At 71.1% G+C, this 56209-nt stretch carries 53 protein-coding genes (2 of these 53 cut by a window edge); 17 read left to right on the plus strand and 36 right to left on the minus strand.

Features of this window, described 5'->3' with window-relative positions:
• On the plus strand, positions 1-1578 hold the 3' portion of the coding sequence (locus tag OG392_RS09320) for an endonuclease/exonuclease/phosphatase family protein (protein WP_329277494.1). Its footprint begins 282 nt before the window's first position; the window shows 1578 of its 1860 coding nt (coding positions 283-1860); its start codon lies beyond the left edge, outside the window; the stop codon is at positions 1576-1578.
• A 55-nt stretch (positions 1579-1633) separates the two neighbouring features.
• On the opposite strand, the gene OG392_RS09325 is transcribed toward OG392_RS09320, so the two are convergent.
• A complete protein-coding gene (locus OG392_RS09325; protein WP_329277496.1) occupies positions 1634-2347 on the minus strand; it encodes an antibiotic biosynthesis monooxygenase in 714 nt (237 codons plus the stop codon).
• Between the two features lie 97 nt (positions 2348-2444).
• Here OG392_RS09325 and OG392_RS09330 point away from each other — a divergent pair, with 97 nt between their 5' ends.
• The gene (locus OG392_RS09330; RefSeq protein WP_329277499.1) at positions 2445-2903 is read left to right on the plus strand and encodes a GNAT family N-acetyltransferase; all 459 of its coding nucleotides are present in this window, start codon (positions 2445-2447) and stop codon (positions 2901-2903) included.
• A 204-nt stretch (positions 2904-3107) separates the two neighbouring features.
• The gene (gene dapA / locus OG392_RS09335) at positions 3108-4064 is read left to right on the plus strand and encodes a 4-hydroxy-tetrahydrodipicolinate synthase (protein ID WP_329277501.1); all 957 of its coding nucleotides are present in this window, start codon (positions 3108-3110) and stop codon (positions 4062-4064) included.
• On the opposite strand, the gene OG392_RS09340 is transcribed toward dapA, so the two are convergent.
• The 4 genes from OG392_RS09340 to OG392_RS09355 form a co-directional block, all read right to left on the minus strand.
• On the minus strand, positions 3986-4204 hold the full coding sequence (locus OG392_RS09340) for a hypothetical protein (RefSeq protein ID WP_329277502.1): 219 nt from the start codon (positions 4202-4204) through the stop codon (positions 3986-3988). The two genes, dapA and OG392_RS09340, sit on opposite strands and share 79 nt — an antisense overlap.
• A 63-nt stretch (positions 4205-4267) precedes the next feature.
• Positions 4268-5251, minus strand: a complete 984-nt coding sequence (gene dapD / locus OG392_RS09345; RefSeq protein ID WP_329277504.1) for a 2,3,4,5-tetrahydropyridine-2,6-dicarboxylate N-succinyltransferase — start codon at positions 5249-5251, stop codon at positions 4268-4270.
• A gap of 172 nt (positions 5252-5423) precedes the next feature.
• On the minus strand, positions 5424-5972 hold the full coding sequence (locus tag OG392_RS09350; RefSeq protein ID WP_329277506.1) for a TetR/AcrR family transcriptional regulator: 549 nt from the start codon (positions 5970-5972) through the stop codon (positions 5424-5426).
• Positions 5972-6292: a DMT family transporter gene (locus tag OG392_RS09355; RefSeq protein WP_329277507.1), complete on the minus strand. Its 321-nt coding sequence runs from the start codon at positions 6290-6292 to the stop codon at positions 5972-5974. The genes OG392_RS09350 and OG392_RS09355 overlap by 1 nt, the downstream gene beginning before the upstream one ends.
• A 62-nt stretch (positions 6293-6354) precedes the next feature.
• Between OG392_RS09355 and OG392_RS09360 the strand changes: the two genes are divergently transcribed.
• A complete protein-coding gene (locus tag OG392_RS09360) occupies positions 6355-7452 on the plus strand; it encodes an oxidoreductase (protein ID WP_329277508.1) in 1098 nt (365 codons plus the stop codon).
• A gap of 92 nt (positions 7453-7544) precedes the next feature.
• Here OG392_RS09360 and OG392_RS09365 read toward each other — a convergent pair whose 3' ends face one another.
• From OG392_RS09365 to OG392_RS09400, 8 genes are all read right to left on the minus strand, one after another.
• The gene (locus OG392_RS09365; RefSeq protein ID WP_073917183.1) at positions 7545-7883 is read right to left on the minus strand and encodes a metal-sulfur cluster assembly factor; all 339 of its coding nucleotides are present in this window, start codon (positions 7881-7883) and stop codon (positions 7545-7547) included.
• Positions 7880-8344, minus strand: coding sequence for a Fe-S cluster assembly sulfur transfer protein SufU (sufU, locus tag OG392_RS09370; protein ID WP_030322530.1), 465 nt, complete (start codon positions 8342-8344; stop codon positions 7880-7882). Before sufU ends, OG392_RS09365 begins: the two co-directional genes overlap by 4 nt.
• Before the next feature lie 10 nt (positions 8345-8354).
• A complete protein-coding gene (locus OG392_RS09375) occupies positions 8355-9623 on the minus strand; it encodes a cysteine desulfurase (protein ID WP_030322528.1) in 1269 nt (422 codons plus the stop codon).
• The gene (gene sufC / locus OG392_RS09380; protein ID WP_329277513.1) at positions 9620-10387 is read right to left on the minus strand and encodes a Fe-S cluster assembly ATPase SufC; all 768 of its coding nucleotides are present in this window, start codon (positions 10385-10387) and stop codon (positions 9620-9622) included. Before sufC ends, OG392_RS09375 begins: the two co-directional genes overlap by 4 nt.
• A gap of 7 nt (positions 10388-10394) precedes the next feature.
• Positions 10395-10712 (minus strand): bifunctional 3-phenylpropionate/cinnamic acid dioxygenase ferredoxin subunit, encoded by a 318-nt coding sequence (locus OG392_RS09385; RefSeq protein ID WP_030322524.1) that lies wholly within the window; start codon positions 10710-10712, stop codon positions 10395-10397.
• Positions 10712-11893, minus strand: coding sequence for a Fe-S cluster assembly protein SufD (gene sufD, locus OG392_RS09390; protein WP_329277515.1), 1182 nt, complete (start codon positions 11891-11893; stop codon positions 10712-10714). Before sufD ends, OG392_RS09385 begins: the two co-directional genes overlap by 1 nt.
• Positions 11894-11962: 69 nt before the next feature.
• Positions 11963-13378, minus strand: a complete 1416-nt coding sequence (gene sufB, locus OG392_RS09395; protein ID WP_329277517.1) for a Fe-S cluster assembly protein SufB — start codon at positions 13376-13378, stop codon at positions 11963-11965.
• Positions 13375-14100 carry a helix-turn-helix transcriptional regulator gene (locus tag OG392_RS09400; RefSeq protein ID WP_329277519.1) on the minus strand — a complete coding sequence of 242 codons (726 nt, stop codon included), beginning with the start codon at positions 14098-14100 and terminating at the stop codon, positions 13375-13377. Before OG392_RS09400 ends, sufB begins: the two co-directional genes overlap by 4 nt.
• 322 nt (positions 14101-14422) lie before the next feature.
• Here OG392_RS09400 and OG392_RS09405 point away from each other — a divergent pair, with 322 nt between their 5' ends.
• The 3 genes from OG392_RS09405 (at position 14423) to OG392_RS09415 (ending at position 17182) form a co-directional block, all read left to right on the plus strand.
• Positions 14423-15358, plus strand: a complete 936-nt coding sequence (locus OG392_RS09405; protein WP_329277521.1) for an ABC transporter ATP-binding protein — start codon at positions 14423-14425, stop codon at positions 15356-15358.
• A complete protein-coding gene (locus tag OG392_RS09410; protein WP_329277522.1) occupies positions 15355-16140 on the plus strand; it encodes an ABC transporter permease in 786 nt (261 codons plus the stop codon). Before OG392_RS09405 ends, OG392_RS09410 begins: the two co-directional genes overlap by 4 nt.
• A gap of 73 nt (positions 16141-16213) precedes the next feature.
• Positions 16214-17182 carry a COX15/CtaA family protein gene (locus OG392_RS09415; protein ID WP_329287163.1) on the plus strand — a complete coding sequence of 323 codons (969 nt, stop codon included), beginning with the start codon at positions 16214-16216 and terminating at the stop codon, positions 17180-17182.
• Between the two features lie 99 nt (positions 17183-17281).
• On the opposite strand, the gene OG392_RS09420 is transcribed toward OG392_RS09415, so the two are convergent.
• The 3 genes from OG392_RS09420 to OG392_RS09430 all read right to left on the minus strand — a co-directional run bounded on the left by OG392_RS09420 (position 17282) and on the right by OG392_RS09430 (position 19884).
• Positions 17282-18397, minus strand: coding sequence for an amidohydrolase family protein (locus OG392_RS09420; protein ID WP_329277524.1), 1116 nt, complete (start codon positions 18395-18397; stop codon positions 17282-17284).
• A gap of 75 nt (positions 18398-18472) precedes the next feature.
• Positions 18473-18793 (minus strand): hypothetical protein, encoded by a 321-nt coding sequence (locus tag OG392_RS09425; protein WP_329277526.1) that lies wholly within the window; start codon positions 18791-18793, stop codon positions 18473-18475.
• Positions 18794-18936: 143 nt separating this feature from the next.
• A complete protein-coding gene (locus OG392_RS09430) occupies positions 18937-19884 on the minus strand; it encodes a heme o synthase (protein ID WP_329277528.1) in 948 nt (315 codons plus the stop codon).
• Positions 19885-20198: 314 nt separating this feature from the next.
• Between OG392_RS09430 and tkt the strand changes: the two genes are divergently transcribed.
• The 5 genes from tkt to pgl are packed head-to-tail and all read left to right on the plus strand — an operon-like array spanning position 20199 to position 26810.
• Positions 20199-22286, plus strand: coding sequence for a transketolase (gene tkt / locus OG392_RS09435; RefSeq protein ID WP_329277530.1), 2088 nt, complete (start codon positions 20199-20201; stop codon positions 22284-22286).
• A 36-nt stretch (positions 22287-22322) separates the two neighbouring features.
• The gene (gene tal, locus OG392_RS09440) at positions 22323-23441 is read left to right on the plus strand and encodes a transaldolase (protein ID WP_329277533.1); all 1119 of its coding nucleotides are present in this window, start codon (positions 22323-22325) and stop codon (positions 23439-23441) included.
• A 5-nt stretch (positions 23442-23446) separates the two neighbouring features.
• Entirely contained in the window at positions 23447-24979 is a 1533-nt protein-coding gene (gene zwf / locus OG392_RS09445) for a glucose-6-phosphate dehydrogenase (protein WP_329277534.1), read from the plus strand.
• Positions 24976-26031, plus strand: a complete 1056-nt coding sequence (opcA, locus tag OG392_RS09450; protein ID WP_329277536.1) for a glucose-6-phosphate dehydrogenase assembly protein OpcA — start codon at positions 24976-24978, stop codon at positions 26029-26031. Before zwf ends, opcA begins: the two co-directional genes overlap by 4 nt.
• Entirely contained in the window at positions 26028-26810 is a 783-nt protein-coding gene (gene pgl / locus OG392_RS09455; RefSeq protein ID WP_329277538.1) for a 6-phosphogluconolactonase, read from the plus strand. Before opcA ends, pgl begins: the two co-directional genes overlap by 4 nt.
• A gap of 22 nt (positions 26811-26832) precedes the next feature.
• Here pgl and OG392_RS09460 read toward each other — a convergent pair whose 3' ends face one another.
• The 14 genes from OG392_RS09460 to uvrC form a co-directional block, all read right to left on the minus strand.
• Complete coding sequence (locus OG392_RS09460; RefSeq protein WP_329277540.1) at positions 26833-28548, minus strand: PH domain-containing protein; 1716 nt, start codon at positions 28546-28548, stop codon at positions 26833-26835.
• Positions 28545-29045 carry a PH domain-containing protein gene (locus OG392_RS09465; RefSeq protein ID WP_329277542.1) on the minus strand — a complete coding sequence of 167 codons (501 nt, stop codon included), beginning with the start codon at positions 29043-29045 and terminating at the stop codon, positions 28545-28547. Before OG392_RS09465 ends, OG392_RS09460 begins: the two co-directional genes overlap by 4 nt.
• Positions 29046-29049: 4 nt before the next feature.
• Positions 29050-30702: a glucose-6-phosphate isomerase gene (gene pgi, locus OG392_RS09470; protein WP_329287166.1), complete on the minus strand. Its 1653-nt coding sequence runs from the start codon at positions 30700-30702 to the stop codon at positions 29050-29052.
• A gap of 56 nt (positions 30703-30758) precedes the next feature.
• The gene (locus OG392_RS09475) at positions 30759-31967 is read right to left on the minus strand and encodes an MFS transporter (RefSeq protein WP_329277544.1); all 1209 of its coding nucleotides are present in this window, start codon (positions 31965-31967) and stop codon (positions 30759-30761) included.
• A 191-nt stretch (positions 31968-32158) separates the two neighbouring features.
• Positions 32159-32494, minus strand: a complete 336-nt coding sequence (locus tag OG392_RS09480) for an RNA polymerase-binding protein RbpA (protein WP_071891222.1) — start codon at positions 32492-32494, stop codon at positions 32159-32161.
• A 77-nt stretch (positions 32495-32571) separates the two neighbouring features.
• Positions 32572-32802 carry a preprotein translocase subunit SecG gene (secG, locus tag OG392_RS09485; RefSeq protein ID WP_017238647.1) on the minus strand — a complete coding sequence of 77 codons (231 nt, stop codon included), beginning with the start codon at positions 32800-32802 and terminating at the stop codon, positions 32572-32574.
• 97 nt (positions 32803-32899) lie between these two features.
• Positions 32900-33679: a triose-phosphate isomerase gene (gene tpiA, locus OG392_RS09490; protein WP_329277546.1), complete on the minus strand. Its 780-nt coding sequence runs from the start codon at positions 33677-33679 to the stop codon at positions 32900-32902.
• A 7-nt stretch (positions 33680-33686) separates the two neighbouring features.
• Positions 33687-34898 carry a phosphoglycerate kinase gene (locus OG392_RS09495; protein WP_329277548.1) on the minus strand — a complete coding sequence of 404 codons (1212 nt, stop codon included), beginning with the start codon at positions 34896-34898 and terminating at the stop codon, positions 33687-33689.
• 104 nt (positions 34899-35002) lie between these two features.
• Positions 35003-36013 (minus strand): type I glyceraldehyde-3-phosphate dehydrogenase, encoded by a 1011-nt coding sequence (gene gap, locus OG392_RS09500; protein ID WP_329277550.1) that lies wholly within the window; start codon positions 36011-36013, stop codon positions 35003-35005.
• A gap of 218 nt (positions 36014-36231) precedes the next feature.
• Positions 36232-39183, minus strand: a complete 2952-nt coding sequence (locus OG392_RS09505) for a M14 family metallopeptidase (protein ID WP_329277552.1) — start codon at positions 39181-39183, stop codon at positions 36232-36234.
• A 163-nt stretch (positions 39184-39346) separates the two neighbouring features.
• Positions 39347-40336 (minus strand): DNA-binding protein WhiA, encoded by a 990-nt coding sequence (gene whiA / locus OG392_RS09510; RefSeq protein WP_030205188.1) that lies wholly within the window; start codon positions 40334-40336, stop codon positions 39347-39349.
• Positions 40327-41352: a gluconeogenesis factor YvcK family protein gene (locus OG392_RS09515; protein ID WP_329277555.1), complete on the minus strand. Its 1026-nt coding sequence runs from the start codon at positions 41350-41352 to the stop codon at positions 40327-40329. The genes whiA and OG392_RS09515 overlap by 10 nt, the downstream gene beginning before the upstream one ends.
• A complete protein-coding gene (gene rapZ, locus OG392_RS09520) occupies positions 41349-42344 on the minus strand; it encodes an RNase adapter RapZ (protein ID WP_329277557.1) in 996 nt (331 codons plus the stop codon). The genes OG392_RS09515 and rapZ overlap by 4 nt, the downstream gene beginning before the upstream one ends.
• The gene (gene uvrC / locus OG392_RS09525; protein WP_329277559.1) at positions 42341-44317 is read right to left on the minus strand and encodes an excinuclease ABC subunit UvrC; all 1977 of its coding nucleotides are present in this window, start codon (positions 44315-44317) and stop codon (positions 42341-42343) included. Before uvrC ends, rapZ begins: the two co-directional genes overlap by 4 nt.
• On the opposite strand from uvrC, the gene OG392_RS09530 reads away from it, so the two are divergent.
• Positions 44316-45128, plus strand: coding sequence for an SDR family NAD(P)-dependent oxidoreductase (locus OG392_RS09530; RefSeq protein WP_329277561.1), 813 nt, complete (start codon positions 44316-44318; stop codon positions 45126-45128). The two genes, uvrC and OG392_RS09530, sit on opposite strands and share 2 nt — an antisense overlap.
• A 358-nt stretch (positions 45129-45486) precedes the next feature.
• Here the strand turns inward: OG392_RS09530 and OG392_RS09535 are convergent, their stop codons facing one another.
• Together OG392_RS09535 and OG392_RS09540 are read right to left on the minus strand one after the other, a co-directional pair.
• Entirely contained in the window at positions 45487-46293 is an 807-nt protein-coding gene (locus tag OG392_RS09535) for a hypothetical protein (RefSeq protein ID WP_443054730.1), read from the minus strand.
• Between the two features lie 5 nt (positions 46294-46298).
• Positions 46299-46886 carry a papain-like cysteine protease family protein gene (locus tag OG392_RS09540; RefSeq protein WP_329277565.1) on the minus strand — a complete coding sequence of 196 codons (588 nt, stop codon included), beginning with the start codon at positions 46884-46886 and terminating at the stop codon, positions 46299-46301.
• Between the two features lie 239 nt (positions 46887-47125).
• Here OG392_RS09540 and OG392_RS09545 point away from each other — a divergent pair, with 239 nt between their 5' ends.
• Entirely contained in the window at positions 47126-48055 is a 930-nt protein-coding gene (locus OG392_RS09545; protein ID WP_329277567.1) for a hypothetical protein, read from the plus strand.
• A gap of 32 nt (positions 48056-48087) precedes the next feature.
• Here the strand turns inward: OG392_RS09545 and OG392_RS09550 are convergent, their stop codons facing one another.
• Positions 48088-48525, minus strand: a complete 438-nt coding sequence (locus tag OG392_RS09550) for a Rieske (2Fe-2S) protein (RefSeq protein ID WP_329277569.1) — start codon at positions 48523-48525, stop codon at positions 48088-48090.
• 134 nt (positions 48526-48659) lie between these two features.
• A complete protein-coding gene (uvrA, locus tag OG392_RS09555) occupies positions 48660-51749 on the minus strand; it encodes an excinuclease ABC subunit UvrA (RefSeq protein WP_329277571.1) in 3090 nt (1029 codons plus the stop codon).
• Positions 51750-51947: 198 nt separating this feature from the next.
• Between uvrA and OG392_RS09560 the strand changes: the two genes are divergently transcribed.
• The 3 genes from OG392_RS09560 to OG392_RS09570 all read left to right on the plus strand — a co-directional run bounded on the left by OG392_RS09560 (position 51948) and on the right by OG392_RS09570 (position 54784).
• A complete protein-coding gene (locus OG392_RS09560; protein ID WP_329277573.1) occupies positions 51948-52631 on the plus strand; it encodes a maleylpyruvate isomerase family mycothiol-dependent enzyme in 684 nt (227 codons plus the stop codon).
• A 41-nt stretch (positions 52632-52672) separates the two neighbouring features.
• On the plus strand, positions 52673-53329 hold the full coding sequence (locus tag OG392_RS09565) for an MBL fold metallo-hydrolase (protein WP_329277575.1): 657 nt from the start codon (positions 52673-52675) through the stop codon (positions 53327-53329).
• A gap of 171 nt (positions 53330-53500) precedes the next feature.
• Positions 53501-54784, plus strand: coding sequence for an MFS transporter (locus tag OG392_RS09570; protein ID WP_329287169.1), 1284 nt, complete (start codon positions 53501-53503; stop codon positions 54782-54784).
• A gap of 83 nt (positions 54785-54867) precedes the next feature.
• Here OG392_RS09570 and OG392_RS09575 read toward each other — a convergent pair whose 3' ends face one another.
• Positions 54868-55884 carry a TerC family protein gene (locus OG392_RS09575; protein WP_329277577.1) on the minus strand — a complete coding sequence of 339 codons (1017 nt, stop codon included), beginning with the start codon at positions 55882-55884 and terminating at the stop codon, positions 54868-54870.
• A 278-nt stretch (positions 55885-56162) separates the two neighbouring features.
• Positions 56163-56209: the end of a TerD family protein gene (locus tag OG392_RS09580; RefSeq protein WP_329277579.1), read on the minus strand. It continues 1897 nt past the right edge of the window; the window shows 47 of its 1944 coding nt (coding positions 1898-1944); its start codon lies beyond the right edge, outside the window; its stop codon occupies positions 56163-56165.

The raw sequence follows: 56209 nt of genomic DNA on the forward strand, positions 1-56209 counted from the left end.
GCCACCAGCGAGGGCGTCTTCGTCTTCACCAGCTCCGTCCCGACCGTCGCCGTCGGCGACGCGGTCAGCCTGAACGGCACGGTCACCGAGTACGTCCCCGGCGGCCTGACCTCGGGCAACCAGTCGCTGACCCAGATCTCCAAGCCGGTCGTCACCGTGGTCTCGCAGGGCAACCCGGTCCCGGCCCCGGTGACCCTCTCGTCCTGGTCGGTCCCCGCCGGGTACGCCCCGGAGGGCGACCCGGCCGCGGGGGGCTCGATCAACGGCCTGACTCTGAAGCCCCGCGCGTACGCCCTGGACTACTACGAGTCCCTGGAGGGCACCAACGTCCGGATCGGCTCCTCGCGCGTGGTCGGCGCCACCGACCCGTACTCCGAGCTGTGGGTCTCGGTGAAGCCCTGGGAGAACCGCAACCGGCGCGGCGGCACGGTCTACGGCTCGTACGAGTCGCAGAACACCGGCCGGCTCCAGATCCAGTCGCTGACCCCGATCGCCCAGCAGCCCTTCCCCAAGGCGAACGTCGGCGACCGGCTGACCGGCACGACCGAGGGCCCGCTCGACTTCAACCAGTTCGGCGGCTACACGATCACCGCCCGCACCCTCGGCACGGTCGTCGACCGCGGCCTGGAGCGCGAGACCACGGACAAGCAGCACAGGAACGAGCTGGCCGTCGCCACGTACAACGTGGAGAACCTCGACCCGAGCGACCCGCAGGAGAAGTTCGACGCGCTCGCGAAGGCGGTCGTCGCCAACCTCGCCTCGCCCGACATCCTCGCCCTGGAGGAGATCCAGGACAACAACGGCGCCAAGAACGACGGCACGGTCGCCGCCGACCAGACGGTGAAGAAGTTCACCGACGCGATCGTGGCGGCCGGCGGCCCGGCGTACGAGTGGCGCTCGGTCGACCCGGAGAACAACAAGGACGGCGGCGAGCCGGGCGGCAATATCCGTCAGGTCTTCCTCTTCAACCCCGAGCGGGTCTCCTTCACGGACCGCGCGGCCACCGACGCGAGCTCCGCCACCGGCGTGACGGGCCGCAAGGGCCACGCCGCCCTGACGGTCTCCCCCGGCCGGATCGACCCGGCGAACACCGCCTGGGAGAGCAGCCGCAAGCCGCTCGCGGGCGAGTTCGTCTTCCGCGGCCGTACGGTCTTCGTGATCGCCAACCACTTCGGCTCGAAGGGCGGCGACGAGTCCATCGTCTCGCACCACCAGCCGCCGGTCCGCTCCTCCGAGGCGAAGCGGCTGCTCCAGGCGCAGTCCGTCAACGGCTTCGTGAAGCAGCTCCTCGCGGTCGAGAAGCAGGCCGACGTCCTCGTCGTCGGTGACATCAACGACTTCGAGTTCTCCGGGACGACGAAGGCGCTCACCGACGGCGGCGCGCTGTACCCCGCCGTGAAGTCGCTGCCGCGCAGCGAGCGCTACTCGTACGTCTACCAGGGCAACAGCCAGGTGCTCGACCAGATCCTGACGAGCCCCGGTGTGCGCCACTTCGAGTACGACAGCGTCCACATCAACGCGGAGTTCGCCGACCAGGACAGCGACCACGACCCCCAGGTCGTGCGCTTCCACCCGTAGTGCGCCCGGACGGCCCGGCCGCGGCGGCGAACCGCTCCGGGCCCGTCCGGCCGTGTCACACGCCCGCGCTCAGGCTGAGCGCGGGCGTGTACCGCTTCACCCGGCTGCCCACGAGCCCCGGGTGGTGGTGCACCCGTGCCCAGGCCGGGCTCAGCCGGCCTTCGTCGGCCAGCCACTCCTCGTGGGCCCGCCCGCTCTCCCACTCGGCGTAGTTCAGGACCCGGCCGCCGTCGGTGGACAGATGGAACTGGACGCTGGTCGCGCTGGTCCCCGGCCGCAGCGCCGCGTCCTCGTCGAGAGCGGTGAACACGGTCTCCACCCAGGCCCGCCGAAGCCCCGCGTCGGGTCGGTCGAAGTCGGCCTCGACGATCACGACGACCCCGGGCAGCTCCCCCGTGCTCGTCGCGTCGAGGACGGCGGACCGGTGGATCGGCGCGTAGCGGCGGAGTTCCACCCGCTCGACGCCGGGTACGGCGGCGTCGATCTCGGCGTTCCGGTCGTCGCGGTAGGTGCGCACGAAGTCCTCGTAGGCCTTCTCCTCGGTCCACTGCGAGTAGTGCAGCAGGGTCTCCCCGTCGGTCCCGGCGTAGACGCTGTACGAGAGCAGCCCGAGGTCGGGCCATTCCCTGCTCTCCCAGGCCGTGCGGATGGCGTCGACGGCCGCGCGCTGGCGCTCGGGGGTGCCGACCTTCCAGGTGCTGACGAGGACGGCGCCGACTCCGGGGCGGTGGAGGTCGGGGCGGGCGTCGGGTCGGGCTACGGCGTTCATGAGGTCTCCTGTTCCTCGGGGGTTCCTCGGATCGCTCCACCGTCGTCCCTCAACCTTGGTCGAGGTCAACCCCCGTTCCCGTGCGAGACTTCGCGCCATGATCCTTCGTGACCTGACCCTGCGTCCCGCGACCCGGGCGGAGCTTCCCGCCGTCCTCGCGCTCCTCGCCGACGAGGACACGGTCGTGGACCCCGCCTCGGTGACGGTCACCGAGGCGTACGAGCGGGCCTTCGCGGACATCGAGGCCGATCCGCGCAACGAGATGCTCGTGCTGACGGACGGTGAACTGGTCCTGGGCTGCCTCCAGGTCACGTACATCCCGGGGCTGGGCCGGGGCGGAGCCGAGCGCGCCCTGGTCGAGGCGGTCAGGATCAGGGCCGACCGGCGCGGCGGCGGCCTCGGCCGGGAGCTGATGGAGCGGGCCGCGGGCCGCGCGCGGGACCGCGGCTGCGCGCTGGTCCAGCTCACCAGTGGCAAGCGGCGGACGGACGCCCATCGCTTCTACGCCTCCCTGGGATACGCGCGCAGCCACGAGGGCTTCAAGCTCGCGCTCTGACGCCGCGTGCCAGGCGCCGCGGCGCAGAAGGGCGTTTGACGACAGGTCTCGTCGGAGACGTCCGCTTGGAGGTGGACGGCGCCGGGCTGTCCCCCTGTCGCGCCCGTCGATCATGCCAGAGCCCTCATGCTTAAGTGACCGTGACCTTTCGGCCGAAGCAGATCTAAGTGGACCTACACCGTCCGTTCCGCCCAGACTGCGGGGATGAGCACTCCCCCCTCCCACCCGGCACGCCCCTTCGGCCGTGCGCTCTGCGCGATGATCACACCGTTCGCGGCGGACGGCGGGCTCGACCTCGACGAGGCGGGCAAGCTGGCCGCCCGGCTCGTCGGCGAGGGCTGCGACGGTCTGGTCCTGAACGGCACCACCGGTGAGTCGCCGACCACCACCGACGCCGAGAAGGCCGCGCTCGTCCGCGCCGTCCGGGAGGCCGTCGGACCGGGCCCCTCGGTCCTGTCGGGCGTCGGGACCCCGGACACCCGGCACACGGCCGAGCTGGCCCGCCAGGCCGAGGCGGCGGGGGCGGACGGACTGCTCGTCGTCACCCCGTACTACAGCCGCCCGCCGCAGCAGGCCGTCGAGGCCCACTTCCTCAAGGTCGCGGACGCGACCGGGCTGCCCGTGATGGTCTACGACATCCCCGGCCGGACGGGCACCCGCGTCGAGCCGGCGACGATGCGGCGGCTCGCTGAGCACCCGCGGATCGTGGCGGTGAAGGACTGCGCGTACGACCTGCTGGGCTCGGCCCGGGTGATCGCGGAGACCCCGCTCGCGTACTACTCGGGCTGCGAGGAGATGAACCTGCCGCTGTACGCGGTCGGCGGCGCCGGCTATGTCAGCACGGTGGCCAACGTGGCGCCCCGTCAGCTGCGCGCGGTCCTCGACGCCTTCGACGCGGGAGACACGGCGGAGGCGGCCCGGCTCAACGCCCGGCTGCTGCCGCTCGCCGAGAAGATGATGGCCGCGGGCCTGCCCGGCACGGTGACCGCCAAGGCGCTGCTCGGCGGCCCGGTGCGCGAACCGCTGCAGCCCGCCGACCGGGAGACGGCCGACGGGCTGCGGGGGCTGTACGAGGCGCTGCTTCAGGCGGAGTCGGTGGTGGAGGTCCTGCCGAGGATCGCGGCATGCTCCAGGACGTCCTCCAGCGGGTCGTCGATCTGACCCGTGTGGAGCGAGAGGCTGGGCCCGTTGGTGACGGTGGGCCCGTTGTGGGTGTGCGTCTCGTCCGCCGCGGCCGTCCCGGCCGGCAGCAGGACCGCTGCCATCGTGAGCACTCCTGCGACCATGGGCTTCGTCCTCATGTCGACTCCTCGCCTTCGTCTGCGTGCGGTGACTCTGCGTTCTGTCAACGCAGAGTCACCGGATCAGTTGTGGCTGTGGAGGATGTCGTTCAGCCCGCCCCAGACCGCGTTGTTCGGACGGGCCTCGACGGCGCCGGTGACCGAGTTGCGGCGGAACAGGATGTTCGAGGCGCCGGAGAGGTCGCGGGCCTTCACGATCTCGCCGTCGGGCATCGTGACCCGGGTGCCGGCGGTGACGTAGAGACCGGCCTCGACGACGCACTCGTCACCGAGCGCGATGCCGACGCCCGCCTCGGCGCCGATGAGGCAGCGCTCACCGATCGAGATGACGACGTTGCCGCCGCCCGACAGGGTGCCCATGGTGGAGGCGCCGCCGCCGATGTCGGAGCCGTTGCCGACGACGACACCCGCGGAGATGCGGCCCTCGACCATCGAGGTGCCGAGGGTGCCGGCGTTGAAGTTGACGAAGCCCTCGTGCATGACGGTGGTGCCGGCCGCGAGGTGGGCGCCGAGGCGGACCCGGTCGGCGTCGGCGATCCGGACACCGGCGGGCGCCACGTAGTCGGTCATCCGCGGGAACTTGTCGATGCCGGTGACGGCGAGGTGCAGGCCCTCGGCGCGCGCGTTGAGGCGGACCTTCTCGATGTCGTCGACGGCGACGGGACCGAGCGAGGTCCAGGCGACGTTGGCGAGGAGGCCGAAGACGCCGTCCAGGCTCTGGCCGTGCGGCTTGACCAGACGGTGGCTGAGCAGGTGCAGACGCAGGTAGGCGTCGTGGGCGTCGAGCGGCTTCTCGTCGAGCGAGGAGATGACGGTCCGGACGGCGACCACCTCGACGCCCCGGCGGGCGTCCACGCCGAGGGCCTTGGCGGCGCCTTCGCCGAGGGCGTTCACGGCCTCGTCGGGGGTGAGCCGCTCGGTGCCGGCGGGGCCGGCCGCCTCGGTCAGCTCGGGGGCGGGGTACCAGGTGTCGAGAACGGTGCCGTCGCCGGCGATGGTGGCGAGGCCGGCGGCGACGGCGCCGGTGGTGCGAGGAGCAGTGGTCATGACGGAAAACCTAACCGGCGGGGCCCCGCCCGGGCCAACCGGTCTCAGGTGTCGGTCGAGCGCGTAGGCGGTTCCGACGAGCGCGCGAGGGCCCGTTTCGGTCCTTCCTTCAGACCGGGCACGGGCAGGTGCGGACCGGGCACGGGCAGGTGCCCGGTTCCCGTCCGCGCGCTCACGCGGGGCGCAGCACCCGCGCCAGCATCACGCGCGCGTACTCCTCGTCGTACGGCACTCCGGTGAGCAGGGACTGGAGGCAGATGCCGTCCACGAGGGCGAGCAGGGCGCGTGCGGTGCCGGGGTCGGTGCGAAGGGAGAGGGCGGAGACCACGGTCTCGGCCCATTCGGCGGCGACCGGCCGGAGCGCGGGGCGCCGCAGGGCGGCGAGATAGAGCTCGTACTCCAGCTCCACCTGGGCGCGTTCGCCGCTCATCCACTCCCCCATCAGGCGGGCCAGCGCCGCGGCCAGGTCGGCGTCGGGCGAGGTGCGGGCGAGGCGCTCGCGCAGCAGCCGTCCGAAGCCCTCGTCGGCCTTGTGGAGCGCGGCGACGAGGAGTTCGTCGAGGGAGGCGAAGTGGTACGTCGTGGAGCCCAGCGGCACATCGGCCTCGGCGGCCACGGTGCGATGGCTGAGCCCGGCGATCCCGGAGCGCCCGGCGACCCGGAGGGCCGCGTCGACGATCCGGTCGCGCCGGTCGGGGTCGTGGCGGCGGGGGCGGGCCATCAGTGAGCGCCGCCGAGATTGAGGACGACGACCCCGGCGACGATGAGGACGATCCCCGCGATCTTGGCGAGGCTGAGGGTCTCACCGAGGAAGAGGATGCCGATGGCGGCGACGGCCGCGGTGCCGACGCCGGCCCAGATGGCGTACGCGGTGCCGACCTGGAGCGTCTTGAGCGCCTGCGCCAGGAGCGCGAAGGCCACCACGTAGCCCACGCCGGTGACGATCGACGGCCAGATCCTGGTGAAGCCCTCGCTGTACTTCATGGAGGTGGTGGCGAGTATCTCCGCCGCGATGGCGCCCGCGAGCAGTCCGTATCCCATGCGTACAAGCGTACACAGCATATGTACGGCCGTACACATCATCGACCGATACGGTGTCCCGCATGACGATTCCCCCAGGGCCACCTCCCTACGGCCCTCCCGGGCAGCCGCCCTACGGCTACGGCTACGCCCCGCCGCCCCCGCCGCCGAAGCCGGGGGTGATACCCCTGGCGCCGCTCACCTTCAGCACGATCCTGACCGGCGCCTTCGCCACCTTCGGCCGCTACTGGAAGCAGCTCCTCGGCGTGGGTGCGGCCGCCTACCTCGGCGCCCTGCTGGTCGTCGGTGCGGCGATCGGCGTCGCGTACCTGGCCGTCGGCGACGGCTTCCCCGCCGTGTTCGACCTGCCCGCGGGGCAGGATCCGCGGTGGGACGACGTCCGCCCGCTGATCATCGCCTTCGTCTGCGTCTGGCTGGTCGCCATGGTCGTGTTCGTCGGTGCGAGCGCCCTGGTGGCGGCGGCCTGCCCCGCCGTGGTCCAGGAGGCGGTGCTCGGCCGGCCCACCTCCTTCGGTGCCCTCTGGCGCCGGTCCTGGGCCCGGGTGCCGGCCGTGCTCGGCACCGTGTTCCTGACCACCGCGGCGCTGCTGGTCCCGATGGTCCTCCTCTTCGGCGCCTTCGCCGCGATGGTGGCTGCGCTCGTCGCCGACCTCGGGGACCTGGACAGCGGAGCGACGGCCTCCGACGTCTCGTTCACGATCCCCCTGCTGTTGCTCCTCGCCGCCGTGGCGGTCCTGCCGTTCGGAGTGTGGATCTGGGTGAAGTTCAGCCTGGCCCCGGCGGCCGCCGTGATGGAGGGCCAGGGCCCGGTGGCCTCGATGCGCCGCTCCGCGCACCTGGTCCGCGGCGACTGGTGGCGGATGTTCGGCTGCCTGTTCGCCGCCGGGATCATGGCCTCCGTCGTCGGCATGCTGATTCAGCAGCTCCTGTCCGCCCTGGCGTCGGCCCCGCTGTCGTTCAGCGACTTCTCCGGCGAGGACTCGGCCGCCGTGGTGGGTTCCATGGTCGTCATCCTCACGGTGTTGATCATCGGCCAGCTGATCAGCCAGGCGATCGTCTCCGTCTTCCCGCCGCTGGTCACGGCCCTGCTCTACGTGGACCAGCGCATCCGCAAGGAGAACCTGGCCCCGGAACTGGCCCGCGCGGCCGGACTCGGCTAGCCGGTGGGCGGCCGGACGCGACCGGCCGGGAAGGACGAGAAACGGCCGCGCCCCGAGGGGCACGGCCGTTCATCCTGGGACGCGTGGGTCGATCAGACGTTGAAGCCGAGCGCGCGCAGCTGCTCGCGGCCGTCGTCCGTGATCTTGTCGGGGCCCCACGGGGGCATCCAGACCCAGTTGATCTTCAGTTCGCTGACGATCCCGTCCGTCGCGGACTTCGCCTGGTCCTCGATCACATCGGTCAGCGGGCAGGCCGCCGACGTCAGGGTCATGTCCAGCGTCGCGATGTTCGCGTCGTCGATGTGGATGCCGTAGATCAGGCCCAGGTTGACGACGTCGATGCCCAGCTCGGGGTCGACGACGTCGTACAGCGCCTCGCGGACTTCTTCCTCGGAGGCCGGCTTCATCGTGGCCTCGGCGTTCTCGGTCATGCCGACTTCCTCTCCGCCGCGTCGCCCAGGGCCTGGGCGGTCGCGTCCTTCCACGCCATCCAGCTGAGCAGCGCGCACTTCACACGGGCCGGGTACTTGGAGACTCCGGCGAACGCGACCGCGTCCTCCAGGATCTCCTCCATCGCGTCGTCGGGCTCGATCTGGCCCTTGGACTGCATCAGCTCCAGGAAGGTGCCCTGGATCTTCTGCGCGTCCGCCAGCTCCTTGCCGACGAGCAGCTCGTTGAGCACGGACGCCGAGGCCTGGCTGATGGAGCAGCCCTGGCCCTCGTACGACACGTCCTCGATGCGCGAGCCGTCGTACTTCACGCGGAGCGTGATCTCGTCGCCGCACGTCGGGTTGACGTGGTGCACCTCGGCGTCGCCGTCCCGAAGACCGCGCCCGTGCGGGTGCTTGTAGTGGTCCAGGATGACGTCCTGGTACATCGAATCGAGCTTCACGAGCCGTCCCCTAGCCGAAGAAGTTCCGTACGTGCTCCAGACCCGCGACCAGGGCGTCGACCTCGGCCGGGGTGGAGTACAGATAGAACGACGCCCGCGTGGTCGCAGGAATTCCGTACCGCAGGCAGACCGGCCGCGCGCAGTGGTGGCCGACCCGGACCGCGATGCCCTCTTCGTCGAGGACCTGGCCCACGTCGTGCGGGTGGATGTCGCCGAGCGTGAAGGAGATCGCCGCGCCGCGGTCCTCGGCCGTGGTGGGGCCGATGATCCGCAGGTCCGGAACCTCCTGGAGGCGCCGGACGGCGTACTCGGTGATCGCGTGCTCGTGGCGCGCGATGTTCTCCATACCGATCGCCGAGAGGTAGTCCACGGCCGCGCCGAGGCCGACGGCCTGGGCGATCGGGGGCGTACCCGCCTCGAACTTGTGCGGGGCCGGCGCGTACGTCGAGGAGTGCATCGAGACGGTCTCGATCATCTCACCGCCGCCCAGGAAGGGCGGCAGGTCCTCGAGCAGCTCCTGGCGGCCCCAGAGGACGCCGATGCCCGTCGGGCCGCACATCTTGTGGCCGGTGAAGGCCACGAAGTCGGCCTGGAGCGCCTGCACGTCCAGGACCATGTGCGGGGCCGCCTGGGAGGCGTCGATGCAGACGAGCGCACCGACCTCCTGGGCGCGACGGATGATCGTCTCGACCGGGTTGACCGTGCCCAGCAGGTTCGAGACCAGCGTGAACGAGACGATCTTGGTCTTCTCGGTGATGACCTCTTCGATGTTCGAGAGGTCGAGACGGCCGTCGTCGGTGAGGCCGAACCACTTCAGCTTCGCGCCCGTGCGCTGCGAGAGCAGCTGCCACGGCACGATGTTGGAGTGGTGCTCCATCTCCGTGATGGCGATCTCGGTCTCGTGGTCCACGCGGTAGGGCTCGTCGGCCCAGCCCAGCATGTTGGCCACCAGGTTGAGCGACTCCGAGGCGTTCTTGGTGAAGATCACCTCGTCGCGGCTCGGGGCGTTGATGAAGGCCGCGACCTTGTCACGGGCGCCTTCGTACAGCGCCGTCGCCTCCTCGGCGACCGTGTAGACGCCGCGGTGGACGTTGGCGTTGTGACGCTCGTAGTACGTGTTGAGCGCGTCGAGGACCTGCCGCGGCTTCTGCGAGGTCGCCGCGGAGTCGAGGTACACGATCTTCTTGCCGTCGTGGACCACGCGATCCAGGAGCGGGAAGTCCTTGCGGATCGCCTCGGTGTCGAGGAGGCCGGAGAGCCCCTGATGGGCAGAAGTCACGCGGATGCGCCACCCTTCGTGCTGTAGGCCTCGTAACCCTCGTTCTCCAGCTTGTCGGCGAGCTCGGCGCCGCCGGACTCGACGATGCGGCCCGCGGAGAAGACGTGCACGAAGTCGGGCTTGATGTAGCGGAGGATCCGCGTGTAGTGGGTGATCAGCAGGGTGCCGACCTCGCCGGTCTCGCGGACTCGGTTGACGCCCTCGGAGACCTGGCGCAGCGCGTCGACGTCCAGGCCGGAGTCGGTCTCGTCGAGGATCGCGATCTTCGGCTTGAGGAGCTCCAGCTGGAGGATCTCGTGGCGCTTCTTCTCACCGCCGGAGAAGCCCTCGTTGACGTTGCGCTCGGCGAAGGCCGGGTCCATCTGGAGCTGCTCCATCGCGGACTTGACCTCCTTCACCCAGGTGCGCAGCTTGGGGGCCTCGCCGCGGATGGCGGTGGCGGAGGTGCGCAGGAAGTTGGAGACCGAGACACCGGGGACCTCGACCGGGTACTGCATGGCCAGGAAGACGCCGGCGCGGGCGCGCTCGTCGACCGACATCTCCAGGACGTCCTCGCCGTCGAGGGTGACGGTGCCGCCGGTGACCGTGTACTTCGGGTGGCCGGCGAGCGAGTACGCCAGGGTCGACTTGCCGGAGCCGTTGGGGCCCATGACGGCGTGGGTCTCGCCCTGCTTGATGGTCAGGTCGACACCCTTGAGGATCTCGCGGGGGCCGTTCTCGGCCTCGACGGAGACGTGCAGGTTGCGGATTTCAAGCGTTGCCATGGGTGACTCAGGACTCCTGGGTGACGGAGACGAGCACATCGTCCCCTTCGATCTTTACGGGGTATACGGGGACGGGACGCGTCGCGGGAAGGCCGGAGGGCTTGCCGGTGCGGAGGTCGAAGCTGGAGCCGTGCAGCCAGCACTCGATGGCACAGTCCTCGACCTCGCCCTCCGAGAGGGAGACGTTCGCGTGCGAGCAGATGTCGTTGATCGCGAACACCTCGCCCTCGGTGTGCACGACCGACACCGGCGTGCCGTCGACCTCGACCCGCTTCGGGGTGTCGGCCTCCAGCTCGCTCAGCGCGCAGACTCGGACGAAGGCCATCAGACGGAGGCCTCCAGCTCGGCCTCGATCTTGGCGATGAGGCGCTCCTCGACGTCCGGCAGACCGATCTGCTGGACGAGCTCCGCGAAGAAGCCGCGGACGACGAGGCGACGGGCCTCGGCCTGCGGGATGCCGCGGGACATCAGGTAGAAGAGCTGCTCGTCGTCGAAACGCCCGGTGGCCGAGGCGTGACCGGCGCCGGCGATCTCGCCGGTCTCGATCTCCAGGTTCGGTACGGAGTCGACCCGGGCGCCGTCCGTGAGGACCAGGTTCCGGTTGAGCTCGTACGTGTCCGTACCCTCGGCCGCGGCCTGGATGAGCACGTCGCCGATCCAGACGGCGTGCGCGTCCTGGCCCTGCAGCGCGCCCTTGTAGGCCACGTTGGACTTGCAGTGCGGGGTGTTGTGGTCGACCAGGAGGCGGTGCTCCTGGTGCTGGCCGGCGTCGGTGAAGTACAGACCGAACAGCTCGGCCTCGCCACCGGGCGCCGCGTACGCCACCCGCGGGTGGATGCGGACGACGTCGCCGCCGAAGGTGACGATGACGGACTTGAAGGAGGCGTCACGGCCGACCAGCGCGTTGTGCTGGGCGACGTGGACGGCCTTCTCGTCCCAGTCCTGCACGGAGACGACGGTCAGCTTGGCGCCGTCGCCCAGGACGTAGTCGACGTTGGCGGCGAGCACCGCGTCGCCGGAGTGGTCGAGGACCACGACGGCCTCGGCGAAGGCGCCGAGCTCGATGACCTGGTGGCCGAAGGCGACGCCGCCCTCACCGTGCACGGTGATGCGGATCGGCTCGGTGAGCACCGCCTCCTTGGCGACGGTGACGACCGAGGCCTTCTCGAAGGAGGAGTACGCCTGCGCGGCGACGCGGTCCACGGGCGTGCCGGCCTTGCCGAGGCGCTCGTCCTCGCGGCCGACGGTCTCCACGGTGACGCCCTCGGGGGCCTCGATCTCGACCTTGACGCCCTCGCCGGAGGCGACGGCGGTGCCGTCGTGCAGGCCGCGGAGGCGGGCGAGCGGGGTGAACCGCCACTCCTCCTCACGACCGTGCGGGACGGGGAAGTCCGCGACGTCGAAGGACGGGGGCGCACTCATGCGCGTGGCGACGGTGGACTCGGCGGCCACCGCGATCGAGCCGGCGGTGGTGGAACCCGCCGGGATGTTCTGAGCCTCAGCCATGGCTGTTGGGTTGCTCTCTTCCTGCGTACGTGAAAATCGGTCGCTGCGTGGTCGGTGGGCGGGTGGGGCTCAGCCCACCGAGCCCTCCATCTGCAGCTCGATCAGCCGGTTGAGCTCCAGGGCGTACTCCATCGGGAGTTCCTTGGCGATGGGCTCGACGAAGCCGCGGACGATCATCGCCATGGCCTCGAACTCGGTGAGGCCGCGGCTCATCAGGTAGAAGAGCTGGTCCTCGGAGACCTTGGAGACGGTGGCCTCGTGGCCCATGGAGACGTCGTCCTCGCGCACGTCCACGTAGGGGTACGTGTCCGAGCGGGAGATCGTGTCGACGAGCAGCGCGTCGCAGAGCACGTTGGACTTGGCGCCCGGGGCACCCTCGCCGATCTCGATGAGACCGCGGTAGGAGGTGCGGCCGCCGCCTCGCGCCACCGACTTGGAGACGATGTTGGAGGAGGTGTTCGGGGCCATGTGGACCATCTTGGCGCCGGCGTCCTGGTGCTGGCCCTCGCCCGCGAAGGCGATGGACAGGGTCTCGCCCTTGGCGTGCTCGCCCATCAGGTAGACGGCCGGGTACTTCATGGTGACCTTGGAGCCGATGTTGCCGTCGACCCACTCCATGGTGGCGCCCTCGTAGGCGACGGCGCGCTTGGTCACCAGGTTGTAGACGTTGTTCGACCAGTTCTGGATGGTCGTGTAGCGGCAGCGGCCGCCCTTCTTGACGATGATCTCGACGACGGCGCTGTGCAGCGAGTCCGAGGAGTAGATCGGGGCGGTGCAGCCCTCGACGTAGTGGACGTAGGCGTCCTCGTCGACGATGATCAGCGTCCGCTCGAACTGGCCCATGTTCTCCGTGTTGATACGGAAGTAGGCCTGGAGCGGGATCTCGACGTGCACGCCCTTCGGCACGTAGATGAACGATCCGCCGGACCAGACGGCGGTGTTCAGGGAGGCGAACTTGTTGTCGCCGACCGGGATGATGGTGCCGAAGTACTCCTTGAAGAGTTCCTCGTGCTCCTTCAGCGCCGTGTCGGTGTCGACGAAGATGACGCCCTGCTCCTCCAGGTCCTCGCGGATCTGGTGGTAGACGACCTCGGACTCGTACTGGGCGGCGACACCGGCGACGAGGCGCTGCTTCTCCGCCTCGGGGATGCCGAGCTTGTCGTACGTGTTCTTGATGTCCTCCGGCAGGTCCTCCCAGGACTCGGCCTGCTTCTCGGTGGACCGCACGAAGTACTTGATGTTGTCGAAGTCGATGCCGGAGAGGTCGGAGCCCCAGGTCGGCATGGGCTTCTTGTCGAAGAGCCGCAGACCCTTGAGACGCAGCTTGAGCATCCACTCGGGCTCGTTCTTCTTCGAGGAGATGTCGCGGACGACATCCTCGTTCAGACCGCGCTTGGCGGTGGCACCGGCGGTGTCGGAGTCGGCCCAGCCGTACTCGTACCGACCCAGGCCCTCGAGCTCGGGGTGGCTGATCTCGGTGGTCATGCGGGGTTCCTCCCGGCGGTGCTTGCGGATGCTGATTCAGTGGTCTGCGGGGCGCTGTGCGGGATGAACGTGGTGCAGACGCCGTCACCATGCGCGATGGTGGCCAGACGCTGGACGTGCGTTCCCAGGAGGCGGGAGAAGAACTCCGTCTCCGCCTCGCACAGCTGTGGGTACTGCTCGGCGACGTGGGCGACCGGGCAGTGGTGCTGGCAGAGCTGCTCGCCGACCGGCGCGTTCCGCGCAGTGGCAGCGTACCCGTCGGCGGTCAGGGCCTTGGCGAGCGCCTCGGTCCGGCGTTCGGGTTCGACGGCCTCGACGGCTTCGCGGTAGGCGTCCGCCTGGGCCTCGATCCGGTCGCGGGCGAAGGCGGCCACGGCCGCCTCCCCGCCGGCGTTGCGCTCGATCCACCGGAGCGCCTCGACGGCGAGCGAGTCGTACGACTGGTCGAAGGCGTCCCGGCCGCAGTCGGTGAGCGCGAAGACCTTCGCGGGGCGGCCGCGGGCGCGGGCGCCGTAGACGCGCTGCTCGCGGGCTTCGACCACGTTGTCGGCGACCAGTGAGTCTAGATGGCGACGGACGGCGGCCTGGGTGAGGCGGAGTCGTCCGGCGAGATCGGCGACGGTCGACGGCCCGTGATCCAGGATCGACCGCGCCACCCGGTTGCGCGTCGAGCGCTCACGGGTCGCGAGTTCCTCCACAGGAGCCGCGCCAACGTTTTTCACAACGCCATTGTTGCGTAATTAATCTCGGACTGACAAGCCGCACCGGACGCGGCGGCGGTGCGGTGCGTCACTCAGGTAAGGCTTACCTGACCTGCGGAAACGATCATTCGTAGGATGAATCACGTCGCTCGGCCCGCGGTCCCCGCGTACCGGATCCGGCCGCCCCGAGCCCTCGTACGCGCAGGCCACAAGGGTTCCGAGGCCCCCCGCGCCACGCGGCACGACGACGCGGAGACCGCGCCCGGGATCACCCGAACCGGCCGTTTCACGGACCCGGGCCCCGCGCCGGGAGGACCCCCGGACCCTCTCTAGACTTCCCGTCATGCGAAACGAGTCCGTCGGGTCCGCCGTCCAGGTGCGCGGCCTGGTCAAGCGGTACGGCAACAAGACCGCCGTCGACGGCCTCGACCTCGACGTACGGGCCGGCACCGTGACCGCCGTCCTCGGCCCCAACGGGGCCGGCAAGACCACCACCGTCGAGACCTGCGAGGGCTACCGGAAGCCCGACGCCGGCACCGTCCGCGTCCTGGGCCTCGACCCGGCCGCCGACGCGGCCGCGCTGCGTCCCCGGATCGGCGTCATGCTCCAGACCGGCGGCGTCTACTCCGGCGCCCGCGCCGACGAGATGCTCCGCCACATGGCGAAACTGCACGCCCACCCGCTGGACGTGGACGCGCTGATCGAGCGCCTCGGCCTCGACTCCTGCGGCCGCACCGCCTACCGGCGCCTCTCCGGCGGCCAGCAGCAGCGCCTCGCCCTCGCCATGGCCGTCGTCGGCCGCCCCGAGCTCGTCTTCCTCGACGAGCCGACCGCCGGACTCGACCCGCAGGCCCGCCGCGCCACCTGGGACCTCGTGCGCGAGCTGCGCGCCGACGGGGTGACCGTGGTCCTCACCACCCACTTCATGCAGGAGGCGGAGGAACTCGCCGACGACGTCGCCATCGTCGACGCCGGCCGGCTCGCCGCCCAGGGCAGCCCCGAGCAGCTGTGCCGCGGCGGCGCCGAGAACACCCTCCGCTTCACCGGACGCCCCGGACTCGACCTCGGCTCGCTGGTCAAGGCGCTGCCCGACGGCTCCGCCGCGGCGGAGCCGCTCCCGGGCACGTACCGGATCACCGGCACCGTCGACCCGCAGCTGCTCGCCACGGTCACCAGCTGGTGCGCCCAGCACGGCGTCATGCCCGACGGCATCTCCGTCGAGCGCCACACCCTCGAGGACGTCTTCCTCGAACTGACGGGCAAGGAACTGCGGTCGTGAGCACTGGTACGTACGCCCCCCGGCCGGGAGCCGCGCCCGTCGGCCGCATGATCGCGGCGCAGACGGCCCTGGAGACCCGGATGCTGCTGCGCAACGGCGAGCAGCTGCTGCTCACCGTGATCATCCCGTCGCTGCTCCTGGTGCTCTTCTCCACCGTCGACATCATCGCCGTGCCCGCTTCGAGGACGGGCGGTCCCGACAAGGCCGTCGACTTCCTCGCCCCCGGCGTCCTGGCGCTCGCCGTCCTGTCGACCGCCTTCACGGGCCAGGCCATCGCGACCGGCTTCGAGCGGCGGTACGGGGTGCTCAAGCGGCTCGGCGCGTCGCCGCTCCCCCGCTGGGCCCTGATGACCGCCAAGACGCTCTCCGTCCTGGTCACCGAGGTCCTCCAGATCGCCCTCCTGACGGCGATCGCCCTGGCCCTCGGCTGGTCCCCCCAGGGCGACCCGCTGTCGGTGCTGGTCCTCCTGGTCCTCGGCACCGCCGCCTTCTCCGGCCTCGGCCTGCTGATGGCGGGCACGCTGAAGGCGGAGGCCACCCTGGCCGCCGCCAACCTGGTCTTCCTGCTGCTCCTGGTGGGCGGCGGCGTCATCGTCCCGCTGGAGAAGTTCCCGGACGCGGCCCGCTCGGTCCTGGAGCTGCTCCCCATCTCGGCCCTCTCCGACGGCCTGCGCGCGGTCCTCCAGGACGGCGCGGCCCTGCCCTGGGGCGACGCGCTCACCCTCGCGGTCTGGGCGGTCCTCGGCCTCGGCGCGGCGGCGAAGTTCTTCCGCTGGGAGTAGCGGCGGGGTCCCAGAGGGTGACGTTTCCCGACAAGGCACCCCTCGTGAAAGCGTGCACAAGCCCCGGCCTACGATAGGGCCCGTGCTGACCCCCCTCGCCTCCATCGCCAGGCGCTGGACTCCGTCCCCCAGGACGCTCCGGCGCGCCGCGCTCTCCGCCGTCGTGATGAGCGTGCTCATCATCGTCACCGGCGGCGCGGTCCGGCTGACCGGTTCCGGTCTGGGCTGCGACACCTGGCCGAAGTGCACCGACGACAGCCTGATCGTGACGCCCGAGCAGGGCTACCGCGGCGCGATCGAGTTCGGCAACCGGATGCTGACCTACGTCCTGTCGGCCGCGGTCGGCTGGGCGATCGTCGCCGCCCGGTCGACCAAGCCGTGGCGGCGCGGGCTGACCCGGCTCGCCTGGGCCCAGTTCTGGATCGTGATGAGCAACGCCGTCATCGGCGGCGTCACGGTGTGGATGGGCCTCAACCCGTGGACGGTCGCCGGCCACTTCCTCGCCGCGAACGCGCTGCTCACCGTCGCCGTCGTCACCTGGCACCGGACCGGCGAGGGCGACACCCCCGCCCGCCCGCGCGTGCCGCGCCCGGTCCGCAGGCTCGGCTGGGCGATCACGATCGCCTCGGGTCTGCTGATCGCGCTCGGTACGACGGTCACCGGCGCCGGCAAGCACGCCGGCGACAGCAGCGACGTGCCGCGCATGCCGTGGGACTGGACGGACGCCGCCCACCTCCACGCCATCGCCGCCTGGGTCGTCTGCGCCCTGGCGCTCGCGATGTGGCTGGTCCTGCGCGTGGTGGACGCCCCGCTCGACACCCGGGCCCGCGCCCGCGACCTGCTGATCGTGCTGCTCGCGCAGGGCGTCATCGGCTACGTCCAGTACTTCACCGGGGTCCCCGAGCTCCTGGTGGCCGCCCATATGCTCGGCTCGTCCCTGATGTGGATCGCGGTCCTGCGCCTGGCCCTGAGCCTGCGCGAGCGCCCGCTCCCCACGGCGGACATCCCGGCCCAGGCCGACCCCCAGCTCGCGACCGCCTGAGAGGCGGCACGCCACCGTCCTGTCCGGATCCGCTCCTGCCCCCGCCCGAAGCGGGAGCGGGGGCGGATTCGTCTCTCCCCGCGTCCGGGCCCGGGAGTGCTACGCGCGCGCCCCGGCGGCGGGTCCCGCCAGCCGGTAGACCCGTCGCGCGTTCCCCGCGGCGATCATGGTGGCGACCCGCTGGGCGTCGGTACGGGACCAGGCGCCGTCCATCACCCATTCGCCGAGCACCCGGGTGAGAGCGGTGCGGAAGACGTTCGCCGCGACCACGTGGAGTTCGGGCAGACCGTGGGCGCCGCTGGAGAACAGCAGCTTCCCGAAGGGCGCCCGCTCCAGGACCTCGGCGAGGACGGCCGCCGCCCGCGCCCCGGTGTGCGCGAGCACCGGGCCCAGGTCCGCGTAGACGTGCGGGTGCACTCCGGTGAGGTGCGCGGCGGTCCGGTGGTACGGGTAGGAGTGGAGCAGCACGAGGTCGGTGCCGAGCCCCGCGGTGGCGGCGGCGAAGCCGGCGAGCGCGGCCGGGTCGCGGTCCCCGGTGTGCAGCTGGAGGGGGCGCCCGGCGGTGACCGCGATCCAGAGCAGATGCCGCAGCAGGACGGGGTCGGCCAGCGGGCCGCCGGCGGGGCGTCCGGCGAGCCAGCGCCCCGCGGCCCCGCGCACCTCTCCGGGTCCCGGCGGCTCGGGCGTGTACGTGAGTCCCCGGCGTACCCCCGCGGCTGAGGCGAAGGCCACGGCGTGCACGGCGGCCCCGTGGACGGCCTCGGCGAGGTTGGCGAGGAAGGCCTCGACGGTCCCCGAGGTGTCGGCGACCTGCTCGGCGAGGGGTTCGAGGCGGACGATCTCATGGGCCTCGGCGGCCCCCGTGACGCCGAGCTCGGCCGGACCCGTGAGGTCGTCGGGGAGCCCGGTGTCGACGAGGTACGTGGCGATCCCGGAGGCCCGCAGCAGTCGCCGGCCCGCTTCGGCGACGCCCAGTTCGCGGCGGCGCGCGAGATAGCGGGCCGGCGGGCAGTGCGCGTCGAGACCGAGCAGGGGCGGGCACCAGCGGCGCACGGCGAAGCCGGTCTGGGTGTCGAAGAAGGTGGTGCCCGCGGCGGGCAGCGCGCCGCTCCCGCCGAGCTGGGCGCCGAGGTGGGCCTCGAAGGTGCCGAGGCCGAGCTCCGTACGGAGCACCCCGTGGCAGTACTGGTCCACCAGGCTCGGCGTGTCGATCATCTCGGGGGGCTCCCTGCGTGGCCGTGTCGCTTCTCCACACGTCCTAACGGGTGAGCCCCGCACGAGGTTGTTGCCTCAGCTGTTGGAGGGTCCGCCGATCTGGATACCGGCCATCCGGGTCCACTCGTACGGGCCGGTGGCGACCTTGGCGGCGAACTCGCCGTCGAACTCCTCGTGGAGGGTGAGGCCGGCCTTCTCGGCGGCCTGTCGCGCGATCTCGTAGGTCGGCGCGACGAGGTCGCCCCAGCCGCCGTCGGTGCCGACGAGGACGATCCGGGTGCCCGCCTGACCGATGTGCGCGAGGTGTCCCTCGGAGCCGCCGTGCTCCTTGGCGAAGGCCTGGATCTCCTTGGCGAGCCTGGCCGCCTTGCGCTCTGCCTGCTTCGTTTCTGCCATGAAAAGGATGCTACCGAGGGGTAGAACCACTGGCGACGGCCGGGTCACGTGGTCTATCCCACGTGACCCGGCCGCCGGCCGAGCAGATCATCTGAGCGGAGACATCGGACGGGACGTCCCGGAAAGTCCGCCCTGGGGTGTCCCTAGCGGAGGAAGGGGTCCACCGCGACCGCCACGAAGAGCAGCGACACATAGGTGATGGACCAGTGGAAGAGGCGCATCTCCTTGAGCTTCGCGCCGGTGGCGCCGGACTTGGCGCGGTTGAGCAGGCCGTGCGCCTCCCAGAGCCACCAGCCGCCGGTGAGCAGGGCGACCGACAGGTAGAACCAGCCGGTGTAGCCGAGCGGCGTGAGCAGCAGCGAGACGGCGACCATCACCCAGCTGTACGCGACGATCTGCCTGGCGACGACCTTGTTGGAGGCGAGGACAGGGAGCATCGGCACGCCGGCGCGGGCGTAGTCGTCCTTCACCTTCATCGACAGCGGCCAGTAGTGCGGCGGCGTCCAGAAGAAGATGACGAGGAAGAGGATGACCGCGGCCCAGGACATCGAGTCGGTGACTGCCGACCAGCCGATGAGGACCGGGAGGCAGCCGGCGATCCCGCCCCAGACGATGTTCTGGGTGGTGCGGCGCTTCAGGATCATCGTGTAGACCACGACGTAGAAGAGGAGCGCGCCGAGCGAGAGGGCGGCGGAGAGCCAGTTGACGAGCAGGCCGAACCAGAGCGTGGAGACCACGGCGAGGGAGAGGCCGAAGACCAGGCCCTCGCGCGGCGTCAGGACGCCGGTGACCAGCGGGCGCTGGGAGGTCCGGTCCATCAGCGCGTCGATGTCGCGGTCGATGTACATGTTCAGCGCGTTGGCGCCGCCCGCGGAGAGGTAGCCGCCGAAGCAGGTGGCGAGCACCAGCCACAGGTCGGGTACGCCCTGCTCGGCGAGGAACATCACCGGAACGGTGGTGATGAGCAGCAGCTCGATGATCCGCGGCTTGGTCAGCGCCACGTATGCCTTGACGCGGGCCCCGAACGGCCGATGGCCCCCCGGGCTGGGAGTCAAGACGACCCCTGCGGGTCGGGACTCGACGGCCGTCACGCACACCCCTGACAGAGAAATTCCCAGCAAGCTCCCCGGATGAAGGCGGGGTGAAGCTTGCGCGTACCACGCCACTGTAGACGTTGCCCAGACGCCGATCTTCGCGGGGGTGGGGTCGTGTTGAGGGGGTGTGTCCCAAGGCGTGGACGCGCTTCGGGAGGCGAACTCACACGGGCGGCGGCAGTCTTGCTGTGTCCGCTCATCTGAGGGGCATGCACACGAAAAGAGGGACGTTCCGGCGGGGGTAGGCTCGACAACGCCGGTACACCCTCAGTCACCGGCCCAAGACATGTGGAGAGGAGCCCTGACCCAGGGTGAGCACTAAGCCGACCACCACAGACCTCGAGTGGACCGAGTTGGACCAGCGGGCCGTCGACACCGCCCGCATCCTGGCGGCGGACGCCGTACAGAAGGTCGGCAACGGCCATCCCGGTACGGCGATGAGCCTGGCGCCCGCCGCGTACACCCTCTTCCAGAAGGTGATGCGGCACGACCCGGCCGACCCCGAGTGGGTCGGGCGCGACCGGTTCGTCCTCTCCGCGGGACACTCGTCCCTGACCCTCTACACCCAGCTGTACCTGGGTGGCTTCGGGCTCGAGCTGGACGACCTGAAGGCCTTCCGCACCTGGGGCTCGAAGACCCCCGGTCACCCGGAGTACGGTCACACCACCGCGGTCGAGACCACCACGGGCCCGCTGGGCCAGGGTGTCGCCAACGCCGTGGGCATGGCGATGGCCGCCCGCTTCGAGCGCGGTCTGTTCGACCCGGAGGCCGCCGCCGGCACCTCCCCGTTCGACCACCGCATCTACGCGATCGCCGGCGACGGCTGCCTCCAGGAGGGCATCTCCGCCGAGGCGTCCTCGCTCGCCGGTCACCAGAAGCTCGGCAACCTGATCCTGCTGTGGGACGACAACCACATCTCGATCGAGGGCGACACCGAGACGGCCGTGTCCGAGGACACGATGAAGCGGTACGAGGCGTACGGCTGGCACGTGCAGCGCGTCGAGCCGCAGGCCAACGGCGACCTCGACCCGGCCGGTCTGTACGCGGCGATCAGGGCCGCCGAGGCCGAGACCGGGCGCCCGTCGTTCATCGCGATGCGCTCGATCATCGCCTGGCCCGCCCCGAACGCGCAGAACACCGAGGCCGCGCACGGCTCGGCGCTCGGCGACGAGGAGATCGCGGCCACCAAGCGCGTCCTCGGCTTCGACCCGGAGCAGACCTTCGAGGTCTCCGACGAGGTCATCACGCACACCCGTTCGCTCGGCGACCGCGGCCGTGAGGCCCGCGCCGCGTGGGAGAAGTCGCTCGCCGAGTGGCGTACCGGCAACCCGGAGCGCGCCGCCGAGTTCGACCGCATCCAGGCGAACGAGCTGCCGGCCGGCTGGGCCGAGAAGCTCCCGGTCTTCGAGCCGGGCAAGGGTGTCGCCACCCGTGCCGCCTCGGGCCAGGTCCTCAAGGCGCTCGGCGCGGTCGTCCCGGAGCTGTGGGGCGGCTCGGCCGACCTCGCCGGCTCCAACAACACGACGATCGACAAGGACTCGTCGTTCCTGCCCGAGGGCAACCCGCTGCCGGAGGCCGACCAGTACGGCCGCACGATCCACTTCGGCATCCGCGAGCACTCCATGGCCGCGGAGATGAACGGCATCGCGCTGCACGGCAACACGCGCGTCTACGGCGGCACCTTCCTGGTGTTCTCCGACTACATGCGCAACGCGGTGCGCCTGTCCGCGCTGATGCACCTCCCCGTCACGTACGTCTGGACCCACGACTCGATCGGTCTGGGCGAGGACGGCCCGACGCACCAGCCGGTGGAGCACCTGGCCTCGCTGCGCGCGATCCCGGGCCTCAACGTGGTCCGTCCGGCCGACGCCAACGAGACGGCCATCGCCTGGCGCGAGATCATGCAGCGCCACACGAAGGTCTTCGGCAAGGGCGCCCCGCACGGTCTGGCGCTGACCCGCCAGGGTGTGCCGACGTACGCGCCGAACGAGGACACGGTCAAGGGCGGCTACGTGCTCTTCGACGCCGAGGGCGGCGCTCCGGAGGTCGTGCTGATCGGCACGGGCTCCGAGGTGCACCTGGCCGTCGAGGCCCGTGAGCAGCTCCAGGCCGCCGGTGTCCCGACCCGTGTGGTCTCGATGCCGTCCGTCGAGTGGTTCGAGGAGCAGGACCAGGCGTACAAGGACTCCGTCCTGCCGCCGTCGGTCAGGGCCCGGGTCGCGGTCGAGGCGGGTATCGGTCTCACCTGGCACCGCTACGTCGGGGACGCCGGCCGGATCGTCTCGCTGGAGCACTTCGGTGCCTCGGCGGACGCGAAGGTCCTGTTCCGCGAGTTCGGTTTCACGCCGGAGGCCATCGTCGCCGCCGCCCGGGAATCGATCGACGCCGCCGCGCGCTGACCCGCATACGTACGACTTAATGGAGATGGAATTCTCATGACAGACGCTCTCAAGCGCCTCTCCGACGAAGGCGTCGCGATCTGGCTGGACGACCTCTCGCGCAAGCGGATCACGTCCGGCAACCTGGCCGAGCTCATCGACCAGAGCCACGTGGTCGGTGTGACCACGAACCCGTCGATCTTCCAGAAGGCCATCTCGCACGGCGACGGTTACGAGCAGCAGCTCGCCGACCTCGCCGCCCGCAAGGTGACCGTCGACGAGGCCATCCGCATGATCACGACGGCGGACGTCCGCGACGCCGCCGACATCCTGCGGCCGGTCTTCGAGGCGACCGACGGCCAGGACGGCCGGGTCTCCATCGAGGTCGACCCCCGTCTCGCCCACGAGACGACCGCCACCATCGCCGAGGCCAAGCAGCTGGCCTGGCTGGTGGACCGCCCCAACACGCTCATCAAGATCCCGGCCACCGAGGCGGGTCTGCCGGCGATCACCGAGGTCATCGGCCTCGGCATCAGCGTCAACGTGACGCTGATCTTCTCGCTGGAGCGCTACCGCGCGGTCATGGACGCCTACCTGGCGGGTCTGGAGAAGGCCCGCGAGCGCGGCCTCGACCTCTCGAAGATCCACTCGGTGGCCTCGTTCTTCGTGTCCCGTGTGGACTCGGAGATCGACAAGCGCCTGGACGCTCTCGGCACCGACGAGGCCAAGGCCCTCAAGGGCAAGGCCGCGCTGGCCAACGCGCGTCTGGCGTACGAGGCGTTCGAGGAGGTCTTCTCCTCGGAGCGCTGGTCCTCCCTCGACAAGGCGCAGGCCAACAAGCAGCGTCCGCTGTGGGCCTCGACCGGTGTGAAGGACCCGGCGTACAAGGACACCCTGTACGTCGTGGACCTGGTCGCCCCGGGCACGGTCAACACCATGCCGGAGGCCACCCTGGAGGCCACCGCCGACCACGGCGTGGTCGCCGGTGACACCGTGCGCGGCACCTACGACCAGTCGCGTGCCGAGCTCGCGGCCGTCGAGAAGCTGGGCATCGCCTACGACGATGTCGTCCAGCTCCTGGAGGACGAGGGCGTCGAGAAGTTCGAGGCGTCCTGGAACGACCTTCTCAAGTCCACCGAGGCGGAGCTCTCGCGCCTCGCACCTTCGGAGGCGTAAGCACTTTGAGCGCAGTCCACGGAGCCAACCCGCTCCGTGACGCCGCAGACCGACGGCTCCCGCGTATCGCGGGGCCGTCGGGTCTGGTGATCTTCGGCGTCACGGGCGATTTGTCCCGTAAGAAGCTGATGCCTGCCGTCTACGACCTGGCCAACCGCGGCCTGCTGCCGCCGGGCTTCTCGCTCATCGGCTTCGCCCGCCGGGAATGGCAGGACGAGGACTTCGCGCAGGAGGTCCACGACGCCGTCGAGCAGCACTCGCGCACCCCGTTCCGCGAGGAGGTGTGGCAGCAGCTGATCCAGGGGATGCGTTTCGTCCAGGGCGACTTCGACGACGACGACGCCTTCGAGCAGCTCAAGGACACCATCGAGGACCTGGACAAGGCGCAGGGCACGGGCGGCAACTTCGCCTTCTACCTGTCGGTCCCGCCGAAGTTCTTCCCCAAGGTCGTCCAGCAGCTCAAGAAGCACGGGCTCGCCGACCAGAAGGACGGCTCCTGGCGCCGCGCGGTCATCGAGAAGCCCTTCGGCCACGACCTGGTCTCCGCCAAGGAGCTCAACGAGGTCGTCCACGAGGTCTTCCCGCCGAACGAGGTCTTCCGGATCGACCACTACCTCGGCAAGGAGACCGTCCAGAACATCCTGGCGCTCCGTTTCGCCAACACCCTCTTCGAGCCGATCTGGAACCGGTCGTACGTCGACCACGTGCAGATCACCATGGCCGAGGACATCGGCATCGGCGGCCGCGCCGGCTACTACGACGGCATCGGCGCCGCCCGTGACGTCATCCAGAACCACCTGCTCCAGCTGCTCGCGCTGACCGCGATGGAGGAGCCCGCCTCCTTCGACGCCGACGCGCTGGCCGCCGAGAAGGTCAAGGTCCTCGGCGCGGTGAAGGTGCCCAAGGACCTGGGCAAGTCCACGGTCCGCGGCCAGTACGCGGCCGGGTGGCAGGGCGGCGCCAAGGCCGTCGGCTACCTCCAGGAAGACGGCATCGACCCCCAGTCGAAGACCGACACCTACGCGGCCATCAAGCTGGAGATCGACAACCGCCGCTGGGCGGGCGTCCCCTTCTACCTGCGGACGGGCAAGCGGCTCGGCCGCCGCGTCACCGAGATCGCGGTCGTCTTCCAGCGCGCCCCGCACTCCCCCTTCGACTCCACCGCGACCGAGGAACTCGGCCGCAACGCCATCGTCATCCGGGTGCAGCCGGACGAGGGCGTGACGATGCGGTTCGGCTCCAAGGTGCCTGGCACCCAGATGGAGATCCGGGACGTGTCGATGGACTTCGCCTACGGCGAGTCCTTCACGGAGTCCAGCCCCGAGGCGTACGAGCGGCTCCTCCTGGACGTACTGCTCGGCGACTCCAACCTCTTCCCCCGCGTCGAGGAGGTCGAGCTGTCCTGGAAGATCCTCGACCCGATCGAGCAGTTCTGGGACAAGCACGGCAAGCCCGCGCAGTACCAGTCCGGGACCTGGGGTCCCGTCGAGGCGGACGAGATGCTCGCACGAGACGGACGGAGCTGGCGCCGGCCATGAAGACCGACCTGACGGACACCACGTCCTCCAAGATCAACAAGGCGCTGGTGCTCGGGCGGCGGGCGATCGGCACGCCGGCCGTCGGCATGGTGCTCACCCTCGTCATCGTCACCGACGAGGAGAACGCCTACGACGCGCTGAAGGCAGCCAACGAGGCGTCCCGCGAGCACCCCTCGCGGACCCTCGTCGTCATCAAGCGGGTCTCGCGCTCCCCGCGGGACCGTTCCAAGGCACGACTCGACGCCGAGGTCCGCCTCGGCGCCGACGCCAGCACCGGTGAGACGGTGGTCCTCCGGCTGTACGGCGAGGTCGTCGACCACGCCCAGTCGGTGGTCCTGCCGCTGCTCCTCCCGGACGCCCCCGTCGTCGTCTGGTGGCCGGTGAACGCGCCGACCGACCCGGCGAAGGACCCGCTGGGCGCCCTCGCCCAGCGCCGGGTGACCGACACGTACGCCGCCGAGCAGCCCATCCAGGAGCTGACCGCGCGCGCGGACGCGTACACCCCCGGCGACACGGACCTCGCGTGGACCCGGATCACCCCGTGGCGTTCGATGCTCGCGGCCGCGCTCGACCAGGTCGTCTGCGAGGTGACCTCCGCCGAGGTCGAGGGCGAGGAGTTCAACCCGAGCGTCGAACTGCTCGCCATGTGGCTGGCGGAACGGCTGAAGATCCCGGTGCGCCGCTCGGCGTCGACGGGTCCCGGTCTCACCTCCGTACGGATGGAGACCAGCTCCGGCCCGATCGTCCTCGACCGGCCGGACGGCTCGCTCGCCACGCTCTCCATCCAGGGGCAGCCCGACCGCGCGGTGGCGCTCAAGCGCCGCGACACGGCCGAGCTGATCGCGGAGGAGCTGCGCCGGCTGGACCCGGACGACACCTACGCGACGGCGCTCAAGTTCGGTCTCGAACGGCTCGACGAGGAGGCGGCCGTCACCGCCCCCGAGGTCGTGGAGACGGTCGTGGAGACCGCGGCGGAGTCGGCCGCGCAGGCCGCCCCCGCCGCCAAGCCCGCCACGAAGAAGGCCCCGGCCAAGAAGGCGGCGTCGAAATGAGCACGCCTCAGCTGGTCGTCCACCGCGACAAGGAGCTGATGGCCGAGGCCGCTGCGGCCCGGCTGATCACGAAGATCGTGGACGCCCAGGCCGCCCGCGGCTCCGCCTCGGTGGTGCTCACCGGCGGACGCAACGGCAACGGCCTGCTCGCGGCGCTCGGTTCGGCGCCCGCGCGGGACGCGGTCGACTGGTCGCGGCTCGACCTGTGGTGGGGCGACGAGCGTTTCCTGCCCGAGGGCGACCCCGAGCGGAACGTCACCCAGGCCCGGGAGGCACTGCTCGACCGGGTGCCGCTCGACCCGGCGCGGGTGCACGCCATGCCGGCCTCGGACGGCCCGTACGGCTCCGACGTCGACGCGGCCGCGGCCGCGTACGCGCGGGAGCTGGCAGCCGCCGCGGGTCCCGGTGACCACGGCGGGGTGCCGACCTTCGACGTCCTGATGCTGGGTGTCGGTCCGGACACGCATGTGGCCTCGCTCTTCCCGGAGCTGCCCGCGGTCCGCGAGACCGAGCGGACGGTGGTCGGCGTGCACGGCGCGCCCAAGCCGCCGCCGGTACGGGTCTCGCTGACCCTTCCGGCGATCCGGGCCGCGAAGGAGGTCTGGCTGCTCGCGGCCGGCGCGGACAAGGCGAAGGCCGCGGCGATCGCGCTGTCGGGCGCGGGCGAGGTGCAGGCCCCGGCGGCGGGCGCCTACGGCCGCTCGCGCACGCTGTGGCTGCTGGACGCGGCGGCGGCCTCGGAGCTGCCGCGGGATCTGTACCCGCCGGCGTCCGCCTGATACGACGCCTCGGAGGCCCGGTTCACCTCGCGGTGGACCGGGCCTCCTGCGTGGGCACGGGTTCGAGGAAGGGCGCGAGCAGCTCCGGTACGGCCCCGGCGGCGAAGGCCAGGCCCTCGCTCCGGCCCACGTCCAGGATGTCGTACGCGCCCGCTCCGGCCGCCGTGGTGGCGGTGAGGGTCAGTACGCCGGCCCGCCGCTGGAAGTACGACTGCTTGACGGTCCAGCCGATGACGCCGGAGCGCTGGAGGGCGACCGTGACCCGCCGGACCGTACCCGAACGGGTGACCAGATAGGCGCCGCTGACGCCGTGCCCGAGAGCGCGGTACGCGTCGAGGGCGAACAGCACGGCGACCGGGCCGAGGACGACCGCGCAGCCGGCCGCCACGTACAACAAAACCGGGGTGAGGAGCGCCCCGAGGAGCGCGAGGACCGCCACGGGCAGCAGGACGCTCCCCAGCGCCCAGCGCACCCTCCGGCTGCGGGCGGCCCGGGGGTGGGCGGCGAGGGGCGCCCCGGTGGGCGGCTCCGGCTCGCGCAGGACCTGGGCGGCGACCCGGTCGGCCACCGCCCGCTCCGCGGCCGGCAGCAGGGTCTTGAGGTCGGTGTGCTTGTCCTCGTCGTCCTTGACGAGTCCGGTGGCGACGGCGTCGACACGGGCGGCCCCGAACGCGCGGACGCCGAGCGGCTCGACCAGTTCGATCCCGCGCAGCCTGCGCTCCTCTATGGAGACCGAGCGGGCGGTGAAGAGTCCGCGGGAGACTCGCAGGGTGCCGCCGGGCTCGCGCTCCAGACGGTAGTTCCACCACATCTCGACCCAGAGGCCGAGGGCGCCAACGGCTCCCGCGACGATGGCGGCGAGGACCAGGACGAGGATCGTCCAGGGGATGGAGACGTCCTGGAACCGGTCCCCTATCCAGTCGATGACCTTCCCCTGGGCGCCGAACCACTCGCTGACCTGCATGACCGCTCCGGCCGCCGCGCCGCCGAGGGCGGGGGCGAGGAAGGAGACGGGGGCGTAGCGGATCCAGCGCGGGTCGAGCGTGGCGAGGGAGCGGTCGTGGTCCGGGGCGTCGGCGGTGACGGCGGGGCGGGCGAGCAGCTCGTGGCGCAGCCGCTCCCCCTCGGCCCGGGTGACCAGGTCGAGTTCGAGCGTGGATTCGCTGCCGCCGGTGTGCTCGCCGGTGCCGATGCGGACCTTGACGAGGCCGAGGACGCGCTGGAGCGGGTTGGCGGTGAGGTCGACGCTGCGGATGCGCTCGCGGGCGAGCGAGCGGCGCTGGACGACGAGGAGCCCGGTGTGGAGTTCCACCCTCCCCCCGCCCTCGGCCGGGGGTGCCCCCGTCCCGCTTCGTTCGGTGCCGACCCGGTAGCGGGTGCGGCGGAGGCGGACGGTCTCGGCGGCGATGTCGACGAGCAGGACGAGGGCGACTCCCGCGGCGACCCAGACGACGGCCTGCCAGAGCGGGCGCGGCCCGGCCAGCGCGAAGGTGACGGGCAGCGCGGCGCCGACGAGGACGCCGCTGAAGAGGACGACCCGGACGAGGACGGTCAGGGGATCGAGGCGGCGCCAGTCGGTGTCCCGGCCCCGGTCCCCGCCGGCGCCCGGCGACGGTACGGCGGCCCCGTCCGGCGGCGGTGCGGCGGCCTCGGCCGCCGCCGTCCCGGCCCCGTTCCCGGCCGTCCCGGTGGCCTCGTCGGTCACGGTCTCCGTGGCCTTGTCCGCCGCCTCGTTCATGTGGCGTCCCCGGGGGTGGCCTGGGTGATGACGGTCAGCCGCTCGGCCAGCTCGGCTGCCAGCTCGTGGTCGAGGCCCTCGATCCGGATCGCGCCCTTGGAAGAGGCGGTGGTCACCGTGACGGTGGCGAGCCGGAAGCCCTGCTCCAGCGGGCCGCGCGAGGTGTCGACGGTCTGGATCCGGGACATCGGCGCCACCCGCCACTCCTGCCAGAGGGCCCCCGTGCGGACGTAGACGGCGTCCTCGGTGACCTCCCAGCGGTGCACCCGGAACCACCAGGCGGGGAAGAACGCGGTGCCGGCCAGGCCCAGGACCGCCACGGCCCCGGCCGAGGCCAGCAGCCAGAACCGGGCGGGCCCGATGAGGGCGCCGAGGACCCCGAGGACCACCACCGGAACGGCCGTGGTCACCAGGAGCCGGCTCCGCCACCAGGCGACGGCCCGCTCGTCCACGGCGTTCCTGGGCGGCCGCAGCCGCACCGCGTTCTCCCCCGTCATGGCTCTACCGTCCGCGCAGTGTGCGGTAGGCGGCCACGAGCCCCGCGGTGGAGCTGTCGAGGTGCTCGCCGCCCTCGCCCTCCGTCAGGACGGGTTCGATCCGCTTGGCGAGGACCTTGCCCAGTTCCACACCCCACTGGTCGAAGGAGTCGATGTTCCAGACGGCGCCCTGGACGAACACCTTGTGCTCGTACAGCGCGATGAGCTGGCCGAGGACGGACGGGGTGAGCGTGTCGGCGAGGATCGTGGTGGTCGGGTGGTTCCCCTGGAAGGTCTTGTGCGGGACGAGCTCCTCGGGGACGCCCTCCGCCCGTACCTCGTCGGGGGTCTTGCCGAAGGCCAGCGCCTGGGTCTGGGCGAAGAAGTTCGCCATGAGCAGGTCGTGCTGGGCGACGAGGCCCGGCAGCAGGTCGTCGACCGGCCGGGCGAAACCGATGAAGTCGGCCGGGATGACCTTGGTGCCCTGGTGGATCAACTGGTAGTAGGCGTGCTGCCCGTTGGTTCCGGGGGTGCCCCAGACGACCGGGCCGGTCTGCCAGGCCACCCGGTCGCCCTCGCGGTCCACCGACTTGCCGTTGGACTCCATGTCGAGCTGCTGGAGGTAGGCGGTGAACTTGGAGAGGTAGTGCGAGTACGGCAGCACGGCGTGCGACTGGGCGTCGAAGAAGGCGCCGTACCAGACCCCGAGGAGACCCAGGAGCAGCGGCGCGTTCTCCTCGGGCGGAGCCGTACGGAAGTGCTCGTCGACGAGGTGGAAGCCGTCGAGCATCTCGCGGAAGCGGTCCGGGCCGATGGCGATCATCAGCGAGAGGCCGATGGCGGAGTCGTAGGAGTAGCGGCCGCCGACCCAGTCCCAGAACTCGAACATGTTGGCGGTGTCGATGCCGAACTCCTCGACCTTCTCGGCGTTGGTCGAGAGGGCCACGAAGTGCTTGGCGACGGCGTCCTGGTCGGCGGCGAGACCGGTCAGGAGCCAGCTCCGCGCCGAGGTGGCGTTGGTGATCGTCTCGATGGTGGTGAAGGTCTTCGAGGCGACGATGAACAGGGTCTCGGCCGGGTCGAGGTCGCGGACGGCCTCGTGGAGGTCGGCCCCGTCGACATTGGAGACGAAACGGACCGTCAGGTCCCGCTGGGTGTAGGAGCGCAGGACCTCGTAGGCCATGGCGGGGCCGAGGTCGGAGCCGCCGATGCCGATGTTGACGACGTTCTTGATCGGCTTGCCGGTGTGGCCGGTCCACTCGCCCGCGCGGACCTTGTCGGAGAACGCGGCCATCTTGTCGAGGACGGCGTGGACGCCGGGGACGACGTTCTCCCCGTCGACCTCGACCACGGCTCCGCGGGGGGCGCGCAGCGCGGTGTGGAGGACCGCGCGGTCCTCGGTGGTGTTGATCTTCTCGCCGCGGAACATGGCGTCGCGGAGCTCGGCGACACCGGTGACGGCGGCCAGTTCGCGCAACAGGGTCAGCGTCTCGTCGGTGACGAGGTGCTTGGAGTAGTCCAGGTAGAGGTCGCCGACGCGCAGGGCGTAGCCGGTGCCACGCTCCGCGTCGGCGGCGAACAGGTCGCGCAGCCCGGTCTCGCCCAGCTGCTCACGGTGCTTGCCGAGGGCCGCCCACTCGGGCAGCCGGTTGAGCCTGGTGCGGCCTTCGTTGTTCATCTCGGACATCGCCCACTTCTTCTCGTACTGCTTGTCTGCCCCGCTGCGTCTCCAACCTAATTGATCAGGGGGGCGAGTGACGTGACGGCGAGCGCGAACAGCGCGGCCGCGAGCAGCGCCGGGGTGAGCGGCCCCCAGCCGGCCGCCGCCGCACCGCCCAGCACAGCACCGAGCGGGGCGCCCGCGACGGCGAGGGTGCGGAAGGCCGCCGCGATCCGGCCGAGCATCCCCTCGGGGGCGCGCTCCTGCATGAGGGTCGTCTGCTGGACGTTCCACACGGTCCCCATGAAGCCGAAGACCGCCATGGCCCCGACCGCCACCGCGAGGACGGACACCGTCCCCAGCAGGACCAGACAGCCGGTCTGGACGATCCCGGCGAGGAAGACCGCGCGGACCCGTCCGGTCCGCTCGGCGATCCGCCGGGCCAGGAAGCCGCCGGCGACCCCGCCCACCGCGAAGGCGGTGAGGGTGGCCGCGTATCCCGCGTTCCCGGCGTGGAGACCGTCGGCGACCAGGACGACGAGCGTGGCGATGAGGGCGCCCATGCCGATGTTGCAGAGGGTGGTGGCGGTGCAGAGCCATCGCAGGGACCGGTCCGCGCGCAGTACGGCGAGCCCCTCGGCCATCTCGGCCCAGAGGGTGGATCCGGCGGGGCGGGGCGGCCGCGGGGGTGCCCCGGTCCGCAGGGAGGCGATGAGGAGCGCCGCCAGGACGTAGGTGGCGGCGTCCGCGGCGTACGGCACGGCGGGCCCTGCGATGAGCAGGGCGGGCACGAGGGGGGCGGCGAGGAGCCCGCCCGCGAGCTGCTGACCGGTCATCAGACGGGCGTTGGCCCCGGCCAGGGTCTCGGCGGGCACGAGGGAGGGAAGCAGCGCGGTGGCGGCGTTGTCGAAGAGGGTCTGCAGGGTGGTGAGCGCGAGGGCGAGGACCAGGAGGAGGGCGATGCCGGCGTGTCCGAGGGCGACGGCGACGGCGAACCCGGCCATGAGCACGCCGCGTACGAGGTCGACGGCCCACATGGCCCGCCGCTGGTCGACCCGGTCGGCGACGGCTCCGCCGAGCAGTCCGAAGAGCAGCCAGGGCAGATAGCCGCAGGCGGTGACGGAGGCGATGAGGAGGGGGTCGTCGGTGAGGGTGGCGGCGAGCAGCGGCATCGCGGCGGTGCGCAGGGAGTCGCCGAAGCGGGAGACGACCGCGGCCGTCCACAGCCTCCCGAAGCCGCCCCGCCAGGCGGGCACGGCCCTGCCGCCCACTGTCGCCGTCATCGTCATGGTGCGCGCCCTCGTCCGTTCCCGGACCCGAAGATCCCTTCCCGGCCGACGCTAGCGGGCACCACTGACAACGGGCCTTCCCGCGTGCGGAGATGGCGGGACGGGGACCCCGGGGACGCCGAACGGGCCTTGTCCGCGAACCGAATTCGCGGGCAGGGCCCGTTCGTCACATCGTCACACCGCGCTCAGATCTCACCGCGCAGCTTGGCCAGCGCCTCGGCGAGGATCGCCTCGCCGTCCGCGTCGCTGCGCCGCTCACGCACATAGGCGAGGTGGGTCTTGTACGGCTCCGTGCGCGGCGGGTCCGGCGGGTTGTCCCGGTCCTGACCGGCCGGGAAGCCGCACCGTGGGCAGTCCCAGGTCTCGGGGATCGCCGCGTCGCTGGCGAAGCTCGGCTGCGTCTCGTGCCCGTTCGAGCACCAGAAGGAGATGCGGGCGCGCGGCGCCGATTCGCCTCGCTCGGCCTCGCCCATCGGCCCCGCCCCGACCCGGCTTCCCCGGATCGCGTTGCCACTTGCCACGGTCGTAACTCCCTGCGTGATGGTGCTCGAAGATGCCCCAGTCTACGTAAGGCCCAACGCGCGTCCAGTGTTCGGAGTTACCCGTCCAACTTCATCAGCAGACCAAGTACCACAATGCAGGCGAACCAGAGCAGACCGACCACGACGGTGATGCGGTCCAGGTTGCGCTCGGCGACCGAGGAGCCGCCGACGGAGGACTGCATTCCGCCTCCGAACATGTCGGAGAGGCCGCCACCCTTGCCCTTGTGCATCAGCACGAGCAGCATCAGCAGCCCGCTGAAGACGATGAGGGCGATCGAGAACCCCATAACCACGGCTGGACCAACTTCCTCGGACTTATACGGACGGGGGCCGGGCACCTGCCCGACCCCCGCAAGGGTACGACGTAACTCCGCTACCGCATACTCACTGGTCGCGGAAGCGGACGATCTTGACGAACTCGTCGGCGTCCAGAGCCGCGCCGCCCACCAGGGCACCGTCGACGTCCGGCTGCGCCATGATCGCGCCGACGTTGCCCGACTTGACCGAGCCGCCGTACTGGATGCGGACCTTGTCGGCCAGCTCCTGCGAGTACAGCTCCGCGAGGCGGCCGCGGATCGCTCCGCAGACCTCCTGGGCGTCGTCGGGGGTGGCGACCTCGCCGGTGCCGATGGCCCACACCGGCTCGTACGCGATCACGATCGTCTCGGCCTGCTCGGCCGGGACGTCCTTCAGACCGCCGTCGAGCTGGGCGAGGGTGTAGGCGACCTGGTCGCCGGCCTTGCGGATGTCCAGGCCCTCGCCGACGCAGAGGATCGGGGTCACGCCGTGCTTGAAGGCGGCCTTCACCTTGGCGTTGCAGACCTCGTCGTTCTCGGCGTGGTACTGCCGGCGCTCGGAGTGGCCGACGGCGACGTAGGCGCACTTCAGCTTGGACAGCATCAGGCCCGAGATCTCGCCGGTGTAGGCACCGGAGTCGTACGCCGAGATGTCCTGGGCGCCGTACTTGATCTTGAGCTTGTCGCCGTCGACCAGGGTCTGTACGGACCGCAGGTCGGTGAAGGGGACCAGGACCGCGACCTCACAGGCGTCGTAGTCCTTGTCCGTCAGGGCGAAGGCCAGCTTCTGGACGTGGGCGATGGCCTCGAGGTGATTGAGGTTCATCTTCCAGTTGCCCGCCATCAGCGGGGTGCGGGTGCTGCTCATGAAAGGGTCAGTCCTCCAGTGCGGCGAGGCCGGGAAGCGTCTTGCCCTCGAGGTACTCGAGGGAGGCGCCGCCGCCGGTCGAAATGTGGCCGAATGCCTTCTCGTCGAAGCCCAGGATGCGGACGGCGGCGGCGGAGTCGCCACCACCGACGACCGTGAAGGCCGGGGATTCGACGAGCGCCTGGGCGACGGCCTTGGTGCCCTCGGCGTAGTCGGGGTGCTCGAAGACGCCCATCGGACCGTTCCAGAAGACGGTGCCGGCGTCGGCGAGCTTCGAGGCGTAGAGCTTACGGGTCTCCGGGCCGATGTCCAGGCCCTCCTCGTCCGCCGGGATGGCGTCCGCGGCGACCGTGGTCGGGTGGGCCGGAGCCTTGGTCTTCAGGTCCGGGAATTCGGGCGAGACCAGGACGTCGACGGGGAGGACGAACTCCACGCCGCGCTTCTCGGCGCGCTCCAGGTACTCCAGGACCGCCGGGATCTGGTCCTCCTGGAGCAGCGAGATGCCGACCTCGTGGCCCTGGACCTTGAGGAAGGTGTACGCCATGCCGCCACCGATGAGGATGCGGTCGGCCTTCTCCAGGAGGTGGTCGATCACGCCGAGCTTGTCGGAGACCTTGGCGCCGCCGAGCGCGACCACGTACGGCCGCCGCACGTCCTCCGTGAGCTTCTTCAGGACGCCGACCTCGGTGGCGATGAGGTAGCCCGCGGCGTGCGGCAGGCGCGCCGGGAGGTCGAAGACCGAGGCGTGCTTGCGGTGCACGGCACCGAAGCCGTCGCCGACGTAGACGTCGGCGAGGGTGGCGAGCCGGTCCGCGAACGCGCCGCGCTCGGCGTCGTCCTTGGAGGTCTCGCCGGCGTTGAACCGGAGGTTCTCGATCACGGCGACCCCGCCGTCGGAGAGGCCCGCGACGGTGGCGGTGGCGGAGTCGCCGACCGTGTCCGTCGCGAAGGCCACCTCGGCGCCGAGGAGCTCGCCGAGCCGCGCGGCGGCCGGGGCGAGCGAGAACGCCGGGTCCGGGGCGCCCTTCGGGCGGCCCAGGTGCGAGGCGACCACGACACGGGCACCCGCGTCGGCGAGCGCCTTGACCGTGGGCACGACGGCGCGGATGCGGCCGTCGTCGGTGATGGTGGTGCCGTCGAGCGGCACGTTGAGGTCGGCGCGGACGAACACCCGCTTGCCGGAGACGCCTTCGGCGAGAAGCTCGTCGATCGTCTTCATCTGTCACAGACTCCTTGGTACGCGGTGGAGCACACAAACAGGGCTCGCACAGCGCGGCGTTGCGCTGCCCGAGCCCTGCTCACATCGAAAGCCTGCCCTGAAGTCTAGAGCTGACCGCCGACGAAGACGGTGAGGTCGACGAGACGGTTGGAGTAGCCCCACTCGTTGTCGTACCAGCCGAGGATCTTGACCGTGTTGCCTTCCTGGACCATGGTCAGGGAGGCGTCGAAGGTGCAGGACGCCGGGTCGCTGACGATGTCCGAGGAGACGATCGGGTCCTCGGTGTAGAAGAGGATGCCCTTGAGGTCGCCGTCGTCGGCGGCCTTCTTGAACGCGGCGTTGACCTCGTCCTTGGTGACCTCGCGGTCGAGGGTCACGACCAGGTCGGTCGCGGAACCGGTCGGGACCGGGACGCGCATGGCGATGCCGTCCAGCTTGCCCTTGAGCTGCGGGAGGACCAGGGCGGTGGCCTTGGCGGCGCCCGTCGTGGTCGGGATGATGTTCTCCGCGGCGGCGCGGGCGCGGCGCAGGTCCTTGTGCGGGAAGTCCAGGATGCGCTGGTCGTTCGTGTACGCGTGGACCGTGGTCATCAGGCCCTTGACGATGCCGAAGTTCTCGTCGAGAACCTTCGCCATCGGCGCGACACAGTTGGTGGTGCAGGACGCGTTCGAGATGACGTTGTGCTGCGCCGGGTCGTACTTGTCCTGGTTGACGCCCATCACGATGGTGATGTCCTCGTCGCTGGCCGGAGCCGAGATGAGGACCTTCTTGGCGCCACCGGCGATGTGCTTCTCGGCGTCGGCCTTCTTGGTGAAGATGCCGGTCGACTCGATGACGATGTCGACGCCCAGCTGACCCCAGGGGATGTCGGCCGGGTTGCGCTCGGAGAGCACCTTGATGGTGTGGCCGTCGACGGTGATGGTGTCGGCGGTGTGGGTGACCTCGGCCTTGAGGCGGCCCAGGATGGTGTCGTACTTCAGCAGGTGGGCCGTGGTCTCGGTGTCACCCAGGTCGTTGACAGCCACGATCTCGATGTCCGCACCCTGCTCAAGGAGCGCGCGGAAGTAGTTCCGGCCGATGCGGCCAAAGCCGTTGATGCCTACGCGGATCGTCACGAACCGATCTCCTCGTTAGCTACGCCGGTGTGCTCGACGCCGGCGAGATTTTTGTTTTCTGGGATGTCCCCGACCGCTTACGACCCTACCCCCACAGGACCCCCTCAGTGACATCCTGCGCATCCGTACGAGCCCGGAAAGTGAGGGAGAACGGCCGACGGCCCGTACCTACCAACGGGTACGGGCCGCCGTGGGACCTTTGTCCCCACTACTCTCCGTCAGCGGCGCAGCACCCCGAGGGCGCGGCCGACGAGACGGGCCCGCTCGCTCGCGCCGGGCACCTGTTCCAGGCCGTAGCCGAGGAGGACGGTGTCCCGTGTGGTGACCGCGGCCTGCGACTGGAAGAGCGCCGCGGAGCGCACCCAGTCCCCGCCGTTGCCGGGGCTGCCGGCCGGCGCGCCCGGAACGGTCCACGCGCCGAGGGAGGTCTCGAAGCCCTCCGCCTCGGTGGTGGTCCCGGTGACGAGGCGGGTGTCGTCGACGAAGGCGCCCATCTCTCCCGTACCGGGGTCCGAGATGTAGGAGATCGAGAGCTCGACCTTCTTGCCGGCCCAGGCGCTCAGGTCGACGGAGGCCTGCCGCCAGCCGTTGGAGGGGCCGGTGAAGGCGTTCCAGGAGCCGGTGGTGCCGGTGGTGGCGCAGCCCTCCTCGCCGACGGTGAGGTAGTGGGCGAGGAAGGGGTGGCCGCGCACGTAGTAGCCCTCGCCGCAGTCGGCGGGGGCCTCGGTGGAGGTGCCGCCGTTGCGGTCGGGCAGGGTCGTCCAGTCGTCCTGGCCGACGGTGTGGGCCTCGACGACGAGGTTGTCGTATCCGGGCTCGGTGTCGTAGCTGACCTGGAAGTCCAGGCGCGGAGCCGCCGCGGCGGGGACGCCGGTGAGGTCGGCGGTCCTGCTGAGCCGGGCCCAGGTGTCGTCGGCGTGCTTGACGGCCGCGAAGGTCGCGCCCTCGGCGGGTTCGAAGGGCATCCGGATGCCCGGGTAGGAGCCGGCGGAGGCGCTGCTCGCGAACTGCGGGAACTCCTTCGGCTTGAGGGTGTCCGAGGTGACGGTGTAGGCGCCCGCGTTGTCCAGCGGGTTGTCGGCGGACGCGCCGAGACCGACGCCGATGCCCTTGAAGGCTCCGCTGCCGGCGAAGGCGGGCGGGTTCTTGAGGCCGGCCCGGTGGTAGGCGCCCAGGTAGTACTGGGCGAAGTCGTTGGTCTCGGCCAGACCGACCTGGGTGAGACCACCGGACTTCTCACCGGTGTTGATCAGTTTGCCGCCCTCGTTGAGGAAGGCGCGGACGGCGAGCTGGGTGGTCCCCGAGGGCCGCTCGGCGCCGGTGTACCAGACGACGGTGCGGAAGTGGGAGAGCACGCCGAGCGCGTCCGGGGTGCCCTGGGTGGCGACGTCCCAGACGGCGGCCTTCCGGCCGTTGTCGGCGAGCGCCTTCACGTACGCCGCGGTGTGCCGGGCGGCGGTGGTGCCGCCCTCGTCGGCGAGGACGAGCACGTCGCCGCGGGGCCGCTCGGCGACCTCGTAGGTGAAGGGGGCGGAGGCGGTGGCCCGGCCCTCGCGGGTGCGGGCGGTGAACCAGACCTCGACGGAGTCGCCGGGCCGGGCGTCCTCGACCTCGGCGCGGTACTCGTCGAAGTAGAGGTTGTCCTCGCCGCCGTAGGTCTCGCCGCCCTTCCAGGCGTCGAGCTCCTCGCTGTGGGTGCGGCCGCCGTTGATCCGGTACTTCAGGGTCTTGCCGCGCAGCGACTTGCGCGCGGTGACCGCGACCTCCTGCTCCTCGCCGCGGGCGTAGGAGGTGGTGAAGGCCTTCGGCGTGAAGTCGGGGGCGTCGATGCCGACCGGGGAGACGGGCCGGTCCGGGTGGGCGGCGGTCTCGGCGACGGCGAGCGCGAAGGGGATGTTCTTGGCGAACTCGGCCTGGATCAGCTTCTCGTCGTCGGGGAAGGTGAAGACGGAGGCGCAGTCGGCCGGGTTCCAGGCGTCGGCGGGGTCGACCCGGGAGGCGGTGGCACAGGTCGACATCTCGGGGGTGAACATCTGCATGCCGTTGACGTTGGCGGCGTGTCCGTCCGCCTCGCCGTTGGTGATGTACAGCTCCGAGGAGACCTGCGGCCGGTAGCCGGGCACGGCCGAGTTCTGCGGAGTGCCGGCGAGGGCCTTGAGGGCCACGTCGTCGGGGGTGTCGGTGGCCACCTGCCAGCCCACGCCGTACAGCAGGAGCTGGGCGGCGGAGTGGTAGTTGATGCCGTACGTGAAGCCGATGCGCTTCTGGAAGGCGTCGAGGGCCTTGGTCTCGGGCTCCGACATGGGGCCCTTGCCGCGGAAGGTCTCGTCGGCCGGGTCCGGCGAGGAACCCTCGTTGTCGTAGCCCCACTTGTAGGCGAAGTTCCGGTTCAGGTCGACGCCGTCGCCGGAGGTGATCCGGCCGTCGCCGTCGTTGTCGCGGAGGTTCTTGCGCCACTGCCGGTTCGCGGGGTCGGCGTGGGTGTAGTCGTAGCCGTCCGGGTTGGCGGAGAGCACGAACCACAGCTCGGTGGAGTCGACGATCCGGGTGATCCGCGCGTCCTTGCCGTACCCGTCGAGATAGTGGTGCATCAGCCGGCGGGTCATCTCCGGGGTGATCCACTCGCGCGCGTGCTGGTTGGACATGTACAGCATGGCGGGCTTGGAGCCGTCCTTGACCCGCGGGGCGCCCTTGCTGACCTTGAGGGCGAGGATGTCCTGGCCCTTGAGGGTCTTGCCGATGGAGACGACCTTGGTGATCCCGGGGTTCGCCCGGGCGGTGTCCATGATCTCCTGCTTGAGGCCGTTCGGACCTCCGTACGGCCGGAAGACGCCGTCCCCGGCGGCGGCCACCCGCTTCTCGGCGGAGCCCGTCAGGCTGTGCTCGGCGAGCTCGACGCCCTGGCCGCGCAGCTGCCCGGCCTGCCGGCCGGTGAGGAAGAGCTCGACCGTCGCGGAGCCCTTCGCGGGTACCCGCTCGGTGAGTTCATGGGCGTCGGCGCCGGCCTCCAGGAGCAGCGGTACCTGCTCCTGGGTGACCTCGGCACGCCATACGGAGAGGCCGTCACCGCCGTCCCGGTCGTTCGGCTGCGCTCCGGCGACGGGTGCCGCCGCCACGCCCGCGATCAGCAATGAAGCCGCGGCGAGGATCGATCTCGCTCTACGTCTCATGAGCCCCCCTTGCTGTTGTCTGTCACGAAGGTGAACAGACGCCAGGCTCATGGGCACCCATGGACCTGTCAAGGGTGCCTCGCGGGCGGACGAAAAAGCTGCCGGTGCCTCAGAAAGGCACCGGCAGCCCGGAGTTCGGAATTCCGTACGAAGGGGGAAGCGGTCAGCCGACGAGGCTGTCGTCCAGCTCCTCCGTCAGGTTGGACTCGGTCCCGGGAATGCCCAGGTCCTGCGCCCGCTTGTCGGCCATCGCCAGCAGCCGGCGGATCCGGCCCGCCACCGCGTCCTTCGTCAGCGGCGGGTCGGCGAGCGCGCCCAGCTCCTCCAGGGAGGCCTGCTTGTGCTCCATGCGGAGCCGGCCGGCCGCCGCGAGGTGCTCGGGCACCTCCTCACCGAGGATCTCCAGGGCGCGCTGCACCCGAGCACCGGCGGCGACCGCCGCTCGGGCCGAGCGGCGCAGGTTCGCGTCGTCGAAGTTGGCCAGGCGGTTGGCGGTGGCGCGGACCTCGCGCCGCATCCGCCGCTCCTCCCAGGCGAGCACCGACTCGTGCGCGCCGAGCCGGGTCAGCAGGGCGCCGATCGCGTCGCCGTCGCGGACGACGACCCGGTCCACGCCCCGTACCTCACGGGCCTTCGCCGCGATGGAGAGCCGGCGCGCCGCGCCGACCAGGGCGAGCGCCGCCTCCGGACCCGGGCAGGTCACCTCCAGGGAGGAGGACCGGCCGGGCTCGGTCAGCGAACCGTGCGCGAGGAACGCGCCCCGCCAGGCCGCCTCCGCGTCGCAGGTCGCACCGGAGACCACCTGCGGGGGGAGGCCCCGGATGGGGCGGCCCCGGCCGTCCACGAGGCCCGTCTGCCGGGCCAGCTGGTCGCCGCCGGCCACCACCCGCACCACGAAGCGCGAGCCGCGCCGCAGGCCGCCGGGGGCCATCACGATCAGCTCCGAGCTGTGCCCGAAGATCTCCAGGATGTCCCGCTTGAGCCGCCGCGCCGCCATCGCGGTGTCCAGCTCCGCCTCGATCACGATGCGGCCGCTCACCAGGTGCAGCCCGCCCGCGAACCGCAGGATCGACGAGACCTCTGCCTTCCTGCAGCAGGTCCGGGTGACGGGAAGCCGGGAGATCTCGTCCTTCACCGCTGCCGTCATCGCCATGGGCCGATCCTTCCATGCATCCGAAAAATACGGTCGTACGCGGCGGCCAACAGCTCCGGGTCATGCTTCGCGGAGCCGTCGGGCCCGGCCACCGGCGCCAGCTCGACCGCGGCACCGAGCCGCTTGGCGGCATCGGCGAGGGACTCGCGGTCGGGCACGGCGGCCTCGTCGGCCAGCACCACGTCCAGGGCGAGTTTAGGGGCGTGTCGTCCCAAAACCTCCAAATGACGCTGCGGGGAGAAGCCCTCGGTTTCTCCGGGCTGCGGCGCGAGGTTCAGCGAGAGCACCTTCCGGGCCTTCGTCTCGGCCAGCGCGTCGAGCAGCTCGGGCACGAGCAGGTGCGGGATCACCGAGGAGAACCAGGACCCGGGACCGAGGACCACCCAGTCCGCGTCCAGGACCGCCTCGACCGCCTCGGGCACCGCCGGCGGGTCGTTCGGCACGAGGTGCACGGACTGCACGTCGCCCGGCGTGAGCGCCACCGTCGCCTGACCGCACACGGTGTCCACATCCTCCGGGCGCTCCGGGTCATGGCCCTTGACCAGGGCCTGGAGCTCCAGGGGGACGGCGGACATGGGCAGCACCCGGCCCTGGGCGCCGAGCAGCCGGCCCACCAGGTCGAGGGCCTGCACGGGGTCGCCGAGCTGCTCCCAGAGGGCGACGATCAGCAGGTTGCCGACGGCGTGGCCGTTGATCTCGCCCTTGGACTGGAAGCGGTGCTGGATGACCCGGGCCCAGGTCTGGCCCCAGTCGTCGTCGCCGCAGAGCGCGGCGAGCGCCTTGCGGAGGTCGCCCGGGGGCAGCACGCCCAGCTCCTCGCGGAGCCGGCCGCTGGAACCCCCGTCGTCGGCGACGGTGACGACGGCGGTGAGGTCGCCGGTGATCCGGCGGAGGGCGGCGAGGGAGGCGGACAGGCCCATCCCGCCGCCCAGCGCGACCACCTTCGGCTGGGCGCCGCGCCTGCGGAGCGTACGCCGCACCGAGAGGGTGGAGGCACGGCGGCGGTACGGCTTCACTCGCGCCCCATGTCCCGGTGCACGACGACGGTCTCGACCCCTTCGGCGGCGATACGGGCGGCGAGCCGCTCGGCGGTCGCCACGGAGCGGTGCTTGCCGCCGGTGCAGCCCACCGCGATGGTCACGTACCGCTTGCCCTCGCGGCGGTAGCCCGCGGCGATCAGCTGGAGGAGTTCGGTGTAGCGGTCGAGGAACTCCTTGGCGCCGGGCTGGTTGTAGACGTAGTTCGACACCTCCTCGTTGAGGCCGGTGAAGGGGCGCAGCTCGGGGACCCAGTGCGGGTTCGGCAGGAAGCGCATGTCGACGACGAGGTCGGCGTCGACCGGCAGGCCGTACTTGAACCCGAAGGACATGACGGTGGCCCGCAGCTCGGGCTCCTCGTCGCCGGCGAACTGGGCGTCCATCTTGGCGCGCAGCTCGTGGACGTTGAGGCTGGAGGTGTCGATCACCAGGTCGGCGTCGCCGCGCAGCTCGCGCAGCAGGTCGCGCTCGGCGGCGATGCCGTCGGTGATCCGGCCGTCGCCCTGGAGCGGGTGCGGCCGGCGGACCGACTCGAAGCGCCGGACCAGGGCGTCGTCGGACGACTCCAGGAAGACGATCCGGCGGGTGACCTGCTTGGCGTCCAGGTCGGCCAGGGACTCCCTGAGGTTGTCGAAGAACTGCCGGCCGCGGACGTCCACGACGACGGCGATCCGGGCGACATTGCCCTGGGAGCGGGCGCCGAGCTCCACCATGGTGGGGATCAGCGCGGGCGGCAGATTGTCGACGACGAACCAGCCGAGGTCCTCCAGACACTTCGCCGCGGTGGACCGGCCGGCTCCCGACATGCCGGAGATGATCACCAGCTCGGGAATGGCCGCCTCGGCGCCGTTGTCGCCGGGGATCTCCTTCGTGCCCGTACTCACGTGTCCTGCTCCGTCTTCTCGGTCGTGCTCTTCGTGCGTGTGCCGCTGTTCCCGCTGTTCCTGCTGGTCCTGCTCGTGCGCGGTCATGCCGTGCCGCCCCCGTCGTCTTCCATGATCTCTCCTGTCGCCGTGTTCACGGCGGGTGCGGCCGGGGCCGCCTCTGCGAGGGCGACGACGACCGCCTCCGCGGTCTTCCGGCCCATGCCGGGGACCTCGCAGATCTGCTCGATTGTCGCCTGCCGGAGCCGCTTCACCGAGCCGAAATGCTTGATCAACGCCTGTTTCCGGGTGTCACCGAGGCCGGGCACCGCGTCGAGAGGGCTGGTCCGGATACGTTTCGCGCGTTTGGAGCGCTGGTAGCGGATGGCGAAGTCGTGAGCCGTGTCACGTACCCGCTGGAGGAGGTACAGGCCCTCGCTGGATCGGGGCAGCACCACCGGGTCGTCGTCGCCGGGCAGCCACACCTCCTCCAGCCGCTTGGCGAGCCCGCACACCGCGATGTCGGAGATCCCGAGCTCGTCCAGGGCGCGCCTGGCCGCGGCGACCTGCGGCTGCCCGCCGTCGACCACGACGAGCTGCGGCGGGTACGCGAACCGCTTGGGCCGGCCGCTCTCCTCCGGGTCCTCGACGACGCCCTCGGGGTCCCACTCCCCCGTCTTCTCCTTCTCGGCGAGATAGCGCTTGAAGCGCCGGCCGATCACCTCGTGCATGGACCGGACGTCGTCCTGGCCCTCGAAGCCCTTGATCTGGAAGCGGCGGTACTCGCTCTTGCGGGGCAGCCCGTCCTCGAAGACCACCATCGAGGCCACCACGTCCTCGCCCTGGAGGTGCGAGATGTCGAAGCACTCGATCCGCAGCGGCGCCGAGTCCAGGTCCAGCGCCTCGGCGATCTCCTCCAGGGCACGGGAGCGGGTGGTCAGATCGCTGGCCCGCTTCGTCTTGTGCAGGACGAGCGCCTGCTGGGCGTTGCGCGCGACGGTCTCCATCAGGTCCTTCTTGTCGCCGCGCTGCGGGATCCGCAGCGAGACGTTGGACCCGCGGCGGCCGGCGAGCCAGGCGGTGACGGCCCCGGTGTCCTCGGGCAGCGCCGGTACCAGGACCTCCTTGGGCACCGTGTCCCCGCTCTCCTCGCCGTACAGCTGCTGGATCGCGTGCTCGACGAGCCCGGCCGTGTCGACGGCCTCGACCTTGTCGGTGACCCAGCCGCGCTGGCCGCGGACTCGTCCGCCGCGCACGTGGAAGATCTGCACGGCGGCCTCCAGCTCGTCCTCCGCGAGCGCGATCAGGTCGGCGTCGGTGGCGTCGGCGAGCACGACCGCGCTCTTCTCCATGGCCTTGCGCAGCGCCTCTATGTCGTCGCGGAGCCGCGCGGCCTTCTCGTACTCCATGTCCTCGGCCGCGAGCATCATCTGCTTCTCCAGCCGGCGGATGTACGTACCCGTACGGCCGGCCATGAAGTCGCTGAACTCCTCGGCCAGTTCGCGGTGCTCCTGCGGGGTGACCCGGCCGACGCAGGGTGCCGAGCACTTGCCGATGTACCCGAGGAGACAGGGCCGCCCGGCGGACGCCGCGTTCCGGAAGACGCCCGCCGAGCACGTCCGCACCGGGAAGACCCGCAGCATCAGGTCGACGGTCTCGCGGATCGCCCACGCGTGCGCGTACGGCCCGAAGTAGCGCACGCCCTTCTTCTTGTGGCCGCGCAGGACCTGGACGCGCGGGAACTCCTCGTTCATCGTCACCGCGAGGTACGGGTAGCTCTTGTCGTCCCGGTACTTGACGTTGAACCGGGGGTCGTACTCCTTGATCCAGGAGTACTCCAGCTGGAGCGCCTCGACCTCGGTCGACACGACGGTCCACTCCACGGACGCCGCGGTGGTCACCATGGTGGCCGTCCGCGGGTGCAGGCTCGTGAGCGGCTGGAAGTAGTTCGCCAGCCGCTGCCGGAGGGACTTCGCCTTCCCCACGTAGATCACCCGACGGTGCTCGTCGCGGAACTTGTAGACCCCCGGGGAGTCGGGGATCTGACCCGGCTTGGGGCGGTAGCTGGAGGGGTCTGCCATGCTCCCCACCCTACTGGCGGGCACCGACACTCCGGCCTCGCCCGCTCGTTGGCGGAGCATGGCGAATCAGGTGGCGGGACGGCTGGCCGACCGGGTGTGCGTGATCACGGGCGCGGCGAGCGGAATCGGACGGGCGACGGCGGAACGGTTCCTCCGGGAGGGCGCGCGGGTGATCGCCGCCGACCTCGACGGGGACCGGCTGGCGACGCTGGAGGGGGTGGTCCCGGTGACCGGGGACGTGTCCCGGAAGGAGGACGCCCGGCGCATGATCGCCACGGCGGTGGACCGCTACGGACGGCTGGACGTCCTGGTGGCGAACGCGGGGGTGATCCCGCTGCTCTCCGTGACGGAGGCGGAGGGCTCGGACTTCGACCGGGTGATGGCCGTGGACGGCCGGGGAATGTTCCTGACCTGCAAGTACGCGATCGAGGCGATGCTCGGCTCGGGCGGCGGGTCCATCGTCTGCACGTCGTCGATCTCGGGCGTGGCCGGCCAGGCCCGGCAGGCGGTCTACGGCCCGGCGAAGTTCGTCGCCACCGGCCTGACCAAGCACCTGGCGGTGGAGTGGGCGGACCACGGGATCCGGGTCAACGCGGTGGCCCCGGGCACGATCGAGACGGAACGGGTGGCGGCGGCGCGGGTGGAACCGGGCGGGGCGGAGTACCTGGCGGAGGTGGCGCGCGGCCATCCGATGGGGCGCTTCGGGACGCCGGAGGAGGTGGCGTCGGCGATCGTCTTCCTGGCGTCGGAGGAGGCGTCCTTCATCACGGGCGCGATCCTCCCGGTGGACGGCGGCTACCTGGCCCGCTGAGCCGCCCGCGGAACCGACCCGCGCCCGTGCGCACCGCGCCGTGCGCGCCATTCCGTGGGTGGGTGGCGGGCCCTCCCCGTACGGGCTGCGCCCGCCACCCACCCACCCGCCGTGTGGGCAATCGTCCCGCGGGGCGGGACGGGTGGGCACACGGGACGGCGCCCTGTCGCGGCGCCTCCGCCCCTTGTGCCTGGACCCGCACCCCATGCTCGGTGCGCACGGGGTGCGGGTCAGGGCGCGAAAGCCCAGGCCCGGCAAGGGGCGCCGTTCCGTCGTGCCCACCCGCTCCGCCCTGGGGGTCCCCCCGGGCGGAGTCCGGGGGAGGAACGACTGCCCACGACGGGGCCGGGGCCGGGGGTCAGGTTCGGCGGCGTCGGATCGCCGCCGCCGACACCAGCAGCAGCGCCAGAGCCGCCCCCGCACCCGCCGTGGCCGACGCCGCCGTCACCGCCGACCCCCCGTCCGGCGACCCCGCCGCCACCGTCCGCGGCCCGGCCCCGGTCACCGAGGTCACCGCCCCCGGCACACCCGGCTCCGGGCCGCCGTAGCCCCCCGCCGTGCCCTTCTTCGCGTAGGCCGAGCCCGGGAGCTTGTCGCCGTACGCTCTGGCCACCCGGTCCCGGTAGGCCGTGAGACTCGTCCCGTCGCGGCCGACCGCGCGTACCGCGTCCTCGTCCAGTGGCAGCACCTTCGCTCCCTTCTGGACGTACCACGCGTCGATCTGCGGCTCGCGGAACACCAGGCCGCCGCCGCCCATCTCCGCGTACCGGATCTCGTCGTCGCCGGTGGCGATGTTGACGACCTGCCAGCCGCCCGCCCGTTCGACGGTCCACAGCGAGGCCTTCCGGCCGTCCGGGGAGACGGCCCGGCTGGCCCGGAACTCGACCCGGGCGACGGGCGCCCCGGGCTTCCCGGCGACGAAGTCCGGCGAGAGGATCCGGACCGGGACCGATCCGCCCTCGACCCGTGGCGCGGCCGCCGAGCGGGCGACGGCGCCGTCCCTGGCGAAGAACCGGGACAGGGTGTCCAGGGTCCCGGGCGCGGAGGCGGCCTTCTCGGGGGTCGGGGCGGGCGGCAGGGCGTCGGCCGCGTCCGCCGGGAGCGCGCCGAGCAGGACGAGGGCGGCGGCGGTGAGGAGCCCCGCGCCCGTGGCACGTGCGTTCATCGTCGTCACGCCCCTATCCGGTAGAGCGAGTGGGTCCAGGAGAAGGAGTCGTTGTCGACGTACCAGGCGTGGGACGCCCAGTTGTAGCGGTTGCTGGAGGGCCAGGGGTCGCCCCAGTAGACCCAGCTGTCGGTGTCGTCGTAGCCGTAGATCACGTGCATGTGGCCACCGCCGCCGGACCACTGGATGCGGGTCTCGACGGGCCGGTCCGCGTTGATCTCGGTCTGGACGGTGGAGTAGCGCAGCCACCCGGTCACGTAGGAGCCGGGGTTGATGCCGGCCCAGCTGAGGCCCGTCTGGACGTTGCCGAGGGTGGCCTGGTTGTTGGGGCAGTCGTAGCCCTGCTGGCGGTTGAAGGCGGCGTTGCAGAACTGGTTCTGGCTGTAGTTCCGGCCGAACCAGGTCGCGATGGTGTTGCCGCCCGCCGCCCAGCACCAGTTGGTCTTCTGCTGGGCCTGCATGGTGATGTTGAGCCGCTTGGAACCGAGGGCGGCGGCGTCCTCACCGGCGGGTGCGGCGGACGCCGAGGTGGTGGGGACGAGGAAGAGGGCGGCTGCGGCGAGTGCCGCGAGGTTCAGCTTTCTTCTGCGCATCGCGTTCCTCCCAGAGCGGGGGGGGTGTGGGGATGTGGGGGGTGGAGGAGCGCGTCCGGACGCTGGTCAGGAGCATCTGCCGTTGTCCGGATCCGGTCAACACGCTTCAATGCGGGGTGACATCGGACTGTGAACGGTGTGACCCGGGTGTGAACGGACACCCTCGGCCCACCTGCCCGCCCACCCCACGCGGCGCCACGGTCCGCTCCCCCACCGTGAACGTTCACTGAGGAGCCCTCGTGAGCCACACCGAGGCCGATCTGGCGCAGCTCCTGCACACCGGCCCCTTCCATCTGGCGCTGCGCACCGCGCTGGCCGTGCGCGGGCTGCCGCTCCAGCGGGTCCAGCACCATCTGGCACACCGGGGCGTCAAGGTCGGGGTGACGAGTCTGAGCTACTGGCAGCAGGGGGCCCGCCGCCCCCAGCGGCCGGAGTCGCTGAAGGCGGTCCGCGTGCTGGAGGAGGTGCTCCAGCTGCCGGGGAACTCGCTGCTCCGGCTGCTCACGGATGACACGTCCGCGCGGTCCGAGGTGGAGCGCCCGGCGGCCCGCTCGTACCGCTCGCTCGTGGAGGCGTCCGGCTCGGTCGAGGAGCTTCTCGCCGGCCTCGAGTCGCCGACGGACGGCGGGCTGCACACGGTGGGACACCACGAACGGGTACGGATCGGGGCCCGGCGGAAGCTGGTCGGGCGAGAGTCGCAGCAGGTCGTGCGGGCGCACCGGGACGGTGTGGACCGCTATCTGGCCATCCACCACGGGGACCCGGGCTGCGACCCGTCACGGGTCACGGTCCGGGCGGCGGAGAACTGCCGGACCGGGCGGGTGCGGTGGGACGCGGGGACGGGGGTGCTGGTCGTGGAGCTGCTCTTCGACACGCGGCTGCGCGCCGGGGACACGTACGTCTTCTCGTACGGCTTCGAGGACGGTACGGCGGGACCGAGCGGGGAGTACGTGCGCGGGTTCAGCTTCGCGGGCGGGCAGTACGTGCTGCAGGTCCGCTTCGACGAGGCGGCGCTGCCGGTGCGGTGCCGCCGGTTCGCACAGGCTTCGGCGGGTGCGCCGCGCGGTGGCCGCGCGGAGCTGACCGTGAGCGGCCGGCACCGCACGGTGCACGTCGTGGAGCAGGGGGTACGCCCGGGGATCCTGGGGATCGACTGGGACTGGAGCTGACGAGGCCGGCACCGGTCGGGAGCGGGGGCGGGTCAGGCCTTGGGCGCGGCCTCGGGGCCCGCGATCAGCTTGCCGTTCTCGACGCGGACCGGGACGGCGGGGAGCGGGACGGTGGCCGGGCCCTTGAGGGCCTTGCCGGTCGTCACGTCGAAGCGGCTGCCGTGGCAGGGGCAGTTGCCCTCGTTGTCCTCGATCTTGTCGAGGACGCAGCCGGCGTGGGTGCACTGGGCGCTGAACGCCTTGTACTCGCCCTTGGCGGGGCAGCTCACCACGACCTTCTGCTCGCGGTAGAGCTTGGCGCCGCCGACGGGGATCTCGTCCGGGGCACCGAGGGCGACCGGAGCGGTCGGGGTCGGGACCCCGGCGTGGCCGAGCTTGGATTCGGTGGAGCAGGCGGCGACTCCCAGACCGGCGGCACCGGCGAGAGCGGCGCCCTTCAGTACGGTGCGGCGGCTGGACTGGCCGGACATGGGCGCTCCACGGTGGATCGGGGCAAGGCGTGACCGAACCGACGATACCGGCGGTGTTCCCGGTGCCGGCGGCCGGGCCCGGGCTCCGCCCGGGGCGGAGCAGGGCCCCCGGGGAGGGGGCCCTGCCGGGATCGTCAGGCCTTGCGGGCCCGCGTCGTCGCCTTCTTCGCGGCGGCCTTGGTGGCGGTCGCCTTCGTGGCCGTCTTCTTGGCGGCCGTCCCGGTCGCCGCGGCCTTCTTGGTCGCGGCAGCCGTCTTGGTCGCGGCAGCCGTCTTGGTCGCCGCGGCCTTCTTGGCGGGCGCCTTGGCCGGAGCCTTCTTCGCCGCCGTCTTCCGCGTCCCCCGGGCCGCCGGGACGGTCACCCCGGCGTCGCTGATCCGGTCCGCGCCGAGGATCTCGCGGAGGAACTTGCCGGTGTGGCTCGCCGGGACCGAGGCGACCTCCTCGGGCGTGCCCTCGGCGACGACCAGGCCGCCGCCGCTGCCGCCCTCGGGGCCCATGTCGATGAGCCAGTCGGCGGTCTTGATGACATCGAGGTTGTGCTCGATGACGATCACCGAGTTGCCCTTGTCGACCAGGCCGGACAGGACCTTGATCAGCTTCGAGATGTCCTCGAAGTGCAGACCGGTGGTCGGCTCGTCCAGGACGTAGACCGTACGGCCCGTGGAGCGCTTCTGGAGCTCGGAGGCGAGCTTCACGCGCTGCGCCTCGCCGCCCGAGAGCGTCGGCGCGGACTGGCCGAGCCGGACGTACCCGAGGCCGACCTCGTTGAGCGTGCGCAGGTGGCGCGCGATGGTCGGGACGGCCTCGAAGAAGTCCAGGGCCTCCTCGATCGGCATGTTCAGGACCTCGGCGATGGACTTGCCCTTGTAGTGGACCTCAAGGGTCTCCCGGTTGTACCGGTCGCCGTGGCAGACCTCGCACGGGACGTAGACGTCCGGGAGGAAGTTCATCTCGATCTTGATCGTGCCGTCGCCGGAGCAGTTCTCGCAGCGGCCGCCCTTGACGTTGAAGGAGAAACGGCCGGGCAGGTAGCCCCGGACCTTGGCCTCCATCGTCTCGGCGAAGAGCTTGCGGACGTGGTCGAAGACTCCGGTGTACGTCGCCGGGTTCGACCGCGGGGTGCGGCCGATCGGGGACTGGTCGACGTGCACGACCTTGTCGACGAGGTCGTCGCCGTCCACGCGCGTGTGCCGGCCGGGCACCGACTTGGCGCCGTTCAGCTCGCGCGCGAGGTGGGTGTAGAGGATGTCGTTGACCAGGGTCGACTTGCCGGAGCCGGAGACACCGGTGACGGCGGTGAGGACGCCCAGCGGGAAGGAGACGTCGATGTCCTGCAGGTTGTTCTCACGGGCCCCGTGGACGGTGAGCCGACGGCCGGGGTCGATCGGGCGGCGGATGTCCGGGGTGGGGATCTCCCGGCGGCCGGACAGGTACTGCCCGGTCATCGACTCCTCGTTGCCGAGGAGCTCCTTCAAGGTTCCGGAGTGGACGACCTTGCCGCCGTGCTCGCCGGCGCCGGGGCCGATGTCGACGATCCAGTCGGCGACCTTGATGGTGTCCTCGTCGTGCTCGACGACGATGAGCGTGTTGCCCATGTCCCGGAGCCGTACGAGGGTCTCGATGAGCCGGTGGTTGTCGCGCTGGTGGAGGCCGATGGACGGCTCGTCCAGCACGTACAGCACGCCGACCAGGCCGGAGCCGATCTGGGTGGCGAGCCGGATGCGCTGGGCCTCGCCGCCGGAGAGGGTGCCCGCGGCGCGGTTGAGCGAGAGGTAGTCCAGGCCGACGTCGACGAGGAAGCGCAGCCGCTCGTTGACCTCCTTGAGGACCCGCTCGGCGATCTTCTTGTCCCGGGCGTTCAGCGTGAGGCGGGAGAGGAACTCGGCGCAGTCGCTGATCGACATCGCGGAGACCTCGGCGATGGACTTCTCCATGACCGTGACCGCGAGGACGATCGGCTTGAGGCGGGTGCCCTCACAGGTGGGGCACGGCACCTCGCGCATGTAGCCCTCGAAGCGCTCGCGGCTGGAGTCGCTCTCGGCCTCGGTGTGGCGCCGCTTGACGAAGGAGACGGCACCTTCGAAGGCCGGCGTCGTGTACGCCCGCTCCCTGCCGTACCGGTTGCGGTAGCGCACCTCGACCTGGGTCTTGTGGCCGTGCATCAGGGCCTTCTTGGCGCGCTGCGGCAGTCCCGCGTACGGCATGTCCGTGCGGAAGCCGAGGGCCTGCGACAGACCGCCGATGAGCCGGCCGAAGTACTCCTTGGTGTGTCCGTGCGACCACGGGTGGATCGCTCCCTCGTCGAGGGACTTGTCCTCGTCCGGGACGATCAGCTCCGGGTCGACCTCCATGCGGGTGCCGATGCCGGTGCAGTCGGGGCAGGCGCCGAACGGCGAGTTGAAGGAGAAGGAGCGCGGCTCCAGCTCCTCGAAGGAGAGGTCGTCGTACGGGCAGTAGAGGTGCTCCGAGTACATCCGCTCGCGCTCGGGGTCGTCCTCGGCGAGGTCGACGAAGTCGAGCACGACCATGCCGCCGGAGAGTCCCAGCGCGGTCTCGACGGAGTCGGTGAGGCGGCGCTTGGCGCTGTCCTTCACGGTGAGGCGGTCGACGACTACCTCGATCGTGTGCTTTTCCTGCTTCTTCAGCGTCGGCGGTTCGCTCAGCTGTACGGTCACGCCGTCGACGCGGGCCCGGCTGTAGCCCTTGGTCTGGAGGTCGGCGAAGAGGTCGACGAACTCGCCCTTGCGCTCGCGCACGAGCGGGGAGAGCACCTGGAAGCGGCTGCCCTCGGGGAGCTCGAGGACCTTGTCGACGATGGCCTGCGGCGACTGGCGGGAGATCGGCCGGTGGCACTCGGGACAGTGCGGCTTGCCGATGCGGGCGAAGAGCAGACGGAGGTAGTCGTAGACCTCCGTGATGGTGCCGACCGTCGAGCGCGGGTTGCGCGAGGTCGACTTCTGGTCGATGGAGACCGCGGGCGACAGACCTTCGATGAAGTCGACGTCCGGCTTGTCCATCTGGCCGAGGAACTGCCGGGCGTACGAGGAGAGCGACTCGACGTAGCGGCGCTGCCCCTCGGCGAAGATCGTGTCGAACGCGAGGGAGGACTTGCCCGACCCCGAGAGCCCGGTGAAGACGATCAGGGAGTCGCGCGGGAGGTCGAGCGAGACGTTCTTGAGGTTGTGCTCACGAGCGCCACGGACGATGAGACGGTCGGTCACGCCGATCCGCACCTTTCTTCAGAGAGCGGATGCTGCAGAGGGATGCCGCGGAGGGCTGATGTGTCTGAAACACCCAACGCTTCAAGGATGCCGGATGCTTCCTTCGAGCTTATAGCACGCACATTCGATTTCCGGACTCCCGGAGACCTCTTCACCCGAACGAGTGGCGGCACCCCTGCTGGCACTAGGGTCGGCGCCATGATCGACCACGAACTCGACCTCGCTCACGTCCGCGAAGCGACGGAAAGGCTGCTGACCGCGGCCGCCTCCCTGGACAACGCGGGCGCCGCCGAGCCGTCACGGCTGCCCGGCTGGACCCGTGGCCATGTGCTCGCCCACGTCGCCCGTAACGCCGACGCTCTGGTGAACGTCCTCCAGGGCCTCCCCATGTACCCCGACGCCGCGACCCGCGACGCCGACATCGAGCGCGACTCCGGCCGCCCGCTCGACGTCCACCTCGCCGACCTGCGCGCGACCGCCGACCGCTTCCAGGCCGTGGGCGCCGAGCCCGCCGACTGGAGCCGGACGGTCGAGCTGCGCAACGGCGTCACGGACAGCGCCTCCCGGATCCCCTTCCGCCGCTGGGTGGAGGTCGACCTGCACCACGTCGACCTGGGCATCGGCTACGAGCTGGAGGACCTGCCCGAGGAGTTCGTGAGCCGCGAGATCGACTTCCTCGCCGACCGCTTCACCGGCCTGGAGTCCGTGCCGGCGACGACCCTCCGGGCCGACGGCGGCCAGGCGTGGAAGACCGGCGGCACGACGGGCGGCGTCGCCGTCACGGGCGGCGCCGTCGAGATCCTCGGCTGGCTGGCCGGACGCCGCGACGGCTCGGCCCTGCGCACCGAGGGCGGCCCGCTGCCGCGGCTCCCCGCGCTGTAGCGCGGGCCCCTCCTGCCGGTGGGCGGGACTAGTCTGAGCGCATGACGTACAGCGGAGTGGTGAAGGTCGGCGGGGCTGCGGACGTGCACGAGCTGACGGACCTGATGATCTCGAAGGTCGCGGTCGGCCCGATGGACAACAACGCGTATCTGCTGCGCTGCCGGGCCACCGGCGAGCAGCTGCTGATCGACGCGGCCAACGACGCGGACACCCTCCTCACGCTGATCGGTGACGACGGCGTCAAGTCCGTCGTCACCACCCACCGGCACGGGGACCACTGGCAGGCGCTCGCCGACGTCGTCGCCGCGACCGGCGCCGTGACGTACGCCGGCGCGTACGACACGGAGGGCATCCCGGTGGCGACCGACGTGCCCGTCGAGGACGGCGACACGATCAGGGTGGGCCGGGTCGAGCTGACCGCGCGCCACCTGGTCGGGCACACCCCGGGCTCGATCGCCCTCGTCTACGACGACCCGCACGGCCACCCGCACGTCTTCACCGGCGACTGCCTCTTCCCCGGCGGCGTGGGCAACACCTGGAAGGACCCGAAGGCCTTCGCGAGCCTGATCCACGACGTGGAGACCAAGCTCTTCGCGGTCCTCCCGGACGAGTCCTGGATCTACCCCGGCCACGGCAAGGACACCACGCTCGGTGACGAGCGGCCCTCGCTCCCGGTGTGGCGCGAGCGCGGCTGGTAGCCCCTCGGGGAGAGCCTCAGGAGACGGAGAGCGCGCGGCTGAGCAGCCACGCGCTTCCGCACGCCCCCGTAACCCGGACGGCGGCGGGGTAGTTGGCGCGACATGAGCCTCCGTAACGCTCCGTCGCCGCCCTCTCCCCCGGTTCCGCCGCTCCCGCCCGCCGCGCCCTCGATGGGCAGGCTCGCCGCCGCCTCGCTCGTCGGCACCGCCATCGAGTTCTTCGACTTCTTCGTCTACGGGACCGCCGCCGCCCTCGTCCTGGGGCCGCTCTTCTTCCCGACCTTCTCCCCGCTCGCCGGCACCCTGGCCGCCTTCGGCACCTTCGCCGTCGGCTTCCTGTCCCGGCCGCTCGGCTCGGTCCTCTTCGGTCACGTCGGCGACCGGCACGGACGGCGACCGGTCCTCTTCGCCTCCCTCCTCCTGACCGGCTGCGCCACGGTCGCGGTCGGCTGCGTCCCCGCGTACGGGACCATCGGCATCGCCGCACCCGTCCTGCTGCTGGTGCTCCGCTTCCTCCAGGGCCTGGGCCTCGGCGGCGAGTGGGGCGGGGCCGTCCTGCTCACCGCCGAGCACGCCCCTGAGAACCGGCGCGCGCTCTGGTCGAGCTTCCCGCAGATCGGCCCGTCGATCGGCTTCCTCCTGGCGAACGGGGTGATGCTGGCGCTCACGGCCGGCCTGAGCGACGCCGAGTTCCGCTCCTGGGGCTGGCGCGTGCCGTTCTGGGCCGCGGGCGTGCTCGCGGCGGCCGGGCTGCTGCTGCGCTCCTCGCTCACCGAGACGCCGCAGTTCGAGAAGCTGTCCGCGGCCGGGCGGACCGCGGGCGCCCCGCTGGCCGAGGTCGCCCGTGACCACTGGCGGCTGGTGCTGCTGACCGCCGGGGCGCTCGCGGTCGGCTACGCCACGTTCTACTCGGTCTCCACCTGGGCTCTGGCCTACGGCACCGAGCGGCTCGGGGCGAGCAGCACGGTGATGCTGACCTGTGTGATGGCGGCGGTCGCGATCACGGGCGCGGCCACGCCGTTCCTCGCGATCCTCGGCGACCGCTGGGGCCGTCGGCCGCTCTGTCTGGCGGGGTGTACGGCGTCCGCGCTGTGGATGTTCCCGATGGTGGCCCTGCTGCACACGGCGCGCCCGTTCCTGATGTTCCTGGGCTTCCTGGGCGCGCTGCTCGCCTTCATCACGATGTTCGCGGTGGTGGCCGCGTATCTTCCGGAGCTGTACGAGCCCCGCGTCCGCTGCACCGGCGCCGCCGTCGGCTACAACCTCGCGGGTGTCCTGGGCGGCGCCCTCACCCCGATCGTCGCCACCGCGCTCTCCGACGGGGGATCCGGTCCGCCCTGGGGTGTGGCGGCCTATCTGACCGTGGTCGCCCTCGTCAGCCTGGGCTGTTTCGCGCTCCTCCCGGAGACGCTTCCGGCCAAGGCCGCGCGGCGGGTGGAGCCCGTCACGGCCTGAGGGACGGGGACGGAGAGACGGCGACGGCCGGCCGGGGAGTCCCCGGCCGGCCGTCGCCGTCTCTGTGCCGTGTGTCGGGCGGGTCAGGCGCCGACGCTGTCCTTCTTGGCGTCGTCGATGCCGTCGGCGTCGGTCGCGCCCTCGGCCGCGGCTCGCTCCGACTGCCGCTTCGAGGCGATCAGGCTGGTGATCGTGGTGATGACCAGGACACCGCCGATGAAGGCGAGCGAGAACGGGATGCCGATCTCCGGGACGTGCACCCCGGACTCGTGCAGGGCGTGCAGCACGAGCTTGACGCCGATGAAGCCGAGGATCACCGACAGGCCGTAGCTGAGGTGGACCAGCTTCTTGAGCAGGCCGCCGATCAGGAAGTACAGCTGTCGCAGACCCATGAGGGCGAAGGCATTGGCGGTGAAGACGATGTACGGGTCCTGGGTGAGGCCGAAGATCGCCGGGATGGAGTCGAGGGCGAAGAGGATGTCGGTGGTGCCGATGGCGAGCATGACGACCATCAGCGGGGTCATGATCCGCTTGCCGTTGTTCCGGATGAACAGCTTGGTGCCGTGGTACCGGTCTGCGACGCCGAACCGCTTCTCGGCCATCTTGAGGAGCTTGTTCTCCTCCCAGTCGTCCTCGTCCTCGTCGGCGCGGGCCTCCTGGATGAGCTTCCAGGCGGTGTAGATCAGGAACGCGCCGAAGATGTAGAAGACCCACGAGAAGCTCGCGATGATCGCGGCGCCCGCGGCGATGAAGATCGTGCGGAGCACCAGGGCGATCACCACACCCACAAGCAGCACGCGCTGCTGGAGGTGGGAGGGGACCGCGAACTTCGCCATGATCAGGACGAAGACGAAGAGGTTGTCGACACTGAGCGACTTCTCTGTGATGTAGCCGGCGAAGAACTCTCCGGACGCCTGGCTCTCGCCGAAGAGCAGCAGGCCGAGGCCGAAGAGTCCGGCCAGGACGATCCAGACGACCGTCCAGATACCGGCTTCCTTGACCGACACGTCATGGGGCTTGCGCCCGATGAAGAAGTCGGCAGCGATCAGGGCAGCGAGACCAAGAATGGTCACTACCCACAGGGTCATTGAAACGTCCACTGCGCCTCCGGCGTCGTACGGCTTGTGATCAGCGTCGTCGCTGCCGGAGGTCTCTTCCACCCGGGCGACGGACGGTCGCCGCCGGGCCGACGCCCCGGGATCGGATCATCGATGATCCGTCCGTATTGACGGGTACGCCGCGCATGGGGAGTACTCCCCTCCGCATGAAGAAGAGTACCGGAAAACCCAAGAGAAGGTAAAGGGAAGGGTAAAGGGCTCCCAAGAGGCCAGGTCGGGGCGGCCGGTGGGATCCGGGCCGCCGAGGACTTCCGGGACGGTCAGGGACGCTTTCCGTGGCGGGCCGCCGCCACCTGACCGAGCACCT

Source organism: Streptomyces sp. NBC_00691 (assembly GCF_036226665.1).
GTDB lineage: Bacteria > Actinomycetota > Actinomycetes > Streptomycetales > Streptomycetaceae > Streptomyces.

What these genes read in the sequence shown, in the direction of transcription:
- OG392_RS09385 (WP_030322524.1), bottom strand. Translation starts at nt 10,712, where the DNA reads ATGGCCTTCGTCCGAGTCTGCGCGCTGAGCGAGCTGGAGGCCGACACC.
- whiA (WP_030205188.1), bottom strand. Translation starts at nt 40,336, where the DNA reads ATGGCGATGACGGCAGCGGTGAAGGACGAGATCTCCCGGCTTCCCGTC.
- dapA (WP_329277501.1), top strand. Translation starts at nt 3,108, where the DNA reads ATGAGCACTCCCCCCTCCCACCCGGCACGCCCCTTCGGCCGTGCGCTC.
- OG392_RS09495 (WP_329277548.1), bottom strand. Translation starts at nt 34,898, where the DNA reads ATGAAGACGATCGACGAGCTTCTCGCCGAAGGCGTCTCCGGCAAGCGG.
- OG392_RS09560 (WP_329277573.1), top strand. Translation starts at nt 51,948, where the DNA reads ATGATCGACCACGAACTCGACCTCGCTCACGTCCGCGAAGCGACGGAA.
- secG (WP_017238647.1), bottom strand. Translation starts at nt 32,802, where the DNA reads ATGGGGTTCTCGATCGCCCTCATCGTCTTCAGCGGGCTGCTGATGCTG.
- OG392_RS09465 (WP_329277542.1), bottom strand. Translation starts at nt 29,045, where the DNA reads ATGACGGGGGAGAACGCGGTGCGGCTGCGGCCGCCCAGGAACGCCGTG.
- dapD (WP_329277504.1), bottom strand. Translation starts at nt 5,251, where the DNA reads ATGACCACTGCTCCTCGCACCACCGGCGCCGTCGCCGCCGGCCTCGCC.
- sufD (WP_329277515.1), bottom strand. Translation starts at nt 11,893, where the DNA reads ATGGCTGAGGCTCAGAACATCCCGGCGGGTTCCACCACCGCCGGCTCG.
- uvrC (WP_329277559.1), bottom strand. Translation starts at nt 44,317, where the DNA reads ATGGCAGACCCCTCCAGCTACCGCCCCAAGCCGGGTCAGATCCCCGAC.
- OG392_RS09550 (WP_329277569.1), bottom strand. Translation starts at nt 48,525, where the DNA reads ATGTCCGGCCAGTCCAGCCGCCGCACCGTACTGAAGGGCGCCGCTCTC.
- OG392_RS09460 (WP_329277540.1), bottom strand. Translation starts at nt 28,548, where the DNA reads ATGAACGAGGCGGCGGACAAGGCCACGGAGACCGTGACCGACGAGGCC.
- OG392_RS09340 (WP_329277502.1), bottom strand. Translation starts at nt 4,204, where the DNA reads ATGAGGACGAAGCCCATGGTCGCAGGAGTGCTCACGATGGCAGCGGTC.
- OG392_RS09505 (WP_329277552.1), bottom strand. Translation starts at nt 39,183, where the DNA reads ATGAGACGTAGAGCGAGATCGATCCTCGCCGCGGCTTCATTGCTGATC.
- OG392_RS09570 (WP_329287169.1), top strand. Translation starts at nt 53,501, where the DNA reads ATGGGCAGGCTCGCCGCCGCCTCGCTCGTCGGCACCGCCATCGAGTTC.
- rapZ (WP_329277557.1), bottom strand. Translation starts at nt 42,344, where the DNA reads ATGACCGCGCACGAGCAGGACCAGCAGGAACAGCGGGAACAGCGGCAC.
- OG392_RS09360 (WP_329277508.1), top strand. Translation starts at nt 6,355, where the DNA reads ATGACGATTCCCCCAGGGCCACCTCCCTACGGCCCTCCCGGGCAGCCG.
- OG392_RS09425 (WP_329277526.1), bottom strand. Translation starts at nt 18,793, where the DNA reads ATGGCAGAAACGAAGCAGGCAGAGCGCAAGGCGGCCAGGCTCGCCAAG.
- pgl (WP_329277538.1), top strand. Translation starts at nt 26,028, where the DNA reads ATGAGCACGCCTCAGCTGGTCGTCCACCGCGACAAGGAGCTGATGGCC.
- OG392_RS09535 (WP_443054730.1), bottom strand. Translation starts at nt 46,293, where the DNA reads ATGAACGCACGTGCCACGGGCGCGGGGCTCCTCACCGCCGCCGCCCTC.
- OG392_RS09350 (WP_329277506.1), bottom strand. Translation starts at nt 5,972, where the DNA reads ATGGCCCGCCCCCGCCGCCACGACCCCGACCGGCGCGACCGGATCGTC.
- pgi (WP_329287166.1), bottom strand. Translation starts at nt 30,702, where the DNA reads ATGAACAACGAAGGCCGCACCAGGCTCAACCGGCTGCCCGAGTGGGCG.
- OG392_RS09355 (WP_329277507.1), bottom strand. Translation starts at nt 6,292, where the DNA reads ATGGGATACGGACTGCTCGCGGGCGCCATCGCGGCGGAGATACTCGCC.
- OG392_RS09540 (WP_329277565.1), bottom strand. Translation starts at nt 46,886, where the DNA reads ATGCGCAGAAGAAAGCTGAACCTCGCGGCACTCGCCGCAGCCGCCCTC.
- tpiA (WP_329277546.1), bottom strand. Translation starts at nt 33,679, where the DNA reads ATGAGCAGCACCCGCACCCCGCTGATGGCGGGCAACTGGAAGATGAAC.
- sufB (WP_329277517.1), bottom strand. Translation starts at nt 13,378, where the DNA reads ATGACCACCGAGATCAGCCACCCCGAGCTCGAGGGCCTGGGTCGGTAC.
- OG392_RS09330 (WP_329277499.1), top strand. Translation starts at nt 2,445, where the DNA reads ATGATCCTTCGTGACCTGACCCTGCGTCCCGCGACCCGGGCGGAGCTT.
- OG392_RS09365 (WP_073917183.1), bottom strand. Translation starts at nt 7,883, where the DNA reads ATGACCGAGAACGCCGAGGCCACGATGAAGCCGGCCTCCGAGGAAGAA.
- sufC (WP_329277513.1), bottom strand. Translation starts at nt 10,387, where the DNA reads ATGGCAACGCTTGAAATCCGCAACCTGCACGTCTCCGTCGAGGCCGAG.
- OG392_RS09475 (WP_329277544.1), bottom strand. Translation starts at nt 31,967, where the DNA reads ATGACGGCGACAGTGGGCGGCAGGGCCGTGCCCGCCTGGCGGGGCGGC.
- OG392_RS09325 (WP_329277496.1), bottom strand. Translation starts at nt 2,347, where the DNA reads ATGAACGCCGTAGCCCGACCCGACGCCCGCCCCGACCTCCACCGCCCC.
- opcA (WP_329277536.1), top strand. Translation starts at nt 24,976, where the DNA reads ATGAAGACCGACCTGACGGACACCACGTCCTCCAAGATCAACAAGGCG.
- OG392_RS09420 (WP_329277524.1), bottom strand. Translation starts at nt 18,397, where the DNA reads ATGATCGACACGCCGAGCCTGGTGGACCAGTACTGCCACGGGGTGCTC.
- OG392_RS09565 (WP_329277575.1), top strand. Translation starts at nt 52,673, where the DNA reads ATGACGTACAGCGGAGTGGTGAAGGTCGGCGGGGCTGCGGACGTGCAC.
- tal (WP_329277533.1), top strand. Translation starts at nt 22,323, where the DNA reads ATGACAGACGCTCTCAAGCGCCTCTCCGACGAAGGCGTCGCGATCTGG.
- OG392_RS09530 (WP_329277561.1), top strand. Translation starts at nt 44,316, where the DNA reads ATGCTCCCCACCCTACTGGCGGGCACCGACACTCCGGCCTCGCCCGCT.
- OG392_RS09405 (WP_329277521.1), top strand. Translation starts at nt 14,423, where the DNA reads ATGCGAAACGAGTCCGTCGGGTCCGCCGTCCAGGTGCGCGGCCTGGTC.